Source organism: Marichromatium sp. AB32 (assembly GCF_003718675.1).
Classification (GTDB): Bacteria; Pseudomonadota; Gammaproteobacteria; order Chromatiales; family Chromatiaceae; genus Marichromatium; species Marichromatium gracile.
The window spans coordinates 1-44732 of sequence record NZ_RHFJ01000029.1 but is presented as its reverse complement, the minus strand read 5'-3'; the positions used below and the strand labels follow the sequence as shown (position 1 = coordinate 44732).

41 protein-coding genes and 1 tRNA gene are annotated in these 44732 nt (G+C 69.2%); 14 read left to right on the top strand and 28 right to left on the bottom strand.

Features of this window, described 5'->3' with window-relative positions:
• The 9 genes from EBL85_RS10395 to rlmH all read right to left on the bottom strand — a co-directional run.
• A partial coding sequence (locus tag EBL85_RS10395; protein ID WP_123142873.1) for an NAD(P)/FAD-dependent oxidoreductase occupies positions 1–1280 on the bottom strand: 1280 nt, incomplete at its 3' end.
• A gap of 161 nt (positions 1281–1441) precedes the next feature.
• Positions 1442–1714 carry a hypothetical protein gene (locus EBL85_RS10390; protein ID WP_123142872.1) on the bottom strand — a complete coding sequence of 91 codons (273 nt, stop codon included), beginning with the start codon at positions 1712–1714 and terminating at the stop codon, positions 1442–1444.
• Positions 1711–3060 carry a metalloprotease PmbA gene (gene pmbA, locus EBL85_RS10385; protein ID WP_123142871.1) on the bottom strand — a complete coding sequence of 450 codons (1350 nt, stop codon included), beginning with the start codon at positions 3058–3060 and terminating at the stop codon, positions 1711–1713. The genes EBL85_RS10390 and pmbA overlap by 4 nt, the downstream gene beginning before the upstream one ends.
• Positions 3061–3131: 71 nt before the next feature.
• Positions 3132–4574: a metalloprotease TldD gene (tldD, locus tag EBL85_RS10380; RefSeq protein WP_123142870.1), complete on the bottom strand. Its 1443-nt coding sequence runs from the start codon at positions 4572–4574 to the stop codon at positions 3132–3134.
• Positions 4575–4795: 221 nt separating this feature from the next.
• The gene (locus EBL85_RS10375; RefSeq protein WP_062275306.1) at positions 4796–5626 is read right to left on the bottom strand and encodes a carbon-nitrogen hydrolase family protein; all 831 of its coding nucleotides are present in this window, start codon (positions 5624–5626) and stop codon (positions 4796–4798) included.
• Positions 5627–5774: 148 nt separating this feature from the next.
• Positions 5775–9620 (bottom strand): YhdP family protein, encoded by a 3846-nt coding sequence (locus EBL85_RS10370; protein WP_123142869.1) that lies wholly within the window; start codon positions 9618–9620, stop codon positions 5775–5777.
• Positions 9621–9713: 93 nt separating this feature from the next.
• Entirely contained in the window at positions 9714–11168 is a 1455-nt protein-coding gene (gene rng / locus EBL85_RS10365) for a ribonuclease G (RefSeq protein WP_123140152.1), read from the bottom strand.
• A 136-nt stretch (positions 11169–11304) separates the two neighbouring features.
• Positions 11305–11919 (bottom strand): nucleoside triphosphate pyrophosphatase, encoded by a 615-nt coding sequence (locus EBL85_RS10360; RefSeq protein ID WP_123142868.1) that lies wholly within the window; start codon positions 11917–11919, stop codon positions 11305–11307.
• A gap of 1 nt (position 11920) precedes the next feature.
• On the bottom strand, positions 11921–12394 hold the full coding sequence (rlmH, locus tag EBL85_RS10355; protein ID WP_123140150.1) for a 23S rRNA (pseudouridine(1915)-N(3))-methyltransferase RlmH: 474 nt from the start codon (positions 12392–12394) through the stop codon (positions 11921–11923).
• 425 nt (positions 12395–12819) lie between these two features.
• Between rlmH and EBL85_RS10350 the strand changes: the two genes are divergently transcribed.
• Positions 12820–15081 (top strand): NADP-dependent malic enzyme, encoded by a 2262-nt coding sequence (locus EBL85_RS10350; RefSeq protein ID WP_123140149.1) that lies wholly within the window; start codon positions 12820–12822, stop codon positions 15079–15081.
• A 493-nt stretch (positions 15082–15574) separates the two neighbouring features.
• Here the strand turns inward: EBL85_RS10350 and EBL85_RS10345 are convergent, their stop codons facing one another.
• Positions 15575–16123 (bottom strand): hypothetical protein, encoded by a 549-nt coding sequence (locus EBL85_RS10345; protein WP_123140148.1) that lies wholly within the window; start codon positions 16121–16123, stop codon positions 15575–15577.
• A gap of 172 nt (positions 16124–16295) precedes the next feature.
• On the opposite strand from EBL85_RS10345, the gene EBL85_RS10340 reads away from it, so the two are divergent.
• Positions 16296–17831 (top strand): MFS transporter, encoded by a 1536-nt coding sequence (locus EBL85_RS10340; RefSeq protein ID WP_123140147.1) that lies wholly within the window; start codon positions 16296–16298, stop codon positions 17829–17831.
• 21 nt (positions 17832–17852) lie between these two features.
• On the opposite strand, the gene EBL85_RS10335 is transcribed toward EBL85_RS10340, so the two are convergent.
• Positions 17853–18416 carry a hypothetical protein gene (locus tag EBL85_RS10335; RefSeq protein ID WP_123140146.1) on the bottom strand — a complete coding sequence of 188 codons (564 nt, stop codon included), beginning with the start codon at positions 18414–18416 and terminating at the stop codon, positions 17853–17855.
• Between the two features lie 304 nt (positions 18417–18720).
• Here EBL85_RS10335 and EBL85_RS10330 point away from each other — a divergent pair, with 304 nt between their 5' ends.
• Together EBL85_RS10330 and EBL85_RS10325 are read left to right on the top strand one after the other, a co-directional pair.
• On the top strand, positions 18721–19506 hold the full coding sequence (locus EBL85_RS10330; protein WP_123142867.1) for a hypothetical protein: 786 nt from the start codon (positions 18721–18723) through the stop codon (positions 19504–19506).
• Positions 19507–19534: 28 nt separating this feature from the next.
• Positions 19535–21730: a sodium-translocating pyrophosphatase gene (locus EBL85_RS10325; RefSeq protein ID WP_123142866.1), complete on the top strand. Its 2196-nt coding sequence runs from the start codon at positions 19535–19537 to the stop codon at positions 21728–21730.
• Positions 21731–21772: 42 nt separating this feature from the next.
• Here the strand turns inward: EBL85_RS10325 and EBL85_RS10320 are convergent, their stop codons facing one another.
• The 9 genes from EBL85_RS10320 to nifH all read right to left on the bottom strand — a co-directional run bounded on the left by EBL85_RS10320 (position 21773) and on the right by nifH (position 29182).
• Positions 21773–22072 carry a hypothetical protein gene (locus EBL85_RS10320; protein WP_223806118.1) on the bottom strand — a complete coding sequence of 100 codons (300 nt, stop codon included), beginning with the start codon at positions 22070–22072 and terminating at the stop codon, positions 21773–21775.
• 173 nt (positions 22073–22245) lie between these two features.
• A complete protein-coding gene (locus EBL85_RS10315; protein ID WP_123140143.1) occupies positions 22246–23190 on the bottom strand; it encodes a hypothetical protein in 945 nt (314 codons plus the stop codon).
• A gap of 46 nt (positions 23191–23236) precedes the next feature.
• A complete protein-coding gene (locus EBL85_RS10310) occupies positions 23237–23500 on the bottom strand; it encodes a DUF6129 family protein (protein ID WP_123142865.1) in 264 nt (87 codons plus the stop codon).
• Entirely contained in the window at positions 23497–24183 is a 687-nt protein-coding gene (locus tag EBL85_RS10305) for a dinitrogenase iron-molybdenum cofactor biosynthesis protein (RefSeq protein WP_123140141.1), read from the bottom strand. Before EBL85_RS10305 ends, EBL85_RS10310 begins: the two co-directional genes overlap by 4 nt.
• A gap of 62 nt (positions 24184–24245) precedes the next feature.
• Entirely contained in the window at positions 24246–24446 is a 201-nt protein-coding gene (locus EBL85_RS10300; protein WP_062275278.1) for a 4Fe-4S binding protein, read from the bottom strand.
• Positions 24447–24470: 24 nt separating this feature from the next.
• Positions 24471–24689, bottom strand: coding sequence for a putative nitrogen fixation protein NifT (gene nifT / locus EBL85_RS10295; RefSeq protein WP_005224876.1), 219 nt, complete (start codon positions 24687–24689; stop codon positions 24471–24473).
• Positions 24690–24999: 310 nt separating this feature from the next.
• Positions 25000–26571, bottom strand: coding sequence for a nitrogenase molybdenum-iron protein subunit beta (gene nifK / locus EBL85_RS10290; protein ID WP_123140139.1), 1572 nt, complete (start codon positions 26569–26571; stop codon positions 25000–25002).
• A 132-nt stretch (positions 26572–26703) separates the two neighbouring features.
• Positions 26704–28185 carry a nitrogenase molybdenum-iron protein alpha chain gene (gene nifD, locus EBL85_RS10285; protein ID WP_123140138.1) on the bottom strand — a complete coding sequence of 494 codons (1482 nt, stop codon included), beginning with the start codon at positions 28183–28185 and terminating at the stop codon, positions 26704–26706.
• A 115-nt stretch (positions 28186–28300) separates the two neighbouring features.
• Positions 28301–29182, bottom strand: coding sequence for a nitrogenase iron protein (gene nifH, locus EBL85_RS10280; RefSeq protein ID WP_123140137.1), 882 nt, complete (start codon positions 29180–29182; stop codon positions 28301–28303).
• A gap of 180 nt (positions 29183–29362) precedes the next feature.
• Here nifH and EBL85_RS10275 point away from each other — a divergent pair, with 180 nt between their 5' ends.
• Together EBL85_RS10275 and EBL85_RS10270 are read left to right on the top strand one after the other, a co-directional pair.
• Entirely contained in the window at positions 29363–30214 is an 852-nt protein-coding gene (locus EBL85_RS10275; RefSeq protein WP_123140136.1) for an NAD(+)--dinitrogen-reductase ADP-D-ribosyltransferase, read from the top strand.
• Positions 30215–30308: 94 nt separating this feature from the next.
• Complete coding sequence (locus tag EBL85_RS10270) at positions 30309–30893, top strand: L,D-transpeptidase (protein ID WP_123142864.1); 585 nt, start codon at positions 30309–30311, stop codon at positions 30891–30893.
• Positions 30894–31307: 414 nt separating this feature from the next.
• Here the strand turns inward: EBL85_RS10270 and EBL85_RS10265 are convergent, their stop codons facing one another.
• Positions 31308–32300: an aldo/keto reductase gene (locus EBL85_RS10265; RefSeq protein ID WP_123142863.1), complete on the bottom strand. Its 993-nt coding sequence runs from the start codon at positions 32298–32300 to the stop codon at positions 31308–31310.
• Positions 32301–32391: 91 nt separating this feature from the next.
• Positions 32392–32964: a cytochrome b gene (locus tag EBL85_RS10260; RefSeq protein ID WP_123140133.1), complete on the bottom strand. Its 573-nt coding sequence runs from the start codon at positions 32962–32964 to the stop codon at positions 32392–32394.
• Positions 32965–33075: 111 nt separating this feature from the next.
• Here EBL85_RS10260 and EBL85_RS10255 point away from each other — a divergent pair, with 111 nt between their 5' ends.
• Positions 33076–34017 (top strand): LysR family transcriptional regulator, encoded by a 942-nt coding sequence (locus tag EBL85_RS10255; protein ID WP_123142862.1) that lies wholly within the window; start codon positions 33076–33078, stop codon positions 34015–34017.
• A gap of 15 nt (positions 34018–34032) precedes the next feature.
• On the opposite strand, the gene EBL85_RS10250 is transcribed toward EBL85_RS10255, so the two are convergent.
• Positions 34033–34305: a helix-turn-helix domain-containing protein gene (locus EBL85_RS10250; RefSeq protein WP_223806117.1), complete on the bottom strand. Its 273-nt coding sequence runs from the start codon at positions 34303–34305 to the stop codon at positions 34033–34035.
• Positions 34306–34482: 177 nt separating this feature from the next.
• Here EBL85_RS10250 and EBL85_RS10245 point away from each other — a divergent pair, with 177 nt between their 5' ends.
• Complete coding sequence (locus EBL85_RS10245) at positions 34483–35082, top strand: NAD(P)H-dependent oxidoreductase (RefSeq protein ID WP_123142860.1); 600 nt, start codon at positions 34483–34485, stop codon at positions 35080–35082.
• Between the two features lie 188 nt (positions 35083–35270).
• Here EBL85_RS10245 and EBL85_RS10240 read toward each other — a convergent pair.
• Positions 35271–35346 (bottom strand) — tRNA-Thr (locus EBL85_RS10240).
• Between the two features lie 135 nt (positions 35347–35481).
• Here EBL85_RS10240 and EBL85_RS10235 point away from each other — a divergent pair.
• The 5 genes from EBL85_RS10235 to EBL85_RS10215 all read left to right on the top strand — a co-directional run bounded on the left by EBL85_RS10235 (position 35482) and on the right by EBL85_RS10215 (position 41093).
• Positions 35482–36969, top strand: coding sequence for an FAD-linked oxidase C-terminal domain-containing protein (locus tag EBL85_RS10235; protein ID WP_190288069.1), 1488 nt, complete (start codon positions 35482–35484; stop codon positions 36967–36969).
• 45 nt (positions 36970–37014) lie between these two features.
• Entirely contained in the window at positions 37015–38004 is a 990-nt protein-coding gene (locus EBL85_RS10230) for a ribonuclease T(2) (protein ID WP_123140128.1), read from the top strand.
• Positions 38005–38078: 74 nt separating this feature from the next.
• Positions 38079–39068 carry an adenosine kinase gene (locus tag EBL85_RS10225; protein WP_123142858.1) on the top strand — a complete coding sequence of 330 codons (990 nt, stop codon included), beginning with the start codon at positions 38079–38081 and terminating at the stop codon, positions 39066–39068.
• A gap of 91 nt (positions 39069–39159) precedes the next feature.
• Complete coding sequence (gene tsaB / locus EBL85_RS10220) at positions 39160–39837, top strand: tRNA (adenosine(37)-N6)-threonylcarbamoyltransferase complex dimerization subunit type 1 TsaB (RefSeq protein WP_123142857.1); 678 nt, start codon at positions 39160–39162, stop codon at positions 39835–39837.
• 8 nt (positions 39838–39845) lie between these two features.
• The gene (locus tag EBL85_RS10215; RefSeq protein ID WP_123142856.1) at positions 39846–41093 is read left to right on the top strand and encodes a glycerate kinase; all 1248 of its coding nucleotides are present in this window, start codon (positions 39846–39848) and stop codon (positions 41091–41093) included.
• A gap of 6 nt (positions 41094–41099) precedes the next feature.
• Here the strand turns inward: EBL85_RS10215 and EBL85_RS10210 are convergent, their stop codons facing one another.
• Positions 41100–42023: an SDR family oxidoreductase gene (locus EBL85_RS10210; protein ID WP_123142855.1), complete on the bottom strand. Its 924-nt coding sequence runs from the start codon at positions 42021–42023 to the stop codon at positions 41100–41102.
• A gap of 192 nt (positions 42024–42215) precedes the next feature.
• A complete protein-coding gene (locus tag EBL85_RS10205; RefSeq protein WP_062275241.1) occupies positions 42216–42575 on the bottom strand; it encodes an HPF/RaiA family ribosome-associated protein in 360 nt (119 codons plus the stop codon).
• A 369-nt stretch (positions 42576–42944) separates the two neighbouring features.
• On the opposite strand from EBL85_RS10205, the gene EBL85_RS10200 reads away from it, so the two are divergent.
• Positions 42945–43889 carry a DMT family transporter gene (locus EBL85_RS10200; protein ID WP_123142854.1) on the top strand — a complete coding sequence of 315 codons (945 nt, stop codon included), beginning with the start codon at positions 42945–42947 and terminating at the stop codon, positions 43887–43889.
• Here EBL85_RS10200 and EBL85_RS10195 read toward each other — a convergent pair.
• Both EBL85_RS10195 and EBL85_RS17210 read right to left on the bottom strand, forming a co-directional pair.
• Positions 43835–44401, bottom strand: coding sequence for a hypothetical protein (locus EBL85_RS10195; RefSeq protein WP_123142853.1), 567 nt, complete (start codon positions 44399–44401; stop codon positions 43835–43837). The genes EBL85_RS10200 and EBL85_RS10195 overlap by 55 nt on opposite strands.
• Positions 44402–44421: 20 nt before the next feature.
• Positions 44422–44732 (bottom strand): hypothetical protein (locus EBL85_RS17210; protein ID WP_190288068.1); only part of this gene is annotated, 311 nt, incomplete at its 5' end.

The following is a 44732-nucleotide window of genomic DNA, read 5'->3' as shown; positions in this document are numbered from 1 at the left end:
GTGCGCGCGGGCGCCCAGGACGGGGGCGCGCCGAGCGCCTCGGCCACCTCCAGCGCCGCGCGCAGTCCGTCCTCATGGAAACCGTAGCCGAGATAGGCGCCGCTGAACCACAACCGGTCGCGGCCCTGGATCTCGCCGATGCGCTGCTGCGCCTCCATCGCCCGGGCATCGAACAGCGGGTGATCGTAGTCGAGTTCGGCGAGCACATGTTGCCGGGCCGGCGCCCGATGCGGGTTGAGGCTGACGAAGACATCGCGCTCGGGCGGCAGTGCCTGCAGGCTGTTCATCCAATAGGTGATGGTCACCGGCAGGCTGGCCGGATCGCCGCGATGACGCAGATAGTTCCACGACGACCACACCCGGCGGCGGCGTGGCATCAGCGTCCGATCGGTATGCAGATAGACCTTGTTGGCCTGATAGCGGAAGCTGCCGAGCAGTTCGCGCTCGCGCGCGCTCGGCGACTCGATCAGCGACAGCGCCTGATCGGCGTGACAGCCGAACACCACCGCATCGAAGCCGAGCCGCTCCCCGCCGGCGGTCTCGACCTCGACCCCGCCCTCGACCCGCCGCACTCGGCGCACCGGGGTCGAGGTGCGCACCTCGCCGCGCATCCGTTCGAGGATACGGGCGACATAGGCGCGACTGCCGTCGCGCACCGTCTCCCACTCGGGCCGGTCGATCAGATCGAGCAATCCATGGTTGGAGAAGAAGCGGGCGAAGGCGAGGAAGGGGAAGTCGAGCATGTCGGCGGTCGGACAGGACCAGATCGCGGCGGCCATCGGCAGCAGATAGTCCTCGGCGAAACGCCGCGAGTAACGCCCGCGCTCGAGAAACCCACCCAGGGTCAGGGTGGTGCCGGGATTGGAGTTGATGAAGGCCTTGGCGGCGGTGTTGAAACGCAGGATCTCGCCGAGCATCCGCCAGAATCCCGGACGCACCAGATTGGCGCGCTGGCCGAACAGGGAGTTGAGGCCGGAGCCTGCATACTCGATCGCGCCATCATCGAGACTGGCGGCGAAGGACATGCTGGTGGGATAGCTCTCGACCCCGAGCTGCTCGAACATCGCACACAGCAGCGGATAGTTGCGGCGGTTGAACACCATGAACCCGGTATCGACCGGGAAGCGCCCGGCGACCCCCTCGACCTCCAGGGTATGGGTATGACCGCCGACATAGTCGTTGCGCTCGAGCAGGATCACCCGATAGCGCGCATCCAGCATCCAGGCGGCACCGAGTCCACCGATCCCGCCGCCGATCACTCCGATGGTTTCCACTGGCATCGTCTGATCCCGAATCGCTTCGGCCCCCTCCGTCCGTGATACGTGCGCCAACGCGCCCCTCCCGGGAACATCGAGCCCCATCGCGAGGGATCAAGTCATCGACACACGCAGATTTCCCGCCATCATGCCGTGGTTGCAACGCCGAGACGACGAGCGGCACATCAACCGCGTACCACGGCCTCGATCTGCGCACGCAGCTGGCGCCACTCCGAGGTGGCGACGCCGCCCGTCGCCAGCGTCTCCATCAAACCATAGGCGATCGACCGATGCGCCGGCTCCAGGTCGGCGAGCTTGTCGAGCCGGAACAGAGAGCCCGAGCGCGGCTGCTCGAGGGTGCACACCAGGGCATAGAGGGTGAGCGCCGAGGCCGAGCCCGGCGCCGCCGCGATCGCCGCCAAGGCCTGCTCCAGCGGTTGCGCCGCGGCGGCGGTCATTCGCCGGCGACCGTCATCCGCTCGATCAGCCAGGAGCCGGTGCGGGTGCTGCCGGGGAAGTCGCAGTCATCACCGACGGCCACCAGGTTGGCGAACATCTCGCGCAGGTTGCCGGCGATGGTCACCTCCTCGACCGGATACTGGATCTCGCCGTTCTCCACCCAGAACCCGGCGGCACCGCGCGAATAGTCGCCAGTGACCATGTTGAGCCCGTGCCCCATCAGCTCGGTGACCATCAGCCCGGTGCCCATCTCGCGCAACAGCGCAGCGCGATCGAGCGGTCCCGAGTCGATGGTGAGGTTACGCACCCCGCCGGCATTCGCGGTGCTCGGCATCCCCAACCGACAGCCGGAATAGGTATCGAGCACATAGGTCTGCAGCACCCCGTCGCGCACCAGGTCCTTGGCCCGGGTCGCCACCCCGTCGCCGTCGAAGGGTGCGCTGGCCAGCCCCCGCGGCAGCAGCGGCTGCTCGTGGATGCGCACGAACTCGGGGAAGATCTGCTCATCGAGGCTGTCGAGCAGGAAGCTCGCGCGCCGATAGAGGCTGCCGCCGCTGATCGCCCCGATCAGCCCGCGCAACAGCCCGGTGGCGACCTCGGCTCGGAACAGCACCGGCACCTTGCGCGTGCCCAGACGACGCCCGTTGAGCCGGGCCACGGTGCGTGCGGCGGCGCGCGCGCCGATGCGCGCGGCGGCATCGAGATCCTCGGGGGCACGCGCCGAACTCCACCAGTAGTCGCGCTGCATCGACTCGCCCTCCTGGGCGATCACCGCGCAGTTGAGCCCGTGTCGGGTGCTCGGATAGCCCCCGATGAAGCCGTGACTGTTGCCATAGACACGCAGTCCGAAATGGGTCGAGAGGCTCGCCCCCTCGGAGTTGACGATGCGTGGGTCATGACCGCGCGCGGCCTCCTCGCACTCGACGGCGAGGGCCACGGCGGCGTCGACCCCGATCGGCCAGGGGTGACAGAGATCGAGGTCGGGCACCTCGCGCGCCATCAGCTCGGGCGCGGCAAGATGGGCGCAGCTGTCCTCCTGGGTGTACTCGGCGATGGCGCAGGCGGCGCGCACCGCGTCGCGCACCGCCGCCGGCGACAGGTCGGTGGTGCTGGCCGAGCCGCGGCGGTGACCGAAATAGACGGTGACGCCGAGCCCGTTGTCGCGGATGTGCTCGACCGTCTCGACCTCGCCCAGCCGCACCGCGACCTCGAGTCCGGTGCTGCTGCCGACCGAGGCCTCGGCCGCACTCGCGCCCTGGCGCTCGGCCTCGCGCAGCAGCTCCTCGACGCTCTCCTGCAGCCGCGCCAGACGCTCGGCGGTATCCTCTGTGGCACTGATGGACATGCGGTTTCCTTCAGACTGGATTGAATTCGACACGCGTCGCGACCCAGGATCAAGACCGGGTCGCGACGGACTCAGGCGCTGGTGCCGCCGACGGTGAGCGCATCGATGCGCAGGGTCGGCTGCCCGACCCCGACCGGCACGCTCTGTCCGTCCTTGCCACAGGTCCCGACACCCTCGTCGAGCTTGAGGTCGTTGCCGATCATGCTCACCCGGGTCATCACCTCGGGGCCGTTGCCGATCAGGGTTGCGCCCTTGACCGGCCGACCGATCCGACCGTTCTCGATCAGATAGGCCTCGCTGGCGCTGAACACGAACTTGCCCGAGGTGATGTCGACCTGGCCGCCGCCGAAGTTGGCGGCATAGAGCCCCTTGTCGACCGAGGCGATGATCTCGCCCGGATCACGATCCCCGGCAAGCATATAGGTGTTGGTCATGCGCGGCATCGGCAGATGGGCGTAGGACTCGCGCCGCCCGTTACCGGTGGGCGCCACGCCCATCAACCGGGCATTGAGCTTGTCCTGCATGTAGCCGCGCAGGATGCCGTCCTCGATCAGCACCGTCTCCTGGGTCGGGGTGCCCTCGTCGTCGATCGCCAACGAGCCGCGCCGTCCCGGCAGGGTGCCGTTGTCGACCACCGTCACCCCGGGCGCAGCCACCCGCTCGCCGAGCCGCCCGGCGAAGGCTGAGGTGCCCTTGCGGTTGAAGTCGCCCTCGAGCCCGTGACCGACGGCCTCGTGCAACAACACCCCGGGCCAGCCGGGACCGAGCACCACCGGCATGGTGCCGGCCGGGGCCTCCTCGGCCTCGAGGCTGGTGAGGGCGAGACGCACCGCCTCGCGGGCGAAGCCGAGCGCCCGCTCCTCGGCGAGGAAGAAGCCGAGATCGGTGCGCGCACCGCCGCCGCTCGAGCCCTGCTCGCGACGCCCGTCGGCCTCGACGATCACGCTCACGTTCATCCGCACCAGCGGGCGCACGTCGGCAGCCAGCGAACCGTCATCGGCAAGCACCAGCACCACATCGTGCGCCGCCACCAGGCTGGCGGTCACCTCGCGCACCCGTGGGTCGGCGGCGCGCGCCTCGGCGTCGACGCGACGCAGCAGCGCGATCTTGTCGGCGTTCTCGAGACTGTCGATGGGGTTGATCGGCGGGTACAGGGCAGCGGCCGGCGCCTTGGCTCCGACCGCGACGCTGTGCCCCCGACCGCCGCGGGCGATCGTCCGCGCCGCCTCGGCGGCCTGCGCCAGGGCCGGGAACTGCAACTCGTCGGAGTAGGCGAACCCGGTCTTCTCGCCGCAGATCACCCGCAGCCCGGCGCCCTGCTCGATGTTGAAGTTACCGTCCTTGATGAGACCGTCCTCGATCACCCAGGACTGCAGGCGGCTGGACTGGAAATAGATGTCGGCGGCGTCGACCGAGGCACCGGCGAGCAGCCCGAGCAGACGGTCGAGATCACCGTCGGAGAGACCGACCGGCGCGAGGATGCTGTCGCGCGCGAGCGCTAGTGAATCGTTCATCGGATCTAGAGGACTCCTGGGGAGCATCTCCCCGACCGTGACCGGCCGAGGGGTGAACTGGCGGGCCCGAAATGGACGTGGGACGAGGCAGCTTCAGCGCAGTGCCGTGCAACCGGTCCCCGCCCCCCTCGGCACGAGCAGGGACTGCTGGGACCCGGGGGGGATGCCCCCCCCGGAGCGGGTCCGCCGGCGGCGGGACCCTTTGCGATCTAGCTGAGGCTTCAGCCGTGACATTTCAAACGGCGGTGCTCGATGGTCGGGAAATTGCGACGCACCGACTCGAGGAACTCCTCGTCGACCGGGCAGCAGATGCTGCCGGCCCCGCGCGGCACCTGCGCCAGCACCGAGCCCCAGGGGTCGACGATCATGGTATGACCATGGGTCTCGCGCCCATTGATGTGGAAACCACCCTGGGCGGCGGCGACCACATAGACCAGGTTCTCGATGGCGCGCGCGCGCACCAGGGTCTCCCAGTGCGCCTTGCCGGTGATCGCGGTGAAGGCCGAGGGCACCACCAGGATCTCCACCCCGCGATCGAGCATCTTGCGGAACATCTCCGGGAAGCGCAGATCGTAGCACACCGCCACGCCGAGCCGTCCCAGCGGGCTGTCGATCACCACCACCTCGTCACCGGCCTCGATCGCGGCCGACTCGTGATAGCGCTCGTCGACCTCGGGCAGACTGACATCGAACAGATGGATCTTGTCGTAACGCGCCACCCGCTGGCCCTGGTCGTCATAGACCATGCACGCAGCGCGAACCTTGGACGAGTCCTCGGCCACCATCGGGATGGTGCCACCGACCAGCCACACGCCGTACTGCTTGGCCACCCGCGCGAGGAAGGCCTGCAGCGGCCCCTCGCCGTCCTCCTCGCGGAGGGTGAGTTGGTCCTGGTCGCGCTTGCCCATGAAGGCGAAGTTCTCGGGCAACACCACCAGCTGCGCGCCGCCCTCGGCCGCCTCCTTGATCAACCGCTCGGCCTCGAACAGGTTCGCGCTCACGTTGGGGCCGGTCGCCATCTGCACCGCCCCGACCTTGGGTTTCGCATTCATCGTCTGCACCGCCTCGCCGGTCCGGTCGGCCCGCGACCTCGCCGATCTCCGCCTTTGCGTCCGAGCAGCCACCCGCCGATGGCGGCGACTGCGTACCTATCGGAAAGATACCATCCCCCCGGTCGAGCCGAAACCGCCGACCGCGCGCTCACTCGAGAAACAGGTTCACCGGCTCGTCGCGACTCGGCGTCTCGTCCTCGGCGACGGACTGCACCAGCTGCGGATCCCAGCCCAGCGGCGTCACCCGCGGCTCGCCCCAGGGACCGCTGACCCGGTACTGATAGCGCCCCAATCGGTCGATGGCGTTCCCCGCCACCCGGTCGACCAGATAGACCGCGGCGCCGACCACGGGACCGCCGGCCACGGCGCTGGCCAGGGCGACGCTGGAGCCGAGCTTGGGCTCGAGCACCACGGTCTGATCGAAGCGCCGCTCGACCAGATCGGTCAGCCCGCCGATGATCAGCCGGCTCGAGGGACCGACCACCTCGAAGCGATCGCTGCCGGCCTGACCATCGGCGAGCAGCAGTCGTCCCTGCATCCGCTCGAAGGCGAAGCCCTGGGCATAGAGATCGCTGAAGTCGAGCGCCAGACGGCGGCTGATCGCGCCCAGGTTGAGGAAGCCGAGCACGCGTCCCACCCCGGGCTCGAGTTCGAGCAGGCGCCCGGCGCCGATGTCGACGTCGATCCAGCCGTGGGTACGCGCCAGCGCGTAGTCACCGGGCGCGCCCGGCCAGTCGAGTTCGGCATGGGCGTCGACCGGTGCGCCCTCGAGCACGCTGCGATAGCCGAGCCGGCGCAACAACTCACCGAGATCGCCCGACTCCAGCGCCAGGGTGACCCGGCTGTGACCGCCGCCGGGGCCGTCGCGCCAGTTCGCCGAGCCGCTCAGCGCGAGCCGCTCGCCATCGCTCAGACGCAGCCGGGGGATGCCGATGCCGGCGGCGCTCGGCCGCAGCTCCAGGGCCAGCCGACCGAGCCCCTCACCGCCCCAGCGCAGATCGCTGACGGCGAGATCGAGCGCCGGCCAGTCGCCCGGCGCGCGCGCCGCGCTCCCGGCGCCACCACCGCTGGCGAGCAGGGCGTCGAGTTCGAGCCGATCGAGATCGAGCCGCAGCGGCGCGTCGGGCGCGCCCGGCGCAGTGGGCAGCACCACCTGCCCGGCCAGCTCGCGGCTGTCGAATCCCAGGCGCCAGCCGCGCGCCTCGGGCGCCAGCGCAAGCGTGGCACGATGCAGCCGCAACGCGCCGAGACGCGCCTCCTCGGCGGCGACCTCGACCCCGACGAGCGGCGTGGCACCCGCGCCGCCACCCGGGCGCCGACGCGCCCAGGTCGACCAGGCATCGAGATCGAGCCGCTTCACCCGGCCGTCGATGAACAGCCCGTCGCGCCCCGGCCGGGGCGCGGCGCCGTCGAGACGCAGATGGGCGCGCTCGAGCCGCGCCGGCGCCAGCCCCAGGGCGAGATTGACGCCGAGCGAGCCGACCCGACCGGCGACGGCGAGGCGCTGGTCGGGCACCAGGGTGCCGGCGAGGTCGAGCCGCCGCCGACCCTCGGCGCGCTTGCCGAGCGGCGCCGGCAGCGCCAGCGCCAGCCCCTCGAGGCCGCTCTCCAACCGCCAGTCGAGCCGGGGGGCGGAGGCGCCCAGCTCGGCGTGGGCCAGCCCCAGCGTCAGGCGCCAGTCGAGTTCGCCGTCGAGGCTCGACCACAGCGGCGCGGGCAACTGCGCGGCCAGGGTCTCGACCGGGGTGCGCGAGGCGGCATCGAGCACCACCCGCTCGGGCTCGGTGCGCAGCGCCAGTTGCAGCGGCCGCCCCCAGAGTCGGGCGGTCATCGACTCGGTCGCGACCCCCTGGGTGTCGAAGGAGAGTGCGCCATCGAGATCGGCCAGTCGCAGCGGGGTCTCGATCAGGCGCAGCGCGGCATCGTCCTCGGGCCAGGTCAGGCGCCCGCTGAGCGCCAGCGGCTGCTCGCGCTTGAGCGGCAAGCCGATATCGAGCGCCAGGTGCGAGTCACCGCTCGCCTCGAGCCGCGCGGCCAGGGCGCCGAGGCGCGTGCGCAACGGGCTCTCGCGCAACACCCGCACGCCGTCGGCGAAGGGGCCATCGGCCTCGGCATGGATCTCCAGCACCCGGCTGTCGCGCAGATCGGGGAGCCGCGCCCAGCCGGCGCTGACGTCGCTGTCGAGGACGCGCGCCCGGTCGAGACGCACGCTCATGCCCTGGTTGAGAAAGCGCAGCTCGCCGCTGGCCCCCTCCAACGGGGGATAGCCGGGGAGATAGTCGAGCCGGGTGTCGGCATAGTCGAGACGCAACTCGAAGCGCCCCTCCTGAGCACGGAAGGGGTAGGCGGCCAGCGGGCCGCGAAACAGCACCTCGGCCTCGGGCACCCGACCGGCGACGATGGCGCGCTCCAGCCAGGCGACCAGACGCGGGTGCATCTGTCCGACCGGGAGATAGCTGCGGGTCTGGGCGGCGTCGCCGTCGTGGAAACGCGCGCGCAGATCGAGCAGCGGGCTGGCGCCGGCGCCGGGCAGGTGGAGGCTGAAGCGCGCGTCACCGGCGAGATCGGCGGTGGCCAGTTCGAGCGACTCGGCCGCCAGCTGCCAGCCGTCATCGGCATGACGCCAGCGCAGCGTGCCGTCGAGTCGGGAGAACGCCAGCGGCCGATCGAACAGCGGCGCCAGATCGAGCGCGAAACGACGCGGCGCAAGCGCCAGCCGCCCGCCGTCCTGGTCGACGCTGAGCGTCCCGTCGAGCCCGCTGAGACCGGGCCAGTGTCCGTGACGATCGAGACCGATCCCGACGAGCCGGGCGTCGAGACGCCAGCGCGGCGGCGCATCGACCGGCAGCGCCACCTCCAGGGCGCAGGCATCGAGCCGGCCACGCGGGGCGCTGGCCAGGAGCCCGGCGAGCGCGTCCGGCAAGGGGCGCGGACTGGCACGCAGCAGGGTGCCGAGCGCGGCGAGATCGAGGGTACGGGATTCGGCGACGAGCGCGCGCGCGCGCCCTCTGGGGTCGAGATCGAGCGCGAGGTCGCCGATCGCCACCGCGCCGCCCGCGGCCCCGACAAGATCGAGGTCGGCCAACCGTAGCCGCCAGCCGTGGCGATCCGGACGCAGCTGCGCCAGCGTCCGCACCCGACGCAACACCGGCTCGCCCGCGGCGCTGGCCAGCCCGTCGAGGGCCAGCGCCAGACTGGCGCCGGCCAGCCGGCCGGGCACCAGCTCGGCCCACAGCTCGACCTCGCCGCCGGCGACCCGGGGCAGCGCCTGCCCCGCCCATTGCGTCGGCAGCGCCTCCAGCCGCGAGGCCGCCACCCGCGCCGCGACGTGCCCCCACCAGCGCGCCGGTTCGCGCAGTGGTCCGTGCAACCGGGCGCGTGCCTCGATGCGCCCGGCGAGCGCCGGCACGGCGGCGGCGAGCGCCACCCGGCGACCATGCCAGCCGTTGTCCAGGGTCAGCGTCAGCCCGTCGAGACGCAGCGGAGCGGACAGCTGCGGATCGTGATAGTCGAGATCGATGTCGGTGAGCGTCACCCGTCCTCGCTCGAGCAATCGCACCAGCCCCTCGGGGTCGCCGCCGCCGAGTCCGTCGAGTGCGGGCAGGGACAGCCGCCCGGCGCCATCGCGCACCAAGCTCAACTGGCCACCGGCGAGCCCCAGTCCGGCGAGCCGGGGGGCGCCGGCGCGCAGCGAAGCGAGTGGCGCGAGCTCGATCGCCAGGGTGTCGAGTCGCAGCGGCGCCGCTGCACCCGGGGTGCGCAGCACCAGGCCATCGAGCGCCAGATAGGGACGCAGCCCGACCAGTCCGGCACGCAGCCGCTCGGCCTCCAGCTCGACGCCGAGCGCGGCAGCGACCGAGCGCAGCAACGGCTGGCGATAGTGATCGATCAGCGAAAGCCCGACGCGAACGCCGGTGAGCGCGAGTGCGCACACCACCAGCACGACGAGCATGGACCTGGACAGGGGCGCGTAGAGACGACGGATCGAGGACATGGGCAGTGCTTCGCGGCTGGCGTGAACGGGTGGCGGAGCGCCGCGACCGGGGACCGGTCCGCGAGACCCGGTCGAACGCCCCGGGGCGTTCGGTCAGATCAGCACCACGTCATATTGTTCCTGAGTATAGAGCGCCTCGGCCTGGAGCCGGATCGGTCGACCGATGAACTCCTCGAGTTCGGCCAGGTGTGCCGACTCCTCGTCGAGCAGCCGGTCGACCACCTCCTGGGAGGCGAGCACCAGCAGGCTCTCGACGTCGAACTGACGCGACTCGCGCATGATCTCGCGGAAGATCTCGTAGCAGGTGGTCTCGGCGGTCTTGATCGAGCCGCGACCGCCACAGCAGGGACAGGGCTCGCAGAGCACGTGCTCGAGCGACTCGCGGGTACGCTTGCGGGTCATCTCCACCAGACCGAGCGAGGAGACCTCGGTGATATGGGTCTTGGCGTGATCGCGTGCCAGACACTTCTCGAGGGCACGCAGCACTTGGCGCTTGTGCTCATCCTCGGTCATGTCGATGAAGTCGATGATGATGATGCCGCCGAGGTTGCGCAGGCGCAACTGCCGACAGATCGCCTGCGCCGCCTCGAGATTGGTCTTGAAGATGGTCTCCTCGAGGTTGCGATGACCGACGAAGGCGCCGGTGTTGACGTCGATGGTGGTCATCGCCTCGGTCTGATCGATCACCAGGTGACCGCCGGACTTGAGGCTGACCTTGCGATGCAGCGCCTTGCGGATCTCGTCCTCGACCCCGTAGAGATCGAACAGCGGACGCTCGCCCTGGTAGAGGTCGATACGATCCTTGATCTCGGGGATGTACTTGGCGGCGAAGGGGATCGCCTTGTCGACCATGGCGCGCGAATCGATGCGCACGCGCTCGACGTCCGGGGTGACCAGATCGCGCAGCGCGCGCAGCGCCAACGGCAGGTCCTCGTGGATCAGGCCGTCGCCGGAGGCGTTGGCGCAGCGCTCCTTGACCCCGCGCCAGAGCCGATCGAGGAAGCCCATGTCGCGCACCAGCAGGTGCTCGTCGACGCCTTCGGCGGCGGTGCGGGCGATGAACCCGCCCTGCCCGTCGTGATCGTCGACGAAGGCCTGGAGGATATCGCGCAGGCGCCGCCGCTCGTCCTCGTCGTCGATCTTCTGCGACACGCCGATGCCGCCGAGGGCGGGCATGCACACCAGATAGCGCGAGGCGACCGAGATGTTGGTGGTCAGCCGCGCACCCTTGGTGCCGAGCGGGTCCTTGACCACCTGGACGACGATCGGGTCGCCCTCGACCACCAGGTCCTGGATGTGCTCGCTGAGCGGCTCACCATGGGGACCGATGATGTCGGACGCGTGCAGGAAGGCGGCGCGCTCCAGACCGATCTCGACGAAGGCCGCCTGCATCCCCGGCAGCACCCGACAGACCCGGCCCTTGTAGACATTGCCCACCAGACCGCAACGTTCGGCGCGTTCGATGATGATCTCCTGCACCACGCCGTTCTCGACCACGGCGACACGAGTCTCGGGTGGCGTGACATTGATCAGGATCTCTTCGCTCACGGGAGGTTCTCACTTATGGATTTGGATATGGAGATGGGGGCGCGCGCGCCTGGCGGCACGCGCGCGAAAACCATGAGCCGGCGGTCGCGCCGCGACCGGCGGCGCGATCGGTTCACCGCGTGAACCCGTGGACGAATCAGTCCTGACCGGGGGGCAACGCGCCGAGCACCGGGATCCCGGCCTCGGCCAGCAGCGTCGCGGTCTCGAACAGCGGCAGCCCCATCACCCCCGAGTAACTGCCCGCGATCGCGGCGACGAACACCGCGCCGAGCCCCTGGATGGCATAGCCGCCGGCCTTGTCGCGAGGCTCGCCGGTCGCCCAGTAGCGCGCGGCCTCTGCGGGCGCGACCTGGCGGAAGCGGACCCGGGTCTCGCTGAGACGCAGCGACTCGCCGGCGGCGCCGACCAGGGCCACCGCGGTGAGCACCCGATGCTCGCGCCCGGAGAGCAGCTCCATCATCTCCAGCGCGTCGGCGCGATCGCGCGGCTTGCCGAGGATGCAGGCGTCGACCACCACCGCGGTGTCGGCGGCGAGCACCAGGGCATCGGCGCGCGCGGCGACCTGCGTCCAGCCGGCCCGACCCTTGTCGCCGGTGACCCGACGCACATAGTCGCCGGGGGCCTCGCCGGGACGGACGGTCTCGTCGACCTCGGCATCGAGGCGCGTGAAACGCACGCCGATCTGCTCGAGCAGCTCGGCGCGTCGTGGCGAGCGCGAGGCGAGATGGAGGCGCGGCGCGGCGGCGTCCATCTCAGTCGCCACGATGGTAGGGGTGGCCGTGCATCAGCGACCAGGCGCGATAGAGCTGCTCGGCCAGGATCACCCGGACCAGTGGATGGGGAAAGGTAAGGCGCGAGAGCGACCAGGACTGCTCGGCGCGGGCCAGACAGCGCTGATCGAGCCCATCCGGACCACCGACCAGCAGGGCGCGATCGCGACCGTCGGCGAGCCAACCCTCGAGCGCCTGGGCGAGACGCTCGGTGCTCCAGGACTGGCCACCGCCGTCGAGCGCGATCACCGCCGCGCCCTTGGGCACTGCCTTGAGGATACGCTCGGCCTCCTCGGCCTTGTAGCGCGCCACGCTGCCGTTCTTGACCCGGCGTGCCGGCTCGATCTCCTGGAGCTGCAGGGCACACTCCGGGGGCAGGCGCTTGGCGTACTCGGCATAGCCCTGCTCGACCCAGCCGGGCATGCGACGTCCCACGCTAATCAGCTGAATCCGCATCCGCTCCCTACCCGTCTCGCGCCCATCGTCTCTCCTCGGATCCCGTCCATTCGCCAGGGTCGCCATCGGCCCCGCCCCGGGGCCGCGCCCCACATCGCAACCGACGATGATAGCCGTGAGCCACCCCCGACCGCCAACCGCGCTGATGCCGACTCGCTGCCCACCCACTCTAACGGGTATACTGGTGTGTCGCAGCAAGCGTGATCGGGCGTACGCACGGGCAAGACGCCCGCTGCGCCGCGATCGATGCGCGCCACCCCAATCCATGCGTCCGGCGCCGCGTCCCCCGCCCTCGAGCCCACCACGATACCGGCCTGCGGCGCGCCGAGCGCGCGCATTCGCTGTGTCACGCCATGAGCAGCGGGGATCGACCCCGCCACGAGAGAGACTGCGGCGCGACCGCAAACCATCATTCGGAGACCCCGATGTCGGAAGAATTCGACCAGAGCGCACTCGAGTACCATCGTTACCCCAAGCCCGGCAAGCTGGAGATCAAGGCCACCAAGCCGCTGGCCAACCAGCGTGACCTGGCGCTGGCCTACTCGCCCGGCGTGGCCGCGGCCTGTCGCGAGATCACCAAGGACGCGCTGGCCGCCTCCGAGGTCACCGCACGCGGCAACCTGGTAGCGGTGATCAGCAACGGCACCGCGGTGCTCGGGCTCGGTGCCATCGGCGGTCTGGCCTCCAAGCCGGTGATGGAAGGCAAGGCGGTGCTGTTCAAGCAGTTCGCCGACATCGACGTGTTCGACATCGAGGTCGACGAGCGTGATCCCGAGGCCTTCATCGAGACCGTCGCCCGCCTCGAGCCGACCTTCGGCGGCATCAACCTCGAAGACATCAAGGCCCCGGACTGCTTCATCATCGAGAAGGCGCTCAAGGAGCGCATGGGCATCCCGGTCTTCCACGACGATCAGCACGGCACCGCGATCGTGGTCTGCGCGGCCATCCTCAACGGCCTGCGGGTGGTCGGCAAGGACATCAGCAAGGTGCGTCTGGTCACCGCCGGCGCCGGCGCCGCGGCACTGGCCTGTGTCGACCTGCTGGTGACCCTCGGCCTGCCCAAGGAGAACATCACCCTCACCGACATCGCCGGGGTGGTCCACGAGGGCCGCACCGAGGAGATGGACCCCTACAAGGGTCGTTACGCCCAGGCCACCGAGCAGCGTACCCTGGCCGAGGCGATCGAGGGCGCCGACATCTTCCTCGGGCTCTCGGCCGCCGGCGTGCTCAAGCCCGAGTGGCTGGGCAAGATGGCCGGGTCGCCGATCATCATGGCGCTGGCCAACCCGGTCCCCGAGATCATGCCCGATCTGGCTCGCGAGGCGCGTCCGGATGCGATCATCGCCACCGGTCGCTCGGACTACCCCAACCAGGTCAACAACGTCCTCTGCTTCCCCTTCATCTTCCGCGGCGCACTCGACTGCGGCGCCAGCGAGATCAACGAGGCGATGAAGGCCGCCTGCGTGCGCGCCATCGCCGACCTGGCGATGGCCGAACCCTCCGACATCGTGCGCGCGGCCTACGGCGGCCATCAGCTGAGCTTCGGCCCCGAGTACCTGATCCCCAAGCCGTTCGACCCGCGGCTGATGGAGCACCTCGCCCCGGCGGTGGCACGCGCGGCGATGGAGAGCGGCGTGGCCACCCGGCCGATCGCCGATCTCGAGGCCTATCGTCGCGACCTGCACGCGCGCTCACACCGCACCGGCATCGCCATGAAGCCGGTGTTCGATCAGGCGCGCATCGCCCCCAAGCGGGTGGTCTTCGCCGAGGGCGAGGAGGATCGGGTGCTGCAGGCCGCGCAGCAGGCGGTGGCCGAGGGCATCGCCCGACCGCTGCTGATCGGTCGCCCCGAGGTGATCGGCGCGCGCATCGAGGCCCTCGGCCTGAGCATGCGTCCCGAGCAGGACTTCGAGGTGGTGGTGCCCTGCGAGAACCCGAACTTCGAGAACCACTGGCAGGCGGTCTACGAGCGGGTGCAGCGACGCGGCTATGCCCCCGACGAGACCCGCGAGTACATCCGCAACGACCCCACGGTGCTGGCCGCGGCCATGGTCCGCTGCGGTGACGCCGACGCCATGATCTGCGGCGTGGTCGGGCGCTATGCCCGTCACCTGCGTCATGTCGAGGAGGTCATCGGCACCGCCGCGGGCGTCACCCACCTCACCGCGATGAACGCCGTGGTGCTGGAGAAGGGGCCGCTGTTCATCGCCGACACCTATGTCCAGGCCGACCCCGACGCCGAGCAGCTCGCCGAGATCACCCGGCTGTGCGCGGCCGAGGTCGAGCGCTTCGGCCTCACCCCCAAGGTCGCGCTGCTGTCGCACTCGAACTTCGGCAGCCACAACTCGCCCTCGGCGCAGAAGATGCACAACGCGCTGCAGCTGCTGCGCGAGCAGGCCCCCGAACTCGAGGTCGAGGGCGAGATGCACGCCAACCTCGCCCTCGATCCCGAGGGCCGGCTGGCGCGCTTCCCCAACTCGCGTCTGACCGGTGCGGCCAACCTGCTGATCATGCCCAACCAGGACGCCGCCAACATCGCCTTCAACCTGCTGCGGATGCGTGACGAGGGCGCCTCGCTCGGTCCGATCCTGCTCGGTTCGGCGCACGTCGCCCACATCGCCACCCCCAGCACCACGGTGCGCGGGCTGCTCAACATGACCGCGCTGGCCGCCGTGCAGGCCGGCTGACCCGCCACGCTGCCGACAGAAGCTGTCAGCTGACAGCTTCTGTCAGTCCCGCCCGCTCGCCGCGACAGCGTCGCGGCATCTCCTCGCGGCCCCCGCGAAACAAAAAATCAAAACAAAACAAATAGATAAAAACAGATCACGCATCTACGAGAAGCGTGGCATGCCTCATGCATTTACTAAGCGCAGGCAAGGCCCCGAAGGACGCACAGATCGGCGCCAGACGCCTGAAACAAAGAGAAGCCGGCCCCATCGGCTCGTGAGGTCGCACAGACCACCAGACACGGGACGGGGCGCGGCGCCGGGCAGTCCACGGCGTCGCGCCCACAGGGTCAGCCGGGCAGGATCAAACGTCGGTGCGCTCACTCCCCCCGGGCCCCGACGCCCCTGACCGTGCAGCGAAAGGAACTGAGCATCCCCGGGGAACGCGGCACTCCTCCTCGCGTCTCCCCAAGGTTGGCCATCGTGATCCGTGGCGGCGGATCCGATGGCCCTTTTATTTCCTCTCCGTCTCGTCCATGCCGACCTCGAGCTGACGACGCTGCCAGAGCAGGGTCAGCACGATGGCCACCACCACGGCGACCACGGCGACCGCCACCGCGGCATCGTCGAGGAAGGCGATCGCCACCGCGCTCAACATCAACACCACCCCCACCCCGGCCATGCGCAGATGCCCGTAGATACCGGCGAGCAGCGCCGAGAAGCCGAGCAACAGCACCATCATCAGCCCCATCACCGCGTTGTCGAACACCGACTGGAGCTGCGGCAGATAGAGCAGTCGCACCAGTACGAACAGCGCCGCCCAGTGCGCCAGGGTACGCACCACGAAGGCGGTACGCGCACCCGAATCGGACTCGAAACCGTCCCAGCCGACCCAGAGCGCAAGCGCACCGAACAGCGGGATCAGCACCTGCCAGTAGAGCAGCGCGGTCCCCGGGACCAGATTGGTCAGCCCAACCCCGATGATGACCGCGACATAGAGCACGACATAGGGCCACTCGGCCAGTAACAGACGACGCAGACTGCCTGCAGCGGGACTCGACACGATGCCACCTCCTGTCAGCATGAATGGTGTCCGGCCCCGGGGCCGGACGCGACTGCTGCCCCAAGGGTAGTACCTCTGAGCACGACCTGCAGGGGCGGCGCGGGCTTGCGCCAGACCCTTTGATACCGCTAGCGTAGCCGCACGCCACCGCCCCAACCCGACCGGATCCCGGATGCCCCAAGCCGACGGCCAGACCGCCACCGACTGGCGACAGACCCTGCTCGCCCTGTTCGAGCGCCGCGTGATCGCGATGCTCTTCCTCGGCTTCTCGGCCGGGTTGCCGCTGCTGCTGATCTTCTCCTCGCTGTCGCTGTGGCTGCGCGAGGCCGGGATCGAGCGCAACGCGGTGACCTTCTTCAGCTGGGCCGCGCTCGGCTATTCGTTCAAGTTCGTCTGGGCGCCGCTGGTCGACCGACTGCCGTTGCCGCTGCTCACCCGCGCACTCGGACGCCGCCGCGGCTGGCTGCTGCTCGCCCAGCTCGGGGTCTCCGGGGCGATCGCGCTGATGGCCTTCACCGACCCCGCCGGCGGCGAGTCGGCGCTCGCGCGCATGGCACTGGCCGCCACCCTGCTCGGGTTGACCGCCGCGACCCAGGACATCGTCATCGACGCCCTGCGCATCGAGTCTGCGCCAGCACGACTCCAGGCGCTGATGTCCTCGACCTATATCGCCGGCTACCGCATCGGCATGGTGGTCTCGGGGGCCGGCGCACTCTATCTCGCCGCCTGGTTCGGCTCGACGGCCGAGACCTACAGCTATAGCGCCTGGCGCAACACCTATCTGGTGATGGCCGCCACCCTCGGCGTCGGGCTCGTCACCACCCTGCTGATGCGCGAGCCCGAGACCAGAGAACGGCTCGCACACCCTTATCCGGGGCGCGACTATCTGCGTCTGGTGGTGGTGTTCGTGCTGGTGGCGGCGAGCTTCGTCAGCGCCTTCTTCCTCGGCGCGCCACTGTTCGCCGCGCCCGCCGGCGACGCACTGCTGCGCTTCGTGCTGGAGGTGGCCCATCTCGCCGCGGCCATCGCCGTGGCGGCGACGGTCGGCTGGGGGCTGGTGCGCCTCGGCCTGCTCGAGCGGCGGCTGGCGCACGAGACCTGGATCGAGCCGGTGGCCGACTTCTTCTCGCGCTACGGGCTGCGCACCGCGCTGCTGCTGCTCGCGCTGATCGGGCTCTACCGGATCTCGGACATCGTCCTCGGGGTGATCGCCAACGTTTTCTATCAGGACATCGGCTTCACCAAGCCGCAGATCGCCTCGGCGGTCAAGACCTTCGGGGTCTTGGTGAGCATCCTCGGCGGGCTGCTCGGCGGCGTCCTCGCCACCCGTTTCGGGGTGATGCGCATCCTGCTGCTCGGCGCCCTGCTCTCGGCCCTCACCAATCTGGTGTTCGTGCTGCTGGCCTACGCCGGCAACGAGCCGCTGCTGCTCTATCTCGCGGTCAGCGCCGACAACCTCGCCGCCGGGCTGGCCAGTGCGGCCTTCGTCGCCTTCCTCTCGAGCCTCACCAGCATCTCCTTCACCGCGGTGCAGTACGCCATCTTCAGCTCCTTGATGACCTTGCTGCCCAAGGTCCTCGGCGGCTACTCCGGCTCGCTGGTCGACGGCCTCGGTTATCCCGGCTTCTTCGTCTTCACCACCCTCATCGGTATCCCGGTGGTGGCGCTGGTGTGGCGGGCCGGACGGCTGTTGCGCGACGCGCCCTGAGCCACCCGTCCCGCCCGGGGATCAGACCGCGCCCCAGGTGGTGCGCTTGGCCTCGGTCTTGGTCGCGAGCATGGTCTCCAGGTCGCGACTCGGCAGGCCCGGCCGGTAGTCGGCCAGGGCCTCGAACACCCGGATCACCTTGTCCTCGCCGGAGAGCCCCTTGAGGTCCTGCTTGTCGAGATAGCAGCACTCGGTGAGCGCGTTCCACACCACCCCGTCGCTGTGCTGGATCAGCACATAGGGATGCCCCTGGATCTCGACCTCGGCGCTCTCGGCGACATTGTCGATGAAGAGCACCGGACGACACTCCGGGGCGAGTACGTCGTGGAAGCGCGCGACGAACTCGGGCAACTCGTCGATGCTCGCGAAGTTGCCCACCACCATCTGCAGCCGGGTCTCGTCGCCGACCATCACCGCCTGCTTGAGCACCGCCTTGGGCGGGGTACGTTTGCCGGTCGAGGCCTTGAGCTCGCCCTCGAGCACCACGAACTCGCCGCGAAAGACCTGCAGTCCCTCGCGGCTCGGCGTACCGAACAGGGTCTTGAGCCAGAACCGTTCCTGTTGTTGATAGGTATCGAGCAGCATTGATCAGGATCTCCACAAAGGACGGGGAATCGAGGCGCGTCCGTCGGGGTGGGAATCTCACAGTGATGTCGGTTTTGCCACCAAGGGGTTCTGAGCCAATCTGCGTTCTGGTGCCACAACCGCTTGCCGATCAAGGAAATACCCACCCGACGGAACACGGGTTCGACCCCGCAACGGGGTCGCAGTCGGGAGATAGCAAGAACGAGGCCCACTCTCGACCACCGAGACCGTCATCGCGCTGATCTATAGTGATCGGGATGCGCCGGCATCACCGGTCGGCGCCACCGCCAAGGCGAGGCCCCGCATGACCGATCCGCAGCACCTCTATCTGTCCCTGATCCCGCAGGCACTGATCGCCTCGATGCTCGCCCCCGAGGCGTTCGGCAGCTATTACTCGATCGGCGCCAAGGTCCACGTCCAGGGCGAGTCGATCTTCTTCGAGGTCGACCCCGGATTCCGCGACGCCGACCTGCCCTTCGAGCTGATCGAGAAGCGCTGCGTGCGCACCCCCGAGGGCGCGCTCAAGCGCTCGGTCTATCTCGCCATCTACCGGGTGCTCGAGCGCATCCCGGTCGCCGCCCTCGGCAACCTCCATCTGGTCACCAACGACGGCAAGACCCTGACCCTGGAGCGCGCACCCTACCAGCCCCACCCCGAGCCGCGCTCGCACCTCTACCAGGAGTTCAGCCCGGTCACCCCGCTGGTCGCCAGCCGGCTCGAGCCGCACGACTTCTGCGACTTCATCACCGATCCGGACAACCCGGTGCACGTCCCCCGAGTGGTGTTCTCCGAGCTGCGTCTCGGGGCGCTGGCCACCGATCCCGAACACGGCGCGGCCGACGACCTGCCCTATCCCAACCTCGCCCATCTGCGCGACGTGCTGGTCGAACTCAACAGCGACACCACCACCAAGTCGAGCAAGCTGGTGCTGCGCCAGGTCAAGGCCGGGGTGCTCTATCGCATGGTGCACAACGGTTTCTATGTCGGCGATCAGCAGGACTTCGCCTACTACCCCTTCCCCGATCACGAGCTGCTCGAGGACCAGTACCGCGACTGGTGGCGCTCGGCCCAGCTCGGTCCGCTCGCATGACCCGAAACCCCCGTCAGGGAGACCACCGATGAACGAGATCGCCTTCTGGATCGCCCCCGTCGCCGCGCTCACCGCGCTGGTGGTCGCGGCGCGCTTCTTCCGCGAGATGCTTGCCGAGGAGCAGGGCAACGCGCGCATGCGCGAGATCGGCGACCATGTCCGCCACGGCGCCATGGCCTATCTGCGCCAGCAGTATCGGCTGATGCTGCTGGTGTTCGCGTTGCTCACCGCGCTGTTCGCGCTGCTCTCCTACGGGTTCGGGCTGCAGAGCACCTGGCTGCCGGCGACCTTCGTCTGCGGCGGGCTGTTCTCGGCGCTGGCCGGTTACATCGGCATGCAGACGGCCACCCGCGCGGCCACCCGCACCGCAGCGGCGGCACGCACCTCGCTGCCCCAGGCGCTGCGCATCGCCTTTCGCAGCGGTGCGGTGATGGGGCTGGTGGTGGTCGGACTCGGACTCGGCAACATCGTCGTCTGGTTCGCCCTCGCCGACTGGTTGTTGCCGGCCGGAGAGGATGCCGGGGTGCGCATGGTGCTGGTCACCACCACGGTGTTGACCTTCGGCATGGGCGCCTCGATGCAGGCGCTGTTCGCCCGGGTCGGCGGCGGCATCTTCACCAAGGCCGCCGATGTCGGCGCCGATCTGGTCGGCAAGGTCGAGAGCGGCATCCCCGAGGACGACCCGCGCAACCCGGCGGTGATCGCCGACAACGTCGGCGACAACGTCGGTGACGTCGCCGGCATGGGCGCCGACCTGTTCGAGTCCTACTGCGGCTCGATCCTCGCCGCCTGCGCCCTCGGCGCCGCGGCCTATGTCGGCGAGCCGACGCTGCAGATCAAGGCGGTGGTGGCGCCAATCGCCATCGCCGGGCTCGGCGTGCTGCTGTCGATCCTCGGGGTCTTCCTGGTGCGCACCCGCGAGGGCGCCGACCAGCGCGCCCTGCTCGGCGCGCTCTCGCGCGGGGTCAATGCCGCCGCGGCGCTGATCGTCGTCGCCAGCGCGCTGCTGCTGTGGGCGCTCGGTGTCGCCAACCCCTGGGGGATCTGGGGCGCGGTGGTCAGCGGACTGCTCACCGGCATCGTCGTCGGTCGCGCCACCGAGTACTACACCTCGCCGAGCTATGCGCCGACGCTGCACATCGCCCAGCAGGCCGAAGGCGGACCGGCGACGGCGATCATCGCCGGCATCGGGGTGGGGATGCTGTCGACGGCGGTGCCCATCCTCGCCGTCGGCGCCGGCACCCTGGTCGCCTTCCTCTGCGCCTCGGGCTTCGACCCCGGGGCGCTCAACCAGGGGCTCTACGGCGTGGCGATCGCCGCCGTGGGGATGCTCTCGACGCTCGGCATCACCCTGGCGAGCGATGCCTACGGACCGATCGCCGACAATGCCGGCGGCAACGCCGAGATGAGCGGCCTCGGCCCCGAGGTCCGCGCCCGCACCGACGCACTCGACGCCCTCGGCAACACCACCGCCGCCACCGGCAAGGGCTTCGCCATCGGCTCGGCGGCGCTCACCGCGCTGGCGCTGATCGCCTCCTATGTCGAGGTGGTGCGCATCGAGCTGATCCGCACCGGGGTCGTCACCCTCGAACTCGGTCACGAGGTGGTGGTCGCCACCGCCGGGGCGACCCTCGCCGACTTCATGACCTATTTCGACGTCACCCTGCTCAACCCCGCGGTGCTGGTGGCGGTGCTGCTCGGGGCGATGGTCGCCTTCGTCTTCAGCGGGCTGACGGTGCAGGCGGTGGGGCGCGCAGCCGGGCTGATGGTCGAGGAGGTGCGCCGTCAGTTCCGCGCCGACCCCGGCATCCTCGCCGGCACCTCGGAGCCGGACTACGAGCGCTGCGTGGCGATCTCGACGCTCGGTGCCCAGCGCGAGATGCTGGTGCCGGCGCTGATCGCGGTGAGCGCGCCGGTGGCGGTGAGTCTGCTGCTGGGGGTGGCGGGGGTGATCGGGCTGCTGGTCGGGGGGCTGTCGAGCGGTTTCGTGCTGGCGGTGTTCCTGTCGAACTCGGGCGGCGCCTGGGACAACGCCAAGAAATACATCGAGGCCGGTCACCACGGCGGCAAGAACTCACGCGCCCATCGCGCCTCGGTGATCGGCGATACCGTCGGCGATCCCTTCAAGGACACCTCGGGGCCGAGCCTCAACATCCTGGTCAAGCTGATGAGCGTGGTGGCCATCGTGATGGCAGGGGTGAGCACCAGCCACAGCCTGTTGTGAGCGGCGGGGCGCCCGGCCCGAGGGGGGCCGGGCGGGGTCGGTCTAGATGTGGGTCGAGAGCGGAGCCTCGTGGGCCAGCGGCTCGCCCAGCTCGTCCCAGCTGAACAGGTTGAAGGCGCGATGACCGTTGTGATCGAGCACCCGCAGGTCGTCGGTCTCGGTAAAACCGTTGGTGACCTTGCGGAAGTGGCCGCCATAACGCTGTTCGGCCAACTCCAGCGGGATCTCATAGGCGAGAAACTTGGGGATCCCCTTGTTGTTGAGCCGCTCGAGCAGCTTCGGATTCTCGATCGAGTCGTAAGAGGTCAGGATCACGATCGGGCCGTTTCCGGTCAGAAGCATGGCGCATTTCATAACCAACTCCCCTGGTTGACCGCCCGCGCGGGCGCGGTGCGGTGCGGTAATGAAGGCAGGACTGCCTGTCGGGTCGGCATGCGCAAACCGGCATGCCTCCGTGGCCCGATTCTAGCACCGCCTCAAAACCTCGGGGCCGCAGTCGATCGCAAACCTGCGGGTCAGACACCATACGGATCTCGATACCAGTCACGCAGCACTTGCAGGTCGCGCGCCGGCAGATAGTCGTAGGCGCCCATCAGATCGGCATGCACCGCCTCGACCAGTTGGTGCGACACCCGCGGGCTGGTCAGCATGTGGAAGTACCAGGCGAAGGGATAGCCCAGGCGGCGGTCGAAGGCGTGGAGCTGGTTGGCCAGCGCCGTGCCGCGCATGCCCTCGCCGACGGTGAGCGGCGGGGCGGCGGCGCAGGCCGCCACCGGTCGGGCGCTGCCGCGTCCTCCGCCATCGCGCACCGCGACAATCCAATGGTGACAGAGCTGCGCCTGTTCACCGGCGGAGCTGCGCGCCCAGTCGGCGAAGAAGCGCCGCAACCCGGTGTCGTGCTCCTCCAGGGTGTCGAGACGCAGCAACCGTCGGAACACCAGTCGCGGCGCCCCCACCGGCTCGGGCTCGACCCTGGGGACATCGACCGGGTCGATGAACTCGCCGAGCCCCTCGGGGAACCAGTCGGGATCGGTCAGTGGGCGCTCGAACACCTCCTGAAGCTCCTCGACCTCGATCTGGATGGCGGCATCGGGGCTGTGCCCGGTGGCGACGGTCAGGTAATGGGTGCGACCCTCGACCCGGGTGGCGAACAGACGCCCCTGCGGCAGCTCGTCGAGCATCTGCTCCAGATCACCGCCGGCGGCGGCGAGCGCCGCCTCGGCCCAGGGGCGGATCTGTTCGGCCACCCGCTCACCGTCGAGATCGACCACGCCGCCGAGCCGATACCAGCCGCCGCGGGTGAGGACGTGGCGCAGCGGCCAGGCCGGGAACAGCCGTTGGAGTGTCCTGACCAGGGACCCGATCCCGCCCTCGGGCGGACAGTCCTGACAGTGCCGTGCGACGGCGAGTTCGAGTTCGGCGACAGGCGGGTGGACGGTGGTGCTGGCGATCATCGTCATCGGACTGGACTCGATTCGGTGGCGGGAGCACGGGCCGGCCCCCGGCTCATGCGTGGGTGGCGAGCAGCAACCCGCTGGCCTCGGCCGGATCATCGGTCAGGGCGGCGCAACCCGAGGCGCCGGCGCCGACCAGATAGAGGCTCACCCCGGGCAGCTCGCGATAGGGCTCGCGGACGCCGACCTCATCCTCCAGACAGAGGGTGAAGTGCAGCTCGTCGAAACTCTCGCGCAGCGCCTGCACGGCCTGCGCGTTGACACCGATGCGCGAGACCACGGCAACGACCTGCTCGATCCGCTCGGGCGCGATCATGCCGCAACCCCGCTCCGGGCGCCCGCCTGCCCCATCGCCTTGGCCAGCCACGGTGGGACATGCCCGGCGAGAACGCCCTGCAGCTCGCGCAAGTGCGCACGCGCCTCGCCGCCATCGGCGACGCGGATCGGATGGACGTCGACCTTGACCACCTTGGCCGCGGCCGGTCCCCCGATCGAGGCGACGTAGAGCAGCTGACAGTCGGCGATCAGACCGGCGCGATAGCTGTTGCGATCGTCCTCGGCCTGACTGTCGTCGATCTCACGGACCTCGATCAGCCGCATCGCCTCGGCCGAGACCTGATAGACCAGGAAGCGTCGCGCCGCGCCGAAATGGCCGTCGAGCTGCTCACCCGAGTCCGAGGCGCAGGCGACCCGGATCGAGTCCGGCAACTCACCCTCGGCATAGGGCTCGGGCAGCGGCGGCGGCTGGGTCTCGCCGGCCTCGCCCTTGAGGATGGCGAGCGCGTCCCTGAGACGCTCGGGCTCGAGGTCGGCGAGCGCGCCGTCGGCACCCTGGCGCAGATCGCGCAATCGCAGACGATCGAGCTTGTCGGCGGTCGGCGGCAGTCCCAGGGTGGTCTCGAGCACGCGCAGCAGGCGCGCGACATCGATCTCGGGGAGGATGCGGGCGGCGAGCCCGATACGCAGCGCGATGTCGTCGGAGAGTGGTACGACGGTCATGAGGGTGACTCCCTGGTGTTGGCGGGACCCGTCCCGATGCGCCGGGACGGGCCGGATCCGGCTCAGGCCGGGACGATGCAGTCCTCTTCCATGCAGGCGTCGAGACACTGCGGCATCCCCGGTTCGCCCTCGCCATCGCACTCGGTACAGGTCGCGGCGTCGATCCGGTAGACCCCCTTCCAGGGGCTGATCGACTGGTTCGGACAGGCCTGCTGGCAGTCGCCGCAGGCGGTGCACAGGTCGCGCAGGATTTGATAGGCCATGATTGGGTACCTCCTCAGGGCGGTTCAGTCGTCCACGCGGCGAAAGCGCAGCGTCGTGGGGAAGCTCGGCGGCGGGCTGATCGGGTCGATGTACCAGCGCGAGCCGTCGGTCAACGCCACCTCCCCACCCCAGCGCTCGGCGCTGTCCTGCTCGACCGAGGCGATGGTCTCCTCCATGTCCTTCTTGGCGACATAGAAGAGCAGCGCCCCGGTTTCATTCTTGCGGATCATCACGTTAGGCATCGGTTTCGCCTTGTCTGCGATGCGGCGGGAAAAACCGCGAAGACGCGAAGAGCACCAAGAGCACCTACCCCGTCCACGGTATTCGGTTTCCAGGCTCTCCGGCCCGCGCGCATCTGATGGATCGGCACACATGGGGTGCTTACAGACCTGCTTCTGTTTCGCTCCGGGCGACCTTGCGAACAGCCTTTGCGTCCACCAAGAGTCGGGCGAGCGATGGTCGGCAGCGCACCCCACGTGCGTGGCTCGACCGCGAAGGCAGCGGGACGCGCCCATCACACCTTTGCGTCCTTGGCGCCTTCGCGGTTCCAGGTCAGCGCACCAGGTCGTAGTTGAAGTCGGTCACGCCCATCTCGCGCGTCTCCTCGTCGAGGCGCTCGAGCACCGCGTTGACCAGGGTGGTGAGGATGTACATCGCGCCCTCGTAGCCCATGGTGGTCATGCGGTGGAGGTGGTGACGGTCGAAGATCGGGAAGCCGATGCGGATCAGCGGCACCTCGGCGTCCTTGCCCTTGTGCAGGGTGTCGCGCTGGATGAACTTGCCGTAGCTGTTGCCGATCAGGAAATCGGGCTTGTCGGTGAAGCACAGCGAACGCAGGTGCCAGAGGTCGTGGTTGACGTAGACCTTGCCGGAGGCGCCGTAGGGCGACTCGGCGAGCAGCTTCTCGACGGCCTTCTTCCAGCGCTTGTTGGCGTGGCTGCAGAGGATGTGGGTCGGCTCGGCGCCCAGCTCCATCAAGAACTGGGTCATGCCCATGACGAAGTCGGCGTCACCGTAGAGCGCGAACTTCTTGCCGTGCAGCCAGGTGTGGCTGTCGGTCATCATGTCGACCAGACGGCCGCGCTCGCGGGTCAGCGACTCGGGGATCGGCTTGCCGGTGAGCTCGGAGACCTTCATCAGGAAGTCGTCGGTCCACGCCAGCCCCATCGGGATGTTGAGCGCCGGGACATCGTGCTTCCAGGTCTGCTGGGTGAACTTCTTGGTCTTGACCAGCTGCCAGGGCTGCAGCAACAGGGTGTCGACGGCGTTGGGCGCATCCTTGACCTCGGCGATCGAGGTGCCGCCGTCGTACATCCGGAATTCACCGTCGGCCGGGGTATCGAGCACCTCGGCGGGATCGCACAGCAGGCTGTAGTCGACCCCCATCTCCTGCATCATCCGGTGCATCACCCGGTAGTTGCCGAGATAGGTCTCGAAGCCCGGCACCAGGTTGATCTTGCCGTTGGAGCCGACGACCTTGTCCTCCATCGCGTTGAGGGTGAAGTAGCGCTGGATGCCCTCGAACATGTTGTCCCAGCCGGTGGTGTGGCTGCCGACGAAGCTCGGGGTGTGGGCAAAGGGCACCGGGAAGTCCTCGGGGACGTGACCTTCCTTGCGCGCGTTGCCGATGAAGGCGTTGAGATCGTCACCGATGACCTCGGCCATGCAGGTGGTGGAGACGGCGATCATCTCCGGCTTGTAGAGCGCGCGGGCGTTCTCCAGCCCGTCGAACATGTTCTTCTGGCCGCCGAACACCGCCGCGTCCTCGGTCATCGAGTCCGAGACACAGGCCACCGGCTCCTTGAAGTGACGGTTGAAGTAGGTGCGGAAGTAGGCCACGCAGCCCTGCGAGCCGTGCACATAGGGCAGCGTCTTCTCGAAGCCGAGCGAGCAGAGCACCGCACCGAGCGGCTGACAGGCCTTGGCCGGGTTGATGGTCAGCGCCTCGCGCTTGAAGTTGAGTTCCTGGTACTCCTCGGTGGTGGTCCAGGCGAAGGTCTCCTCGATCTTCTCGGGCGAGGCGACCTCCTCGACGGTCTCGCGCTTGTTGGCGAGGCTCTCGACATAGTCCGCGTCGCGGAACAGCGGATAACAGGGCTTGATGTTGTCGACGGTCTGGCTCATGGCTTGTGCTCCTGCCGCGCCGCAAATCCGCGGACGACGGCATCTAGGTCTAGGGCTGTCTGCCGTCAGCCTCCAGCCACCAGCCCGGGCGGGCTGGTCGCTGGCTGCTGACCGCTGGGGACTAACGGATCATCAGGCGCTGGCGGCGGTCGCCTCGGTCTCGGCCGCGGCCGGCTTGAGCCAGGGGGCCTGCATGCTGTTCCAGCAGGGGTTGTTGACGGTCATGTCCATGTCGCGGGCGAAGATGGCGAAACCGTCGTAGCCGTGATACGGACCCGAGTAGTCCCAGGAGTGCATCTGACGGAAGGGCACGCCCATCTTCTGGAAGATGTACTTCTCCTTGATGCCGGAGCCGATCAGGTCGGGCTTGACGCGTTTGACGAACTCCTCGAACTCGTAGCCGGTGACGTCGTCGTAGAGCAGGGTCGCGTTGTCGACCTCCTTGATGGTGCGGTCGTAGTCGTCGTTGTGGGCGAACTCGTAACCGGTGCCGACGACCTCCATGCCGAGGTCCTCGTAGGCGCCGATGACGTGACGCGGACGCAGCCCGCCGACATAGAGCATCACCTTCTTGCCCTCGAGGCGCGGACGGTACTTGGCGATCACCGCCTCGTACTCGGCCTGGTACTTCTCGATGACCTTCTCGGCGTTGGCCTGGATGGTCTCGTCGAAGAAGGCGGCGATCTTGCGCAGCGACTCGGCGATCTTGGTCGGACCGAAGAAGTTGTACTCCATCCACGGGATGCTGTACTTCTCCTCCATGTAGCGGCTGATGTAGTTCATCGAGCGGTAGCAGTGGATCAGGTTGAGCTTGACCTTGGGGGTCAGCTCCATCTCCGGCAGGGTGCCGTCGCCCGACCACTGCGCGACCACCCGCAGCCCCATCTCCTCGAGCAGGATGCGCGAGGACCAGGCATCACCGCCGATGTTGTAGTCACCGATGATGGCCACATCGTAGGGGGTCGACTCGAACGCCTGATCGTCGCGATTGCCGAGCACGTGATCGCGGATCGCGTCGTTGGCGATGTGATGGCCGAGCGACTGCGACACGCCGCGGAAGCCCTCGCAGCGCACCGGCACCACCGGCTTGCCGTGCTCCTTGGTCTTCTTCTTGGCCACCGCCTCGATGTCGTCGCCGATCAGGCCGATCGGACACTCCGACTGCACGCTCACGCCCTTGACCAGGGGGAAGAGCTGCTCGATCTCGTCGATCAGCTTCTCGAGCTTCTTGTCCCCGCCGAAGACGATGTCCTTCTCCTGGAAGTCGGAGGTGAAGTTCATCGTGCCGAAGGTGTTCACCCCGGTGTGGCCGGTGTAGTAGTTGCGACGACCGGCGCGCGAATAGGCACCGCACCCGACCGGGCCGTGGGAGATGTGCACCATGTCCTTGATCGGACCCCACACCACGCCCTTGGAGCCGGCGTAGGCACAGCCGCGGATGGTCATCACGCCGGGCTGCGACTTGCGGTTGGAGATGATGCACTTCTTCGACTGCTCGACCGACTGGTCGTTGGCCGCGAGATGCTTGGCGCGATCCTTCCGCGCCTTGTCGGGATAGGCCTCGAGCACCTCTTGGATGAGGGCCTTGGTCTCTTCGAGGGTCATGTTCGACATGCTGTGTCCTCTATACGGCGCCGCGGCCAATCCGCCGACGGTCGCGCGGTGAGAAACGCTGGGGGACAGGACGTCGCCGACGGCGGCGCGTCCGCGCGATGGCTCGGGACTGGGCTCAGGCCACCGCCTCGTCTGCCGCGGTCTTGCCGACGATGCTCTCGTCCTCTTCCTCGAGCACGCCGAACTCCATCAGCAGGTCCTCGAGTTCATCCATCGAGATCGGCGTCGGCACCACGAACATCTGGTTGTCGATGATCTTCTGCGCCAGCGTGCGGTACTCGTCGGCCTGGCCCGACTTGGGGTCGTACTCGATGACCGTCATGCGGCGGATCTCGGCGCGCTGCACGATGTTGTCGCGGGGGACGAAGTGGATCATCTGGGTGCCGAGCTGACGGGCAAGCTCCATGATCAGCTCGTCCTCGCGGGCGGTATTGCGGCTGTTGCAGATCAGCCCGGCGAGACGCACGCCGCCGGAACTGGCGTACTTGACGATGCCCTTGGCGATGTTGTTGGCCGCGTACATGGCCATCATCTCGCCGGAGCAGACGATGTAGATCTCCTGCGCCTTGTTCTCGCGGATCGGCATCGCGAAGCCGCCGCAGACCACGTCGCCGAGCACGTCGTAGAAGACGAAGTCGAGATCCTCCTCGTAGGCGCCCTCTTCCTCGAGGAAGTTGATCGCGGTGATGACGCCGCGACCGGCGCAGCCGACACCCGGCTCGGGACCGCCGGACTCGACGCACTTGATGTCGCCGAAGCCGACCTTGAGCACGTCCTCGAGCTCCAGATCCTCGACCGAGCCGGCGTCGGCGGCCATCTGCATGATGGTCTCCTGGGCCTTGGAGTGCAGGATCAGACGGGTCGAGTCGGCCTTGGGGTCACACCCGACGATCATCACCCGCTTGCCCAGCTCGGCGAGCCCGGCGACCAGGTTCTGGGTGGTGGTCGACTTACCGATGCCGCCCTTGCCGTAGATGGCGCATTGCCGTGTTGCCATGGTAGGTTCCTCTCGTTGGCTCGCTTGGCGAGCGTTGCACGACGTTATCCACACGGAGGCTCAAGCAGCCACCGTGCCAACATCGATAAAACGACCTACCGCATTGATTGGGCTCGATTATTCAACACCCCTCGGGCAGAGACCGGATGGTCGTATCCACGACAAAGCCGCAGGGGCTGTATGGATAGCAACAGACAAACGACCCAGGCGCCCGACCCGCCGCCACCCTCGCTCCCGGCACACGCCAGACTCACGCTCAACCGCTGCAACCTGCCGGCGGTGATCCTCGGCAGCCTCACCTACCAGCAACACCCGGTCGACCTCGAACTCGACGGCATCGCCCCACTCCACACCCCACTGCTGCGCAACCTCGACGCCATCCCCGAGCATCGCGCGCGCGCGCGTCACTTCCAGGACTACATGCGTTGGCGCTTCCTCCTCGACCTCCCCGAGGAGGCCGGGCTCACCCGGGGACGTCGCGGACGCGCCAAGGCCGACTACCAACGCATGGTGCGCGGCTGGTCGTTCGACTCCGACGGGCGCGAGGGCGCGGTGCTGAAGCGTTGGGCGGAGAGCCGCTTCGGCCTGCTCGCACGCCACCACGCCGGCCCGCTGCACGGACGCGGCAGCGAGACCTATCTGCGCTATGTCGCCGCCGGCACCCAGGGGCTCTACGCCACCAACGCGCTCGAGTCCCAACTCGACCTGCTCTATACCTACGGCCAGTACGAGTTGCAGCGCCGCGACCCCGGGCGCACCCACCTGCGGCTCTATCGCGGGATCAACCGCATCGACGAACACGAGGTCCTCGAACGGGTCGGACGCCATCGCTACCGCGTGCTGCTCAACAACCTCAACAGCTTCACCAGCGAGCGCGAGCGCGCCGACGAGTTCGGCGACTACATCCTCGAAACCGAGGTGCCGCGCCCCAAGGTATTTTTCTACAACCGGCTGCTCCCCGACCTGCTCAAGGGCGAGGACGAGTACGTGGTGATCGGCGGGGTCTACGAGGTGCGGATCTCGGTGCTATGAGCCGCCGGGCGGCGCGGACAGGGAGGGCGCGACGCGGATCCACACCGGCGGGCCCCGGCCCCGGAGACGGGCGGGCACGCCGAGGGAGCGAACCATGGAGCAGCCGAGCGACACCACGACACGCCGAGACCACCCCACCGCCCCGACCATCCTGCTCACCGTGACCCTGCTCGGCAGCGGCTGCGCGGCGCCGCCCGAGCGCCCCGCGCCGGAGCCGGTCGAAGCCCCAGTCGCGACCGCACCCGCCACGGTCGCCACCGAGCCACAACCACCCGGAACACCCCCGACCACCGATCCCGGACCGCCGAGCGGGCCGAGCGACGCCGCCAGGCGCGCCATCCGCATCGATCTCGGCGAGCAGCGCTTCACCTATATCGAGGACGGCGAGCCGGTGCACAGCGGCCCGATCTCATCGGGCCGCGCCGGCCACCCCACCCCGCGCGGACGCTTCGCCGTGCTCGCCAAGGACATCGACAAGGTCTCCTCGCGCTACACCAACCAGCTCGGCTGGCAGGCGTGGATGCCCTACGCCATCCAGTTCCACGGCCACTACTTCCTCCACGAGGGCTGGCTCCCCGGCTACCCCGACTCGCACGGCTGCGTGCGCGTCGGCGAGCGCGACGCCCGCTTCCTCTTCGAGCGCCTGCGTCTCGGCGACCGAGTCGAGGTCGTCAACTGATGCCGCTCATGCCGCGGGCGCGGAATCCGTTGCCAGCGGCCAGTCTTCAAGCGGCCAGTCTTCAAGCGGCCAGCCCCCAGCTGTCAGCCTCCAGTGGGGAGGGCCGGTGTTCATGACCGGCGCAGATAGGGAGACGCGGCGAATCAGCTGCCAGCCCCCAGCTGTCAGCCTCCAGTGAGGAGAGCCGGCGTTCATGACCGGCGCTGACGGCAAAGACGCGGCGAATCAGCCGCCAGCACCCAGCTGTCAGCCTCCAGTGAGGAGGGCCGGTGCTCATGACCGGCGCAGATAGGGAGACGCGGCGAATCAGCCGCCAGCGGGAAGGCTGGCAGCTGGCGGCTGGCTGCTGAAAGCTGCCGACTGAAAGCTGGCGGCTGCCGGCTGCCGACTGCCGGCTGGAAACCCGATCGCCCCTCAGGCGATCGCCGTCGGGTCAGGACAGGTGCGGCGGGGGGTGCCGACGCCGAGCGCGTCGATCGCCCGCATCTCCTCGGCGTCGAGGATGAAGTCGTGGATCGACTGGTTCTCGATCATGCGCTCGGCCCTGGAGGTCTTGGGCAGCGCGGCGCGACCGCGCTGCAGGTGCCAGCGCAACACGACCTGACCGGGGCTCTTGCCGTGACGCCCGGCGATGGCGACCAGGACCGGGTCGCGCAGCAACTCGAAGGCCCCGCTGGCGAAGGGCGCATAGGCGGTGACGACGATGCCCTGCGCGCGGCAGAAGGCCTCCAGCTCGGGGTCCCGGCAATAGGGGTGGATCTCGACCTGATTGACCGCGGGACGGTTCGCGGGCTCGGGCACGTCGGCGATCAGCTGGCGCAGATGGTCGATGGTGAAGTTGGAGACACCGATGGCGCGCGCCGCGCCCTTGTCGGCAAGCTCACAAAAGGCGCGCCAGATGGTGGCGCGGGCGCGCCGCGAGACCTCCGGGTCGCCGCCGGGCGGCGCGCTGAAGCTCCCCGGCCAGTGCACCAGCAGCAGGTCGACATAGCCGAGCCCGAGATCATCGAGGCTGTCGACCATGTCGTCGCGGACCCGCTGGGCGATGTCCTCGACCCGGTCGGCGTCCCAGGTCCGCTTGTGCGAGACGTTGAGGTGCGGCGGCGCCGCCGGATGGGCGAGCTTGGTGGTGATGAAGACCGCATCGCGGGTCAGGGCGCCGCTGGCGAAGCGCTGACCGAGCAGGGTGCCGACCATGCGCTCGGTCCCGTAGACATGGGCACAGTCGAACGCCCGATAGCCGTTGTCCAGCGCCAGATCGACGGCGCGCCAGGCCCGTTCGGGGAGGAAGCCCTGGAAGGCGGTCGCGCCCACCCAGTCGCCGAAGGCGGTGCCGAAGGCGAGGGTCGGCATCCGCACGCCGTTGCGCAGGGTGACGGTTCGCAGGTCATGGTGCGCGTCGCGCATGTCTCGCACTCCCTGGGTTGGTCATGTCGAGGCAACACTAGCAGCACGGCGACGACGGACCAACCCGGCCCGTCGCGCCGACCGACCGGCCTCAGCCGTCGACCTGCACCTCGGCGCCGAGCATCCGTCGCAGCGTGCCGTCGCGATCGATCAGATGATGCTTGAGCGCGCCGACGAGATGCAGCGCCACGGCACCGATCAGCAGATCGCCGCCGAGACCGTGCAGCCAGTGACCGAGCTGCGCCAGCAGCGCGTTGATCGGCACCACCTGCTGCGGGTCGGCCGGGTCCGGGTTCGGCGCCACCAGCTCCAGCCCGAACAGCGACACGCCGTGCCCGCCCAGCGCCGACATCATGAAGCCGGAGACCGGCATCAGCACCGTACCGATGATCAACAGCCAGTGCACCGCCTTGGCCAGCCACTGCTCGATCCGGGTGTAGCGACCGACGTGCGCGGGCCAGCCGTTACGGATGCGCCAGAGCACCCGTAGTGCCACGAAGAGCACGATCAGCACACCGAAGGACTTGTGCCAGGGGTAGAGCGCATAGACCCCGGCCTGTTCCATGTAGAGCCCACTGAGGGTCAGTACGATCATCATCACCGCGACGATCCAGTGCAGCGCAATGGTGTTGCCGCTCAGTCTGGTGGGGGTATCTGGACGCATCGTTCAATCTCCGTCTGGCGCCGCGCAGCGGCGGTTGGTTTCGATGTCGCCAGACTAGGGGGTGCGCACTCATGCTTCCAATGCATGAGTGCGATAATGCATATTCGCTGAATGAATCTCCGCGACCTCGACCTGAACCTGCTCGTGGTGCTGCGCCAGCTCCTGGAAGAGCGTCACGTCTCGCGCGCCGCCGAGCAGCTCGGGATGAGCCAGCCCGCCGTCAGCCGTGCGCTGCGGCGCTTGCGCGCCCTGTTCGACGACCCGCTGCTGGTGCGCACCCCCAGCGGCTATGTGCCGAGCGCGCGTGCCGAGCGACTGCTGCCGAGGCTGCGCCAGCTGCTTGCCGAGACCGAGCGACTGGTCGCCGGCCCGGACTTCGACCCGGCGACCTCGACCCAGACGGTGCGCTTCCACGGCCCCGAGCCCGAGATCGGCTGGTTCCTGCCACCGCTGTTCGCGCGCATGAGTCGGCTGGCGCCGGGGATGGTGCTGGAGATCCAGAGCGAGCCGCGCGAGCACTTCGGCCAACTCGAGCGCGGCGAGGTGCACTTCGTGCTCTCCGCGTTCACCCCCGCCGCTGGCACCGGCGAACTCCATCGCACCCCGCTGGCACCACTGACCTTTGCGCTGGTGATGCGCGCCGACCACCCGCTGGCAGCGGGCGAGCTGACCGTCGAGCGCTATGTCGCCGCGCGCCACGGTCTGGTCTCGCTCACCAGTCGCGGCGGCGGCCTACTCGGGCAGGAACTGGTCGAGCAGGGGCTGCTCGCACCCGGCGAACGGCTCAACGAGCCGCTGCGACTGTCGAGCTTCAGCGCCATCGCCGCCTTCTGCGAGCACAGCGACGTCGTCTTCCGCCTGCCGCGACGCTTCGCCGAGACACTCACCCGGGGCAGCGCGCTGGTGGTGCGCGAGGCGCCGACCACCACCACCCTGGATCGCCCGCAGATCCATCTCTACTGGCACGAGCGCTTCCACCGCGACCCGATGTGCCTGTGGATCCGCCAGCAGCTCAAGGCCGCGCACGGGCTGGCGGCGGACGCCGGGGGCTGAGCGGGCATCACATGCTCATACCCCGTGGACCTCGGCCCACGCCTTGAGCTGCTCCAGCACGCTCAGCAACGAGCGCCCGAAGTCGGTGATCTCGTAGGTCACGGCGATCGGGCGGGTGCTGAGCACGGTGCGCTCCACCAGCCCCATCTCCTCCATCTCCCTGAGCCGCTGCGCGACCATCTTCCTGCTGGCACCGCCGAGCTGGCGCGCCAGGTCGTTGAAGCGCACGGGGCCGTCCTGCAGGTGCCAGAGGATCGAGCCCTTCCACTTGCCACCGATGATCCGCATCCCACGCTCGATCGGACAGGGCTCGGTACAGGCATCGAGGACGGCCTTACACCCATCCGGCACGGGTTCGAGGGGGGGCTTGGGTGTCTTCATGTGGTTACAAAAAGTATACTGATTGACGAGGGTTACTTGGTGTCACACCATACCACCACAGTCTCACACGGTGGAGCCGCAGCGATGTCGAACATCCTCATCATCAACGCCCATGAGCCCTACCCGTCCTCGCCCGGCCGGCTCAACGCCACGCTCGTCGAGCGTGCCCGTACCCGGCTCGGGGACCAAGGTCACGTTATCCGCACCACGACAGTCCACGACGGTTACAGGCTCGCCGACGAACTCGACAAACACCGGTGGGCCGACATCATCCTGCTGCAGACCCCGGTCTACTGGATGAGCGTGCCCTGGACGTTCAAGCGCTACATGGACGAGGTCTACTCGGCGGGCATGGCGGGCGAGCTGTGCGAGGGCGACGGTCGCACCCGCAGCGACCCCTCCAGACAATACGGCTCCGGCGGCACCCTGACCGGCAAGCGCTACATGCTCTCACTGACCTTCAACGCGCCCCGGGCGGCCTTCGACGACCCCGAGCAAGACCTCTTCCAGGGCCGCTCGGTCGACGACCTGTTCTTTCCCGTGCACATGAACTTCCGCTTCTTCGGCATGACGCCGCTCGCGACCTTCGCCTGCTACGACGTGATGAAGAACCCGGACATCGAGCAGGCCCTGAGCCGTTTCGATGCCCATCTGGCCAGACACATCGAGACGGCCGCCGCATAGCGGACCGATCCCGGCGACAGGGCTGCCAGCGCATCCTATCCGACAGGCAGGGCACGACAGCGACCGTCAACGAGCGGAAGTAGAGCGATGGGGTCCGGGGCCTGCAGCAGGGACATGACGCCCGGATCACAGCAACCGTGATCGTGTCTCGGGACGCGGAGATCGACTGAGACCGGGGAGCGGAGAGATGGAGCTGGCGGACGGATTCGAACCGACGACCTACTGATTACAAATCAGTTGCTCTGCCAACTGAGCTACGCCAGCCTTGAGGTAGGGGTGCCGGCACCCAAGAAGGGTGCTGGGGGAGGCGATTCTAGCGCGAAGCGCACCCGATGCTCAAATGCCGTCGTTCGTCCCGACCGACGGCGCACCATGACACCAGCGCCGAGGAGACCGCCGATGAGTCGGATCCAGCCACCCGGACGTCCGTTCGACGACCCCGAGCTGTGCGCCAGCCGTGCCGAACTGGCGCGCGCGCTGCGCACCTTCCTCCCCGCCGAGGCGGTACTCGCACGCGAGGAGGAGGTGCGCCCCTACGAGTGCGACGGACTCTCGGTCTATCGCCAGACGCCACTGCTGGTGGTCCTGCCGCGCGATGTCGCCGAGGTGCAGCAAGTGATGCGGCTGTGTCATCAGCGTCGGGTGCCGGTGGTCGCGCGCGGCGCCGGGACCGGACTCTCGGGCGGCGCCCTGCCCTGCGGCGAGGGCATCGTGCTCAGCCTGGCGCGGCTCGACCGCATCCTCGCACTCGACCCCGAGGCGCGGCTGGCGCGGGTCCAGCCCGGGGTGCGCAACCTCGCCATCAGCGAGGCGGCCGCCGCCCACGGGCTCTACTACGCCCCCGACCCCTCCAGCCAGATCGCCTGCACCATCGGCGGCAACGTCGCCGAGAACTCGGGCGGGGTGCACTGTCTGAAATACGGCCTGACGGTGCACAACGTGCTTGCGGTCAAGCTGGTCAGCGCCGAGGGCGAGCTGATCGAACTCGGCGGCGAGGCGCTCGACGGCCCCGGCTACGACCTGCTCGCGCTCTATATCGGCTCCGAGGGGATGCTCGGGATCACCGTCGAGGTGACGGTACGGCTGCTGCCCCGCCCGCCGCTGGCGCGCGCGCTGCTCGCCGCCTTCGACGACGTCGGTCGGGCCGGCGCGGCGGTGGGCGAGATCATCGCCGCCGGCATCCTCCCGGCGGGGCTGGAGATGATGGACGGCCCGGCGATCCGCGCCGCCGAGGACTTCATCGGTGCCGGCTACCCGGTCGAGGCCGCCGCCATCCTGCTCTGCGAGCTCGACGGCACCGAGGCCGAGGTCGCCGCCCAGGTCGAGGCGGTCGAGACCCTGCTCGCGCGCGCCGGCGCCACCGAGGTGCGGGTCTCGCGCGACGAGGCCGAACGCGCGCGCTTCTGGCAGGGGCGCAAGTCGGCCTTCCCCGCCGTCGGTCGGATCTCCCCCGACTACTACTGCATGGACGGCACCATCCCGCGCCGCGCCCTGCCCGAGGTGCTGCGCCGCACCGCCGAGCTGGCCGCGGAACACGACCTGGCGGTGGCCAACGTGTTCCACGCCGGCGACGGCAACCTGCACCCATTGATCCTGTTCGACGCCAACCGTCCCGGCGAACTCGAACGCACCGAGGCGCTCGGCGCCCGTCTGCTCGAGCTGTGCGTCGAGGTCGGCGGCACCATCACCGGCGAGCACGGGGTCGGGGTGGAGAAGCTCGGACAGATGTGCGTACAGTTCAGCGCCCGCGAACTGGCCCAGTTCCACGCGGTAAAATCGGCCTTCGACCCCGCGGGACTGCTCAACCCCGGCAAGGGCGTGCCGACGCCACGACGCTGCTCGGAATACCGTCAGCTGCCCGCGCACCCGCACCCGCACCCACATTGATCGGCCCGGCACGCGCCGGGCCCGCGCCAGCGAGGACGTGACCGTATGACCCGAACCCCATCGATCAGGCCGCTGCCGACATGGCGCGCGACGGCGGCGCTGCTGCTCGCGCTCGGCGCGCTCGCGCCGCTGCGCGCCGCGCCGCTCTCGGCGACCCTGATCGCCGAACGCGCCTGCCCGGCCACCGTCGCCATCCGTCACGACGCCAACCCGGGGGCGATCCATCTCGACCCGGGCGCGCGCTACCCGGTGGTCGGTGCCAACCGCCCCGACCAGCCCAGCCACTATCTGCTGCGTCTGCAGGGCGTCGAGCCGTCCCAGCGTTGGGTGGCGCACGACTGCGGTCGGCTGGTCGAGGTCGCCGACACGGCCACGCCGCCCGCCCCAACCGGCGAACCGCGCTATCTGCTCGCGGTGAGCTGGCAGCCGGCCTTCTGCGAGCGCCGTGGCCGTGCACCGGAGTGCCGCGACCAGACCCCGCAACGCTTCGATGCCCGCGCCTTCTCGCTCCACGGACTATGGCCGCAACCGCGCGACAACGTCTATTGCGATGTCCCGGCGAAGGCACGGGCGCTGTCGCGCGACGGCGACTGGCAGCGTCTGCCGGCGCTCGCACTCGCGCCCGACACCCGACGCGAACTCGACCGGGTGATGCCGGGCACGCGCTCGGCCCTGCACCGTCACGAGTGGGTCAAGCACGGCAGCTGCTACGGCGACGACCCCGAGGGCTATTTCGCCGACTCGCTGCGACTCCTGGCCGCGCTCAACGCTTCGCCGGTCCGCGACCTCTTCGTCTCGCGCATCGGCCAGCACCTGCGCGCGAGCGAGGTACGCGCGGTCTTCGACAGGGCCTTCGGCAAGGGCGCGGGCGAGCGGGTGCAACTGGTCTGTCACGACGGCCTGATCAGCGAGCTGCGCCTCGCCCTCAAGGGGCCGATCGAGGCCGGACGCGGACTCGACGCACTGCTGCGCGCCGCACCGCCGCGCGCGGCTGGCTGCAAGGGCGGACGCGTCGACCGCGCCGGTCGCGACTGAGCACATCGCCGCCCTGCACCCCCGAGCGACATCTGTACAATGTGCCCCCTCGACTTCAGGAGCACGGAGACACTATGGCCAAGTACGACATCTATGGGATCGGTAACGCACTCGTCGACATGGAGTTCGAGGTCGACCCCAACGACCTCGGCATCCTCGGCATCGACAAGGGCGTGATGACCCTGGTCGACGAGCAGCAGCAGGCAGCGATCATGGACCACCTCCGTGAGCGTCACCATCAGCGCGGCTCGGGCGGGTCGGCGGCCAACTCCGTGATCGCGGTCGGTCAGTTCGGCGGCAGCGGTTTCTATTCCTGCAAGGTCGCCGACGACGAACTCGGGCACTTCTACATGCAGGACCTGGTCGAGGGCGGTATCGACACCAACCTCCACACCAAGAAGGAGGCCGGCGACACCGGTCGCTGCGTGGTGCTGGTCACCCCCGACAGCGATCGCACCATGTGTACCTTCCTCGGCATCAGCCAGGGGCTGTCGACCAACGAACTGGTCGAGGAGGCGCTGCGCGACTCGGGCTGGTTCTACACCGAGGGCTATCTGGTCACCTCCGACAGCGCCCGCGAGGCGGCCAAGGCGGCCAAGCGCATCGCCGACGAGGCCGGTGTCAAGACCGCCTTCTCGCTCTCCGACCCCAACATGGTGAAGTTCTTCAAGGACGGCCTGCTGGAGATGATCGGCTCGGGCGTCGACCTGCTGTTCGCCAACGAGTTCGAGGCCATGGGCATGGCCGGCAGCGAGGACCTCGGCGACGCCATCACCTATCTCAAGACCCTCAGCCGCAGCTTCGCCATCACCCGCGGCCCGCAGGGCGCGCTGGTGTGGGACGGCGCACAGATGCTCGAGATCGCTCCGGTGGCGGTCAAGGCGGTCGACACCGTCGGCGCCGGCGACATGTTCGCCGGTGCCTTCCTCTATGGTCTCAGCCAGGGCTGGGACCATCAGCGCGCCGGCGATCTGGCCTCGGCGGCCTCGGCGCGACTGGTCACCAGCCTCGGCCCGCGCCTGACCACGGAGCAAACCCAGGCGGTGCTGCGCGACTTCGCCTGATCCCGCCCGCCCCGGCCCGCCGGGGCCCCGGCCCCGGCGTCATCGCCCGTCCTCGACGGGCACCATCGATCACCCCGGTAATCCCACCATCATGAAGCTCCTCGCGATCGACACCTCAGGTGAGACCTGTTCAGCCGCCCTGTTGCAGGACGGGACCCTGACCCAGCGCCTCGAGACCGCTCCCAGACGCCACGCCGAACTCATCCTGCCGATGATGCAGCAGCTCGTCGACGAGGCCGGGCTGCGGCTCGCCGATCTCGACGCGCTCGCCTTCGCGCGCGGGCCGGGGTCCTTCACCGGGGTGCGGATCGCCGCCTCGGTGATCCAGGGCGTGGCCTTCGGCGTCGACCAGCCGGTGATCCCGGTCTCGACCCTGGCGGCGATCGCCCAGGGCGCCTACCGGCGCAGCGGTCACACCCGGCTGCTGGTGGCGCTCGATGCGCGCATGGACGAGGTCTACTGGGGGGCCTTCGAGATCAACGAAGCCGGGCTGGCCGAGGCGCGCGGCAGCGAGCGCGTCTGTGCCCCCGAAGCGGTGCCAGCACCCGAGGGCGAGGGTTGGTACGGGGTCGGTCCCGGCTGGGCGGCCTATGCGGAACGGCTGCGCCCGCAGATCGGCACGGCACTCGCCGGGGTGCTCGAGGAAGGGGTCTGCGAGGCGCGTGACCTGGCGGTGCTCGCCGAGGCCGAGCACCGGCTCGGTCACGAGGTGGTGCCGGAGCTGGCCATCCCCGTCTATCTGCGCGATCAGGTCACCCGCAAGGGCTGATCCCGGGAATGACCGACGAGCGGCGCCTGCTCATCGACTGCTTCATGGCGGCGATCGCAGCCGTCGGCGGCACCCGGGCGGTCACCCGCGCACTGGAGGCGCGCGCGCCGCCTCACCCGGTCGAGCTGTTCGCCATCGGCAAGGCCGCGGCCGCCATGGCCCGAGGCGCCTTTGACGCCCTCGGCGAGGAGAGGATCACCGGCGGCCTGCTGATCACCAAGGCGGGCCATGTCGACCCGGCCGACTTCCCCCGACTCGATTGCCGTTGCGGCGGCCACCCGCTGCCCGATGCCGGCAGCCTCGATGCCGGGCGCGCGCTGATCGCGCGGCTCGCCGCGTTGCCCGCCGGGGTCGAGCCACTCTTGCTGATCTCCGGCGGGGCCTCGAGCCTGGTCGAGGTACCGGTCGCCGGGGTCGATCTCGACACCCTGGTGCGGGTCAACGACTGGCTGCTCGCCAGCGGCCAACCGATCGCGACGATGAATCTGGTGCGCAAGGCGCTGTCGCGGATCAAGGCCGGCGGACTGCTCGCCGTCTGCCCGCCGGGGCACACCCCCCGGGTGCTGGCGATCTCCGACGTCCCCGGCGACGACCCCGGGGTGATCGGCTCCGGGCTCTTGGTGCCCGAACCGGAGCTGGCAGCCCGCTGCACCGGGCTGCACGGACTGCCCGACTGGCTCGACCGGCTGGTCCGCCACGGACTGGCCGCGCGCCCCGCGCCCACCGGCCCCGGCCTCGGCCCCGGCCCGGAGATCGAGTTGGTGGCCACCGCCGCCCACGCCCGCGCCGCCGCGCTCGCACACGCCCGTGCGCAGGGACTCGCCACCTGGCCGCACCCCCAGCCGCTCACCGGAGAGGCCGCCGTCGCCGGTCAGCGCCTGGCCACCCGGCTCGCCGCCACGACCACGCCGGGGCTCTATCTGTGGAGCGGCGAGACCACGGTCAGGCTACCGCCCCGCCCCGGACGCGGCGGTCGCAACCAGCACCTCGCGCTGGCCGCGGCCATCGCCCTCGACGACCGCGACGACGTCACCCTGCTCAGCGCCGGCAGCGACGGCAGCGACGGGCCCACCGAGGACGCCGGGGCGCTGATCGACGGGGCGAGCTGCACGCGGGCACGTCGGCTCGGACTCGACCCCGCCGAGCATCTCGCCGGCGCCGACGCCGGCAGCCTGTTCGCCGCCACCGGCGAGCTGCTGCGCACCGGCCCCACCGGCACCAACGTCATGGACCTGGTGCTGGCGATCAGGCGCTGAGCCGGGTCAGCCGTTGAGATAGCCGAGCTGATCGACGTTGAACGGGGTCGGGGTCAGACCGAGCCGGGCGAAGCTGTCGTTCTCGCTGCAGACGTTGCTCTCGAGCAGCATCTGGATCTGGTCGCGACTGATCGGGAACCAGGGATAGCGATCGAACAGCCCGGCCATCGCCCGGACCGCGAACACCGGCGCCGGCACCATCGCCTTCTGCTTGCCGACGGCCGCGGCGATGGTGCCGAGGATCGCCTTCCAGCTCAGCCGCTGCGGGCCACACAGGCTGTAGGTCTGGGACTCGGTGCGCGGCTCGCCGAGCGCCAGGGTGAAGGCGCGGGCGACATCGTCGATATGCACCGGCGCCAGCTCGAAGGCCCCGGCCTGCTGCGGCAGCAGCCCGTCGTAGAACAGCGGCGCCGGGATCGGCGCGGCGATGATGTCCTTGTTGAGCTGCGAGCAGAACTCCATGCGCCCGCGCGGGTCGCCGAAGATCACCGAGGGGCGGAAGATGGTCCAGGCCAGCCCCGAGGTCTTGAGTGCCTCCTCGGCGGCGAACTTGGTGCGTTGGTAGGCAGTCCCATCGGGTCGCACCCCATTGGCGCTCATGAGCAGGAAGCGACCCACGCCGGCGGCCTGGGCCGCGGCGATGGTGTCGACCACGCCCTGATGCTGCAGCGCCTCGAAGGTGATGCCGCGCGCCGGGAACTCGCGCAGGATGCCGATCAGATAGATCACCGCATCGGCGCCGCGCACGCAGGCATCGAGCGCGCCGCGCTCGGCCACGGTGCCGGGCACCAGCTCGCACTCGACGCCACGCTCGACCTTGGACTCGCTGCCCGGGCGCACCAGCAGCCGGGGCACATGACCGGCGGCGAGCAGATGATCGATCAGATGGGCACCGACGAAGCCGGTCCCGCCAATGATTGCAACCTTCATGTTCGAGTAACTCCTGTTCTACGGTCGCGACCACCGCGCACGACGATCGCTCGAAGTCGACGCGGACGCCGGATACGCATACCCGCGTCCGCCCATGGCGAAGGATGTGGGGACGGTGAGGGACAGAGCGAAGCCCGGGCGGGGTGGCGGGAGCGGCCGGGATGGCGGCGCTCATCCCGGCACGAGGCCGGTTCAGTGACCAGCCATCTCGGTGGCGTGCTCGCCGGACTGACCGGCCGGTGTCCGCTCGAGCACACCCTGCCAGCGCACCCGACGCACGCTGCGCCGCGCCGCGCCGAACACCCCGGTGATCGCCTCGACAGCGGTCTTGCTGGCATCGCGCACCACCAACTGGCGACCCTGCGCGAGTTTGATGCGGAGTTCACAGCGCACGCGATGACCGTGCAACCGGTCGAACTCCTCCTGGATGGTGGCCTGCGTCTCGATCCGCTCATCGGTGAAGCGATCCTCGAGCTTCTTGGCCTCGGATTCAATCTGACGACGAATATCGGCATCGAGCGCGAGAGTGTCGCCGCCTATCTTAATGGACATACTTGATCTTCTCCCAAGACTCGGTCCAGGCGGAAGATACAGACCGCGATGTCGGCGACCGAGTGGATTCGCTATGAGGGCTACCGCATCGACTGTGATGGCGTCTCAGGAGCTTCTCCGGGGAGGAGAACGGACGCGGTGCGATGGACTGCGGCAGTGCCGTGGATCATGATGCCGGGACCGGCGAAAAGCAAGGGCAAAACCCCCAACCACAACCGTTGCAATGGATTTGCACGCTCCGACAATGACCCGGATCAGCGATTGCGAGCATCGCCCGTGCCCCATCGGCCCCGAAATGGGGCGACGCGCGCCCGAGCCCGCACCATGACATACCGCCCCCCTTGATCGAACCGCCCAGGCTCCTGCCCCATGCACCACCGCCCGACCGACTGGCTGCTGCTCCTCGCGCTCACCGCACTCTGGGGCTCGGCCTTCGCGCTCACCGGGATCGGCGTCGAGGCGCTGCCGGTTCAGCTGGTGGTCGCCGCCCGGCTGCTGATCGCCTGCGCCCTGCTGCTCCCGGCGGCGCTGCTGTTCGCCCGCCGTCCGGCGCACAGCGCACGGCTGTGGGGCGCCTATGTGCTGATCGCGCTGTTCGGCAACGCCCTGCCCTATTCGCTGGTGACCTGGGGACAGCAGACGATCGCCAGCGCCCAGGCCGGCATCCTGATGGCGACGATGCCGCTGGCCACCCTCGGCATGGCGCACTATCTCGTACCCGGCGAGCGCATCACCCGACACCGCGCAGGCGGCTTCCTCGTCGGCTTCTGTGGGGTCGTGGTGCTCATTGGACCGGCGGCCTGGGGCGATGTCGACCCGGCGCGACTGCCGGCGATGGGGGTGATCCTGCTCGGCGTCTGCTGCTATGCCGTGGCCGCCATCCTGGCGCGACTGCGGCCTCCGAGCGACGCCCTCTACAGCGCCGCGGCGACCACCACCCTGGCGACCCTGATGTTGCTGCCGACACTGCTCGCGCTGCCGGCGACACCGACCGCAATCCACCCCGAGGAGCGCCACCTGCTGGCACTGCTCGCCCTCGGCGGCGGTTCGACCGCGCTCGCAGCGATCCTCTACATGCGACTGGTCAAGCGCGCCGGCGCGGCCTTCGTCTCACAGCTCAACTATCTGATCCCGCTGTGGGCGCTGGGGGTGGGGGTGGGACTGCTCGGCGAGCCGCTCGCCTCCCGCCACCTGCTCGCCCTGGCGCTGATCCTCGGCGGCATGGCGCTGGCGCGCCGCGAGCGCGACGCCGGAGCGGATCAGACGGGGTCGGACTCGAACAGGTCAGCGAAGGCGCGATCGAAGCGGCGGTAGGCCTCCCAGCCGTCCTGGTCCATCACCTGATCGATCACCCAGCGATTCTCCTGCCCCTCGCCCATCAGTCGCTGGATCTCGAAGCCGAGGTGACGCAGCAGCGCATAGCTCGGTCCCTCGTCGGTGAAGCCGTACTCGGCATACTCCCCGGAGCGGGCGTTGAGCCGCTCGATGAAGGCCGCGCCGTGCGCCCCCGGCCCGAGCAGGTCGGTGGCGTTGTCCTGGACGTGATCGAAGACCCGACGCGCGAACCCGGTGATCAGGTCGCGCCGCCGGTCCTCGTCGAGACGGGCATGGGCGAGCCGATCGGCGATCTGGATGAGGAACACCAGATACTCCTCGATCACCGCCAGACGCTGGGCGTCGTCGCGATAGACGAAGCGCTCGCAGTGCAGGTTGATCGCGCGATCGAGGGCGATGCGCCAGGCGATGAAGGCCAGCGCGCCGGCGACCTCGTCGAGCGAGCGCGCACGGTCCGGGTCCGACCAGTGACTCTTGATCCTCAGTGCCATCTCCAACCCTCCATCGATTGTCAGTCACGCAAGACCGGATGGACCCAGTCGATCCCCTCGCCGCGCTCACCGGCCACCATGAACTTGCGCAACGCCGAGCGCAGCTCCGGGGCCAGCGGACCGACCCGACGCTGCAACCACTCGAAATCGGCGCCCTGGTGCGCCAGATACACCAGATAACTGTGCCACAGCGCCTGGGCGTCGACCCCACGCCGCTCAGGCAACATCGAGGCCCCGGCGGCCTTGCCCAGCGCACGGTCGAGTCGCTCGGCGGCGAGTGGCCCGATACCGCGTCTCAGACCATCGAGCAGCGGTTCGAGCCGGCCCCAGG

Bases quoted from the DNA above. Each gene is read 5' to 3' on its own strand.
- pmbA (WP_123142871.1), bottom strand. From the start codon at position 3,060: ATGTCCATCAGTGCCACAGAGGATACCGCCGAGCGTCTGGCGCGGCTG.
- EBL85_RS10200 (WP_123142854.1), top strand. From the start codon at position 42,945: ATGCACCACCGCCCGACCGACTGGCTGCTGCTCCTCGCGCTCACCGCA.
- nifK (WP_123140139.1), bottom strand. From the start codon at position 26,571: ATGAGCCAGACCGTCGACAACATCAAGCCCTGTTATCCGCTGTTCCGC.
- EBL85_RS10315 (WP_123140143.1), bottom strand. From the start codon at position 23,190: ATGACGATGATCGCCAGCACCACCGTCCACCCGCCTGTCGCCGAACTC.
- nifH (WP_123140137.1), bottom strand. From the start codon at position 29,182: ATGGCAACACGGCAATGCGCCATCTACGGCAAGGGCGGCATCGGTAAG.
- EBL85_RS10305 (WP_123140141.1), bottom strand. From the start codon at position 24,183: ATGACCGTCGTACCACTCTCCGACGACATCGCGCTGCGTATCGGGCTC.
- EBL85_RS10245 (WP_123142860.1), top strand. From the start codon at position 34,483: ATGTCGAACATCCTCATCATCAACGCCCATGAGCCCTACCCGTCCTCG.
- EBL85_RS10340 (WP_123140147.1), top strand. From the start codon at position 16,296: ATGCCCCAAGCCGACGGCCAGACCGCCACCGACTGGCGACAGACCCTG.
- nifD (WP_123140138.1), bottom strand. From the start codon at position 28,185: ATGTCGAACATGACCCTCGAAGAGACCAAGGCCCTCATCCAAGAGGTG.
- EBL85_RS10265 (WP_123142863.1), bottom strand. From the start codon at position 32,300: ATGCGCGACGCGCACCATGACCTGCGAACCGTCACCCTGCGCAACGGC.
- EBL85_RS10310 (WP_123142865.1), bottom strand. From the start codon at position 23,500: ATGATCGCGCCCGAGCGGATCGAGCAGGTCGTTGCCGTGGTCTCGCGC.
- EBL85_RS10375 (WP_062275306.1), bottom strand. From the start codon at position 5,626: ATGAATGCGAAACCCAAGGTCGGGGCGGTGCAGATGGCGACCGGCCCC.
- EBL85_RS10390 (WP_123142872.1), bottom strand. From the start codon at position 1,714: ATGACCGCCGCCGCGGCGCAACCGCTGGAGCAGGCCTTGGCGGCGATC.
- EBL85_RS10260 (WP_123140133.1), bottom strand. From the start codon at position 32,964: ATGCGTCCAGATACCCCCACCAGACTGAGCGGCAACACCATTGCGCTG.
- EBL85_RS10360 (WP_123142868.1), bottom strand. From the start codon at position 11,919: ATGGACGCCGCCGCGCCGCGCCTCCATCTCGCCTCGCGCTCGCCACGA.
- EBL85_RS10250 (WP_223806117.1), bottom strand. From the start codon at position 34,305: ATGCGGATCATCGGTGGCAAGTGGAAGGGCTCGATCCTCTGGCACCTG.
- EBL85_RS10335 (WP_123140146.1), bottom strand. From the start codon at position 18,416: ATGCTGCTCGATACCTATCAACAACAGGAACGGTTCTGGCTCAAGACC.
- EBL85_RS10215 (WP_123142856.1), top strand. From the start codon at position 39,846: ATGACCGACGAGCGGCGCCTGCTCATCGACTGCTTCATGGCGGCGATC.
- nifT (WP_005224876.1), bottom strand. From the start codon at position 24,689: ATGCCTAACGTGATGATCCGCAAGAATGAAACCGGGGCGCTGCTCTTC.
- EBL85_RS10350 (WP_123140149.1), top strand. From the start codon at position 12,820: ATGTCGGAAGAATTCGACCAGAGCGCACTCGAGTACCATCGTTACCCC.
- EBL85_RS10195 (WP_123142853.1), bottom strand. From the start codon at position 44,401: ATGGCACTGAGGATCAAGAGTCACTGGTCGGACCCGGACCGTGCGCGC.
- EBL85_RS10225 (WP_123142858.1), top strand. From the start codon at position 38,079: ATGGCCAAGTACGACATCTATGGGATCGGTAACGCACTCGTCGACATG.
- EBL85_RS10270 (WP_123142864.1), top strand. From the start codon at position 30,309: ATGGAGCAGCCGAGCGACACCACGACACGCCGAGACCACCCCACCGCC.
- EBL85_RS10230 (WP_123140128.1), top strand. From the start codon at position 37,015: ATGACCCGAACCCCATCGATCAGGCCGCTGCCGACATGGCGCGCGACG.
- EBL85_RS10370 (WP_123142869.1), bottom strand. From the start codon at position 9,620: ATGTCCTCGATCCGTCGTCTCTACGCGCCCCTGTCCAGGTCCATGCTC.
- EBL85_RS10275 (WP_123140136.1), top strand. From the start codon at position 29,363: ATGGATAGCAACAGACAAACGACCCAGGCGCCCGACCCGCCGCCACCC.
- EBL85_RS10320 (WP_223806118.1), bottom strand. From the start codon at position 22,072: ATGCTTCTGACCGGAAACGGCCCGATCGTGATCCTGACCTCTTACGAC.
- EBL85_RS10235 (WP_190288069.1), top strand. From the start codon at position 35,482: ATGAGTCGGATCCAGCCACCCGGACGTCCGTTCGACGACCCCGAGCTG.
- EBL85_RS10205 (WP_062275241.1), bottom strand. From the start codon at position 42,575: ATGTCCATTAAGATAGGCGGCGACACTCTCGCGCTCGATGCCGATATT.
- tsaB (WP_123142857.1), top strand. From the start codon at position 39,160: ATGAAGCTCCTCGCGATCGACACCTCAGGTGAGACCTGTTCAGCCGCC.
- EBL85_RS10255 (WP_123142862.1), top strand. From the start codon at position 33,076: ATGAATCTCCGCGACCTCGACCTGAACCTGCTCGTGGTGCTGCGCCAG.
- EBL85_RS10300 (WP_062275278.1), bottom strand. From the start codon at position 24,446: ATGGCCTATCAAATCCTGCGCGACCTGTGCACCGCCTGCGGCGACTGC.
- EBL85_RS10210 (WP_123142855.1), bottom strand. From the start codon at position 42,023: ATGAAGGTTGCAATCATTGGCGGGACCGGCTTCGTCGGTGCCCATCTG.
- tldD (WP_123142870.1), bottom strand. From the start codon at position 4,574: ATGAACGATTCACTAGCGCTCGCGCGCGACAGCATCCTCGCGCCGGTC.
- rlmH (WP_123140150.1), bottom strand. From the start codon at position 12,394: ATGCGGATTCAGCTGATTAGCGTGGGACGTCGCATGCCCGGCTGGGTC.
- EBL85_RS10325 (WP_123142866.1), top strand. From the start codon at position 19,535: ATGAACGAGATCGCCTTCTGGATCGCCCCCGTCGCCGCGCTCACCGCG.
- EBL85_RS10330 (WP_123142867.1), top strand. From the start codon at position 18,721: ATGACCGATCCGCAGCACCTCTATCTGTCCCTGATCCCGCAGGCACTG.